This is a genomic window from Caballeronia sp. LZ003 (assembly GCF_031451465.1).
GTDB lineage: Bacteria > Pseudomonadota > Gammaproteobacteria > Burkholderiales > Burkholderiaceae > Caballeronia.
This window is the reverse complement of the sequence record NZ_JARUXJ010000001.1, coordinates 829,329-886,249: the sequence shown is the minus strand read 5'-3', so window position 1 is coordinate 886,249 and position 56,921 is coordinate 829,329. Positions and strand designations below refer to the sequence as shown.

General features: G+C 61.8%; 52 protein-coding genes and 1 tRNA gene. 32 read left to right on the top strand and 21 right to left on the bottom strand.

The window, feature by feature from the left end; translation table 11 throughout:
• Positions 1-205: 205 nt before the first annotated feature.
• From QCE79_RS04100 to QCE79_RS04090, 3 genes are all read right to left on the bottom strand, one after another.
• On the bottom strand, positions 206-442 hold the full coding sequence (locus QCE79_RS04100; protein WP_244827451.1) for a hypothetical protein: 237 nt from the start codon (positions 440-442) through the stop codon (positions 206-208).
• A gap of 84 nt (positions 443-526) precedes the next feature.
• Entirely contained in the window at positions 527-844 is a 318-nt protein-coding gene (locus QCE79_RS04095) for a YqjD family protein (protein ID WP_250508771.1), read from the bottom strand.
• Between the two features lie 55 nt (positions 845-899).
• Entirely contained in the window at positions 900-1,253 is a 354-nt protein-coding gene (locus QCE79_RS04090; RefSeq protein WP_250463982.1) for a hypothetical protein, read from the bottom strand.
• A gap of 599 nt (positions 1,254-1,852) precedes the next feature.
• Here QCE79_RS04090 and QCE79_RS04085 point away from each other — a divergent pair.
• The 3 genes from QCE79_RS04085 to QCE79_RS04075 all read left to right on the top strand — a co-directional run bounded on the left by QCE79_RS04085 (position 1,853) and on the right by QCE79_RS04075 (position 4,262).
• Positions 1,853-2,923: a sigma-54-dependent Fis family transcriptional regulator gene (locus tag QCE79_RS04085; RefSeq protein WP_244827448.1), complete on the top strand. Its 1,071-nt coding sequence runs from the start codon at positions 1,853-1,855 to the stop codon at positions 2,921-2,923.
• A gap of 263 nt (positions 2,924-3,186) precedes the next feature.
• On the top strand, positions 3,187-3,741 hold the full coding sequence (locus QCE79_RS04080; protein ID WP_244827447.1) for a hypothetical protein: 555 nt from the start codon (positions 3,187-3,189) through the stop codon (positions 3,739-3,741).
• The gene (locus QCE79_RS04075; RefSeq protein ID WP_244827446.1) at positions 3,738-4,262 is read left to right on the top strand and encodes a hypothetical protein; all 525 of its coding nucleotides are present in this window, start codon (positions 3,738-3,740) and stop codon (positions 4,260-4,262) included. Before QCE79_RS04080 ends, QCE79_RS04075 begins: the two co-directional genes overlap by 4 nt.
• Positions 4,263-4,582: 320 nt before the next feature.
• Here QCE79_RS04075 and QCE79_RS04070 read toward each other — a convergent pair whose 3' ends face one another.
• Positions 4,583-5,962: a nitrate/sulfonate/bicarbonate ABC transporter ATP-binding protein gene (locus tag QCE79_RS04070; protein WP_309842052.1), complete on the bottom strand. Its 1,380-nt coding sequence runs from the start codon at positions 5,960-5,962 to the stop codon at positions 4,583-4,585.
• Between the two features lie 12 nt (positions 5,963-5,974).
• Positions 5,975-7,726 carry an ABC transporter permease subunit gene (locus tag QCE79_RS04065; protein ID WP_244827444.1) on the bottom strand — a complete coding sequence of 584 codons (1,752 nt, stop codon included), beginning with the start codon at positions 7,724-7,726 and terminating at the stop codon, positions 5,975-5,977.
• A gap of 721 nt (positions 7,727-8,447) precedes the next feature.
• Here QCE79_RS04065 and QCE79_RS04060 point away from each other — a divergent pair.
• Positions 8,448-10,133 (top strand): diguanylate cyclase, encoded by a 1,686-nt coding sequence (locus QCE79_RS04060; protein WP_309842047.1) that lies wholly within the window; start codon positions 8,448-8,450, stop codon positions 10,131-10,133.
• A 98-nt stretch (positions 10,134-10,231) separates the two neighbouring features.
• Entirely contained in the window at positions 10,232-10,495 is a 264-nt protein-coding gene (locus QCE79_RS04055) for a hypothetical protein (RefSeq protein ID WP_244827442.1), read from the top strand.
• A gap of 277 nt (positions 10,496-10,772) precedes the next feature.
• Here the strand turns inward: QCE79_RS04055 and QCE79_RS04050 are convergent, their stop codons facing one another.
• Together QCE79_RS04050 and QCE79_RS04045 are read right to left on the bottom strand one after the other, a co-directional pair.
• Positions 10,773-12,116 (bottom strand): ATP-binding protein, encoded by a 1,344-nt coding sequence (locus tag QCE79_RS04050; protein ID WP_309842042.1) that lies wholly within the window; start codon positions 12,114-12,116, stop codon positions 10,773-10,775.
• Positions 12,100-12,822, bottom strand: coding sequence for a response regulator (locus QCE79_RS04045; RefSeq protein WP_244827440.1), 723 nt, complete (start codon positions 12,820-12,822; stop codon positions 12,100-12,102). Before QCE79_RS04045 ends, QCE79_RS04050 begins: the two co-directional genes overlap by 17 nt.
• A 250-nt stretch (positions 12,823-13,072) precedes the next feature.
• Here QCE79_RS04045 and QCE79_RS04040 point away from each other — a divergent pair, with 250 nt between their 5' ends.
• Complete coding sequence (locus QCE79_RS04040) at positions 13,073-13,684, top strand: periplasmic heavy metal sensor (protein WP_250463970.1); 612 nt, start codon at positions 13,073-13,075, stop codon at positions 13,682-13,684.
• A 247-nt stretch (positions 13,685-13,931) separates the two neighbouring features.
• On the opposite strand, the gene QCE79_RS04035 is transcribed toward QCE79_RS04040, so the two are convergent.
• Positions 13,932-14,630 carry a pirin family protein gene (locus tag QCE79_RS04035; RefSeq protein ID WP_250463968.1) on the bottom strand — a complete coding sequence of 233 codons (699 nt, stop codon included), beginning with the start codon at positions 14,628-14,630 and terminating at the stop codon, positions 13,932-13,934.
• Positions 14,631-14,997: 367 nt separating this feature from the next.
• Between QCE79_RS04035 and QCE79_RS04030 the strand changes: the two genes are divergently transcribed.
• The 5 genes from QCE79_RS04030 to QCE79_RS04010 all read left to right on the top strand — a co-directional run bounded on the left by QCE79_RS04030 (position 14,998) and on the right by QCE79_RS04010 (position 20,359).
• A complete protein-coding gene (locus QCE79_RS04030) occupies positions 14,998-15,684 on the top strand; it encodes an ABC transporter permease (RefSeq protein WP_244827437.1) in 687 nt (228 codons plus the stop codon).
• Between the two features lie 35 nt (positions 15,685-15,719).
• Positions 15,720-16,433 (top strand): ABC transporter permease, encoded by a 714-nt coding sequence (locus QCE79_RS04025; RefSeq protein ID WP_244827436.1) that lies wholly within the window; start codon positions 15,720-15,722, stop codon positions 16,431-16,433.
• Between the two features lie 29 nt (positions 16,434-16,462).
• Positions 16,463-17,242 (top strand): ABC transporter ATP-binding protein, encoded by a 780-nt coding sequence (locus QCE79_RS04020; RefSeq protein ID WP_284503036.1) that lies wholly within the window; start codon positions 16,463-16,465, stop codon positions 17,240-17,242.
• A gap of 540 nt (positions 17,243-17,782) precedes the next feature.
• On the top strand, positions 17,783-18,952 hold the full coding sequence (locus QCE79_RS04015) for a porin (protein ID WP_309845170.1): 1,170 nt from the start codon (positions 17,783-17,785) through the stop codon (positions 18,950-18,952).
• 291 nt (positions 18,953-19,243) lie between these two features.
• On the top strand, positions 19,244-20,359 hold the full coding sequence (locus tag QCE79_RS04010; protein ID WP_309845167.1) for a porin: 1,116 nt from the start codon (positions 19,244-19,246) through the stop codon (positions 20,357-20,359).
• A gap of 304 nt (positions 20,360-20,663) precedes the next feature.
• Here QCE79_RS04010 and QCE79_RS04005 read toward each other — a convergent pair whose 3' ends face one another.
• The 3 genes from QCE79_RS04005 to zwf form a co-directional block, all read right to left on the bottom strand.
• Positions 20,664-22,586: a bifunctional transcriptional regulator/glucokinase gene (locus QCE79_RS04005; protein WP_244827435.1), complete on the bottom strand. Its 1,923-nt coding sequence runs from the start codon at positions 22,584-22,586 to the stop codon at positions 20,664-20,666.
• Positions 22,567-23,259 (bottom strand): 6-phosphogluconolactonase, encoded by a 693-nt coding sequence (pgl, locus tag QCE79_RS04000; protein WP_250508764.1) that lies wholly within the window; start codon positions 23,257-23,259, stop codon positions 22,567-22,569. Before pgl ends, QCE79_RS04005 begins: the two co-directional genes overlap by 20 nt.
• A 112-nt stretch (positions 23,260-23,371) precedes the next feature.
• Positions 23,372-24,832, bottom strand: coding sequence for a glucose-6-phosphate dehydrogenase (zwf, locus tag QCE79_RS03995; protein WP_250508763.1), 1,461 nt, complete (start codon positions 24,830-24,832; stop codon positions 23,372-23,374).
• Between the two features lie 479 nt (positions 24,833-25,311).
• On the opposite strand from zwf, the gene QCE79_RS03990 reads away from it, so the two are divergent.
• The 5 genes from QCE79_RS03990 (at position 25,312) to QCE79_RS03970 (ending at position 31,921) form a co-directional block, all read left to right on the top strand.
• Complete coding sequence (locus tag QCE79_RS03990) at positions 25,312-26,565, top strand: ABC transporter substrate-binding protein (RefSeq protein ID WP_250463964.1); 1,254 nt, start codon at positions 25,312-25,314, stop codon at positions 26,563-26,565.
• A gap of 147 nt (positions 26,566-26,712) precedes the next feature.
• Positions 26,713-27,654 carry a carbohydrate ABC transporter permease gene (locus tag QCE79_RS03985; protein WP_370652092.1) on the top strand — a complete coding sequence of 314 codons (942 nt, stop codon included), beginning with the start codon at positions 26,713-26,715 and terminating at the stop codon, positions 27,652-27,654.
• Positions 27,644-28,501: a carbohydrate ABC transporter permease gene (locus QCE79_RS03980; protein ID WP_244827431.1), complete on the top strand. Its 858-nt coding sequence runs from the start codon at positions 27,644-27,646 to the stop codon at positions 28,499-28,501. The genes QCE79_RS03985 and QCE79_RS03980 overlap by 11 nt, the downstream gene beginning before the upstream one ends.
• Before the next feature lie 50 nt (positions 28,502-28,551).
• Positions 28,552-29,670 carry a sn-glycerol-3-phosphate ABC transporter ATP-binding protein UgpC gene (locus tag QCE79_RS03975; RefSeq protein ID WP_309842031.1) on the top strand — a complete coding sequence of 373 codons (1,119 nt, stop codon included), beginning with the start codon at positions 28,552-28,554 and terminating at the stop codon, positions 29,668-29,670.
• A gap of 139 nt (positions 29,671-29,809) precedes the next feature.
• Positions 29,810-31,921: a prolyl oligopeptidase family serine peptidase gene (locus QCE79_RS03970; RefSeq protein ID WP_309842029.1), complete on the top strand. Its 2,112-nt coding sequence runs from the start codon at positions 29,810-29,812 to the stop codon at positions 31,919-31,921.
• A gap of 78 nt (positions 31,922-31,999) precedes the next feature.
• Here QCE79_RS03970 and QCE79_RS03965 read toward each other — a convergent pair whose 3' ends face one another.
• Entirely contained in the window at positions 32,000-33,211 is a 1,212-nt protein-coding gene (locus QCE79_RS03965) for a Bcr/CflA family multidrug efflux MFS transporter (RefSeq protein ID WP_250463959.1), read from the bottom strand.
• Between the two features lie 130 nt (positions 33,212-33,341).
• Between QCE79_RS03965 and QCE79_RS03960 the strand changes: the two genes are divergently transcribed.
• From QCE79_RS03960 to QCE79_RS03945, 4 genes are all read left to right on the top strand, one after another.
• Positions 33,342-33,824, top strand: a complete 483-nt coding sequence (locus QCE79_RS03960) for a hypothetical protein (protein ID WP_244827427.1) — start codon at positions 33,342-33,344, stop codon at positions 33,822-33,824.
• 119 nt (positions 33,825-33,943) lie between these two features.
• Positions 33,944-35,227: a glutamate-1-semialdehyde 2,1-aminomutase gene (hemL, locus tag QCE79_RS03955; RefSeq protein ID WP_309842025.1), complete on the top strand. Its 1,284-nt coding sequence runs from the start codon at positions 33,944-33,946 to the stop codon at positions 35,225-35,227.
• A 21-nt stretch (positions 35,228-35,248) separates the two neighbouring features.
• Entirely contained in the window at positions 35,249-36,370 is a 1,122-nt protein-coding gene (gene ribD, locus QCE79_RS03950; RefSeq protein ID WP_244827425.1) for a bifunctional diaminohydroxyphosphoribosylaminopyrimidine deaminase/5-amino-6-(5-phosphoribosylamino)uracil reductase RibD, read from the top strand.
• A gap of 49 nt (positions 36,371-36,419) precedes the next feature.
• Positions 36,420-37,034 carry a riboflavin synthase gene (locus QCE79_RS03945; protein ID WP_250463953.1) on the top strand — a complete coding sequence of 205 codons (615 nt, stop codon included), beginning with the start codon at positions 36,420-36,422 and terminating at the stop codon, positions 37,032-37,034.
• 35 nt (positions 37,035-37,069) lie between these two features.
• Here QCE79_RS03945 and QCE79_RS03940 read toward each other — a convergent pair whose 3' ends face one another.
• Together QCE79_RS03940 and QCE79_RS03935 are read right to left on the bottom strand one after the other, a co-directional pair.
• Positions 37,070-37,474: a type II toxin-antitoxin system RelE/ParE family toxin gene (locus QCE79_RS03940; RefSeq protein WP_309842022.1), complete on the bottom strand. Its 405-nt coding sequence runs from the start codon at positions 37,472-37,474 to the stop codon at positions 37,070-37,072.
• Positions 37,464-37,811 (bottom strand): type II toxin-antitoxin system Phd/YefM family antitoxin, encoded by a 348-nt coding sequence (locus QCE79_RS03935; RefSeq protein ID WP_250525572.1) that lies wholly within the window; start codon positions 37,809-37,811, stop codon positions 37,464-37,466. Before QCE79_RS03935 ends, QCE79_RS03940 begins: the two co-directional genes overlap by 11 nt.
• Positions 37,812-38,031: 220 nt before the next feature.
• Here QCE79_RS03935 and ribBA point away from each other — a divergent pair, with 220 nt between their 5' ends.
• The 4 genes from ribBA to QCE79_RS03915 are packed head-to-tail and all read left to right on the top strand — an operon-like array spanning position 38,032 to position 41,350.
• Positions 38,032-39,195, top strand: a complete 1,164-nt coding sequence (ribBA, locus tag QCE79_RS03930) for a bifunctional 3,4-dihydroxy-2-butanone-4-phosphate synthase/GTP cyclohydrolase II (protein ID WP_244827421.1) — start codon at positions 38,032-38,034, stop codon at positions 39,193-39,195.
• Between the two features lie 36 nt (positions 39,196-39,231).
• Positions 39,232-39,735, top strand: coding sequence for a 6,7-dimethyl-8-ribityllumazine synthase (gene ribH / locus QCE79_RS03925; RefSeq protein WP_244827420.1), 504 nt, complete (start codon positions 39,232-39,234; stop codon positions 39,733-39,735).
• Complete coding sequence (gene nusB / locus QCE79_RS03920; RefSeq protein ID WP_244827419.1) at positions 39,732-40,160, top strand: transcription antitermination factor NusB; 429 nt, start codon at positions 39,732-39,734, stop codon at positions 40,158-40,160. The genes ribH and nusB overlap by 4 nt, the downstream gene beginning before the upstream one ends.
• Positions 40,157-41,350 (top strand): pyridoxal phosphate-dependent aminotransferase, encoded by a 1,194-nt coding sequence (locus QCE79_RS03915; protein WP_309842017.1) that lies wholly within the window; start codon positions 40,157-40,159, stop codon positions 41,348-41,350. Before nusB ends, QCE79_RS03915 begins: the two co-directional genes overlap by 4 nt.
• A gap of 66 nt (positions 41,351-41,416) precedes the next feature.
• Here the strand turns inward: QCE79_RS03915 and QCE79_RS03910 are convergent, their stop codons facing one another.
• A complete protein-coding gene (locus tag QCE79_RS03910) occupies positions 41,417-42,583 on the bottom strand; it encodes a lytic transglycosylase domain-containing protein (protein WP_250463949.1) in 1,167 nt (388 codons plus the stop codon).
• Between the two features lie 577 nt (positions 42,584-43,160).
• Here QCE79_RS03910 and QCE79_RS03905 point away from each other — a divergent pair.
• The 3 genes from QCE79_RS03905 to QCE79_RS03895 are packed head-to-tail and all read left to right on the top strand — an operon-like array spanning position 43,161 to position 46,445.
• Complete coding sequence (locus QCE79_RS03905; protein ID WP_309842013.1) at positions 43,161-44,777, top strand: UbiD family decarboxylase; 1,617 nt, start codon at positions 43,161-43,163, stop codon at positions 44,775-44,777.
• Positions 44,774-45,766, top strand: a complete 993-nt coding sequence (locus QCE79_RS03900) for an asparaginase (protein ID WP_309842009.1) — start codon at positions 44,774-44,776, stop codon at positions 45,764-45,766. Before QCE79_RS03905 ends, QCE79_RS03900 begins: the two co-directional genes overlap by 4 nt.
• Positions 45,767-45,776: 10 nt before the next feature.
• Entirely contained in the window at positions 45,777-46,445 is a 669-nt protein-coding gene (locus tag QCE79_RS03895; RefSeq protein WP_250492027.1) for a LysE family translocator, read from the top strand.
• A gap of 36 nt (positions 46,446-46,481) precedes the next feature.
• Here QCE79_RS03895 and QCE79_RS03890 read toward each other — a convergent pair whose 3' ends face one another.
• Positions 46,482-47,447 (bottom strand): threo-3-hydroxy-L-aspartate ammonia-lyase, encoded by a 966-nt coding sequence (locus QCE79_RS03890; RefSeq protein WP_250463940.1) that lies wholly within the window; start codon positions 47,445-47,447, stop codon positions 46,482-46,484.
• Positions 47,448-47,587: 140 nt separating this feature from the next.
• Entirely contained in the window at positions 47,588-47,911 is a 324-nt protein-coding gene (locus QCE79_RS03885) for a hypothetical protein (protein ID WP_404989358.1), read from the bottom strand.
• 1,275 nt (positions 47,912-49,186) lie between these two features.
• On the opposite strand from QCE79_RS03885, the gene QCE79_RS03880 reads away from it, so the two are divergent.
• The 3 genes from QCE79_RS03880 to trmB all read left to right on the top strand — a co-directional run bounded on the left by QCE79_RS03880 (position 49,187) and on the right by trmB (position 50,742).
• On the top strand, positions 49,187-49,747 hold the full coding sequence (locus QCE79_RS03880) for a YggT family protein (RefSeq protein WP_244827411.1): 561 nt from the start codon (positions 49,187-49,189) through the stop codon (positions 49,745-49,747).
• 76 nt (positions 49,748-49,823) lie between these two features.
• Positions 49,824-49,898 (top strand) — tRNA-Gly (locus tag QCE79_RS03875).
• Positions 49,899-50,010: 112 nt separating this feature from the next.
• The gene (trmB, locus tag QCE79_RS03870) at positions 50,011-50,742 is read left to right on the top strand and encodes a tRNA (guanosine(46)-N7)-methyltransferase TrmB (protein WP_309841997.1); all 732 of its coding nucleotides are present in this window, start codon (positions 50,011-50,013) and stop codon (positions 50,740-50,742) included.
• A gap of 116 nt (positions 50,743-50,858) precedes the next feature.
• Here the strand turns inward: trmB and QCE79_RS03865 are convergent, their stop codons facing one another.
• The 3 genes from QCE79_RS03865 to QCE79_RS03855 form a co-directional block, all read right to left on the bottom strand.
• Positions 50,859-51,692, bottom strand: a complete 834-nt coding sequence (locus QCE79_RS03865) for an undecaprenyl-diphosphate phosphatase (RefSeq protein ID WP_309841994.1) — start codon at positions 51,690-51,692, stop codon at positions 50,859-50,861.
• A 62-nt stretch (positions 51,693-51,754) separates the two neighbouring features.
• Positions 51,755-52,348 carry a DUF1439 domain-containing protein gene (locus QCE79_RS03860; protein WP_250463932.1) on the bottom strand — a complete coding sequence of 198 codons (594 nt, stop codon included), beginning with the start codon at positions 52,346-52,348 and terminating at the stop codon, positions 51,755-51,757.
• A gap of 69 nt (positions 52,349-52,417) precedes the next feature.
• The gene (locus tag QCE79_RS03855) at positions 52,418-52,699 is read right to left on the bottom strand and encodes a YkgJ family cysteine cluster protein (protein WP_250492023.1); all 282 of its coding nucleotides are present in this window, start codon (positions 52,697-52,699) and stop codon (positions 52,418-52,420) included.
• A 143-nt stretch (positions 52,700-52,842) separates the two neighbouring features.
• Here QCE79_RS03855 and hemN point away from each other — a divergent pair, with 143 nt between their 5' ends.
• Positions 52,843-54,225: an oxygen-independent coproporphyrinogen III oxidase gene (gene hemN, locus QCE79_RS03850; RefSeq protein WP_309841988.1), complete on the top strand. Its 1,383-nt coding sequence runs from the start codon at positions 52,843-52,845 to the stop codon at positions 54,223-54,225.
• A 657-nt stretch (positions 54,226-54,882) separates the two neighbouring features.
• A complete protein-coding gene (locus tag QCE79_RS03845) occupies positions 54,883-56,019 on the top strand; it encodes a hypothetical protein (protein WP_309841985.1) in 1,137 nt (378 codons plus the stop codon).
• Between the two features lie 284 nt (positions 56,020-56,303).
• Here QCE79_RS03845 and QCE79_RS03840 read toward each other — a convergent pair whose 3' ends face one another.
• Entirely contained in the window at positions 56,304-56,462 is a 159-nt protein-coding gene (locus tag QCE79_RS03840; RefSeq protein ID WP_309841982.1) for a hypothetical protein, read from the bottom strand.
• Positions 56,463-56,921 lie beyond the last annotated feature (459 nt).

The window sequence follows — 56,921 nt, the reverse complement described above, 5'->3', positions numbered from 1 at the left end:
GCGCTGTACGCTTGGGTCTGTCAGCCGTAAGTTTTTCCATTTAGGCAACTTATGGCGGATATTCGTTGATTATAAAGGTTTATCGACATAAAAACGCACGCCGGTCGGGCGTGCGCGGAGTTCGTTCTAACGCGGCGGTGATGAAAACGCCTTCCGGCAGCACTCCGTCGCTCGCAATGGAACGACGGTTGTGGACTACTGCGCGTCAGCTTCGCGGGAAATTCCAGGCGTCTGCCGTGCCGCCTACGCCGTGACCATTCACCTCATGCGGCGCGGGCAAGCGACTCGACGGCGTCAGCACCTTGCCGCCCTCGTCTTCCCAACGGTGCAGATCGCGGGCCGTGCGACGTGTGGCGGCATCGCGCGATTGCGCCCATTTCCATGCAAGCACGCTGCCCACCGCGAACAGCGCCCCGAAAATTCCGATTGAAGGACGTGCCATCTCGTTTTCTCCCTTGGTTATCTAAATCGCTGTTTGTGCCTTGATTTCGCCGACGCGCGCTCTTGTCTATTCAGCGCGCTTCGATCAGCGGACAACCAGAAGCCCGATGAGAAAGCCCGCGCCCGCCGCGATACCCAGCGATTGCCACGGATTTTCACGCACATATTTTTCGGTGCACTCGACGCTGGTCTTGTAACGCGTCTGCGCGCTCGCTTGCGCGTCTTCGAGCGCGGAGCGCGCCGAATCGACGTGATCGCGAAGGCGCGTGCGCAAGGCATCGACGCCCTCGCCCGGCAGCGACGCCGAGAGCCGCAACAACTCTTCCGAGTCGTTGAGCAGCACCTTGATGTCTTCGATAATTTTCTGCTTGCCCAACGCAAGCTGGACAGTCGTCTCAGTCATGAAATCAGGTCCTTGCCTTAGAAATGTGGGGGTAAAGTCTGAAGCTTTGCGTATCTCAATGCGTTTCAGCGCCCGCGAGCGCCTTGGCCACACCGTGCATCGTGAAACGCATGCGCAGATTGCGCAGGACGCCGCCGGCCATCAACGCGACGCCAAGCACGCCGAACACGGCGCTCGTGACGTTGGCCGCACGCGAAAGCGCAGGCGTGCCCGCCGCGTAACCGAGCACGGCACACATGAGCGCGGTCACCAGCGCGACCAGAGCCCAATGGTAAATGTCGATCGGCTCGCGCACCGCGAGTTCCTGTCCGCCGCGCGTCGGCCGCACGGGCTTGCTGGCGTTGCCACCGAAGTTGCCGACCATATTGCCGTCGCGCGTGGCGGTGTCGAAGTCGAGCGTATCGTCCATGATGCGTGTTACCTCTCTCGCTGCCGTCCGCTCGCAGTCGCGATGCACACCGACCGCTTGCTGCGAGCTTGTTCGAATAAGGATGACTCGTCCTTGCAGCTTTCATGCCAGCCATCTGTGACGGCGTCCAGGAAATGTTCTGCCCGAAGCGGTCCGCGCGAGCCATCACGAAACCGGGTAAGTATTACGCTGTAGACGTGTAAATTCCCCGAGCGGAGCGAGAACCTTGCCGGAAGTCACGCGACGCACATGTGCCAATCAGACAAATTGGGCGATGCCGAACGCCGCACGTTGCCGCAAAGTCGTTGCGAATGGTTAAATAGCGTTTATGAGATGGACTTGTCCGTCTACGGAAAACATCGACCCGCCTGACGAGCGATCGTACGAATGGATCGCGAGCTTGCTTGGCGTCAAATCAAGCGACGTGTTGCTGCCAGGAAACGCCCGAAACTGGCGGCATCGAGCCGAAACTCAGCTAACGCGGCCGGTTCGCATGCTTGGCGCCGCTCGCGCGCATCGACATGCGCCACCACGCTTGACCGATGCCTGGCCGCCATCCGCTCAACCATATTGGCAGAACTCAGGACATATCAGCACACATGGCGACAACCGATCTGGACCCGCCCATCGCCGTCGGCGATACAGCCGCGCAGAAAAAGCGCAATGCGGGGGAAGTGCCGGGCTTGAGATCGTACGGACTGCTGTACGGCTCATCACCCGTGATGCAGGAGTTGTACACGCAGATCGAACGCGTCGCCGGCACCGATGCGACCGCGCTCATCATCGGCGAGTCGGGCACCGGCAAGGAGCTCGTCGCGCGGACCATCCACGATAAAAGCGCGCGCAAGGACGCACCGTTCATTGCCGTGAATTGCGGCGCGATTCCCGACAACCTCATCGAAGCGGAACTCTTCGGTCACGAAAAAGGCAGTTTCACGGGCGCGGTATCGGGACGTATCGGCTACTTCGAACACGCGAATGGCGGCACGCTTTTTCTCGACGAAGTGACGGAGATGTCGCCCGTGCGGCAGGTGAAGCTCTTGCGCGCGCTCGAAACCGGCACGTTCTTTCGGGTCGGCGGCAACGATCTCATCAGCTCCGACGTTCGAGTGATCGCCGCGACCAACCGCGATCCGATTGCCGCCGTGAAGGAAAACGGCTTGCGCGAGGACTTGATGTACCGGCTCGCCGTGTTTCCGCTGCGCGCGCCGCCTTTGCGCGAACGCGATTCGGACCGCGAACTGCTCGCCCAGCATTTTCTGTCCGAAATGAACGCGCAGGAGGGCACGAGCAAGGCCTTCAGCAAACGCGCGCTCGACGTGCTGCGCACCTACTCGTGGCCGGGCAACGTGCGCGAACTCAAGAACACGGTGTATCGCGCGTTCATTCTCGCGGAGAAGACCGTGGAGATCGCGCATCCGCATCTGGCATCGCGCGTGAAGAAGCCCGTCACTCAGGGCGATGCGATGAACGTCTGGGTCGGCACGCCGCTCGCGGATGCGCAGAAGCAGATCATCCTCGGCACGCTCAAGCATTGCGGCGGCGACAAGCGTCGTGCCGCGAAAGCGCTGGGCGTGAGTCTCAAGACGCTCTACAACCGCCTTGGCGCCTATGAAAACGAGGACACCGAATCAGGCGAAGCCCCTTCCGGCGGCAGCAACGAAAGTTGAGCGTCCGTTGGTCACGGACGAACAAAAGGCGAGTGCGTGAAAGCGTTCTCGCCTTTTTTATGGGGCGTTGAGCAACGCGTTCCCGCTGCTTGCAATTTCTTGCAATTTTCTCGAAGCGGTAATTAGAAGCATGCTTCAAAATGCGCGAAGCTCGCGACATGCACGTGTCGCGCATTCTTACGTGGCGGGGCTTTGGCGGCGATTCCTCAAGGAGATTCGCAGCCTGGCTCACGGCGCCTGGGCAGACGAAGGAAACCAGCAACATGCAGATCAGGGTTGAATGGCGCGGCAAGCGCGCCGCCGCGCTTGCCGCGATCGTGTCGGGCGCTATCGCCTGCGTGAGTCTCAGCGGCTGCAATTCCCTCTACAGCGAAGGCGCGACGGCTGGTGCCGGTATCGCCGGTGCGGCTATCGCGGGCAAGGTGACGAGCAACGCCGCGGTCGCCACTGGTATCGGTCTTGGCGCGGTGGCGGCGGCGCGGGCGGGCGTGCAGTACTCGCAGCGCATCGTGCATACGGACACGCAGGACAAGATCGCGTCGGTCGCCGGCCCGCTCGACGTCGGCTCGGTGGCGCCGTGGATCTCGGTGCATTCGGTGCCTATCGAAGACGACGAGAAAGGCCGCGTGACAGTGAGCCGCCAGATCAGCAGCGGTACGCTCGACTGCAAGGAAATCGTCTTTTCCGTCGATCGCGACGCGACCAAAGACCGTGCCGCCGACAGCGCGTTCTACGTGGCATCCGTGTGCCGCGATGGCGACAAGTGGAAGTGGGCATCGGCCGAACCGGCGACGCCGCGTTGGGGCTCGCTGCAATGACGGAGCGCGTGGCGGTATCCATGACGCTGCGCCTTGGCTGCATCGCGGCTTTCGCGGCGGCGTGCGTCGCGATGAGCGGCTGCGCGTCGATTGGCGCGGCAAGCGGTGCGCTCGCGGGCGTGGCAACGGGCGCGGTGACGACCAATCCGGCTATCGGCCTGGGCGTCGGCATTGCGGTGCAGGCCGCGACCGACGAAGTCGTGAAGCGCGTGACGAAGTCTCTGCATCAGGATCAGCAGGTTGCCATCGCGGTGACGGCGGGCATGTCGGACATCGGCGAGACGCGACCCTGGAAGGTCAAGCACACCTTGCCGGTGGAAAATGGCCACGGCCAGGTGCGAGTGCTGCGCGAGGTCAAGAGCGCGCTTGCGAGCTGCAAGGAATTCGCGTTCTCCGTGGCGGATGGCGACGATCCGAGTTCGCATGAAGACTGGTTCATCGCGACGGCGTGTCAGCAAACCGAGGGATGGAAGTGGGCTTCGGCGGAACCGGCGGTCGAGCGGTGGGGGAATCTGCAGTAGGCGGGGAGGCAGCGGAACCGCTTTTTTTGCTTCGAGGCTTCGAACAAGAAGCGCGGCGAGTCCGCGCTTTTTTGTTGGCTTCGATTCTGGCGATGGCTTGATGTTGGCGGGCCAGTGCAGTGCGACCCTGCCGCGCCGTTCGTTGACCGTTGCCGTGCGCCTGCTACTTTCGAAAAAGGCGTGGCGAGTCCTCGCTTCTCCTTGCCTCGACCTTCAGCGTTCTCACTTGCCTCCAGCACGACGTGATGATCAAAGCCCCAAAGAAAAACGCGGCGTCCTGACCGGCCACCGCGCCTTTCCCGCAGAAACCACCAATAGCCTCAAGCCTCCACGTCTTCCAGACTCAGCATCTCCGTTTGATCGTTGTACGAGAAGATCTCGCCATAACGACCCCAGTCGATGACCGCATCCATCGTTTCCTGCGCGGCCTTGTCGGAGAGGAAGTCTTCCAGTTCCTGCTCGAAGCGCACGCGCGGCGCGCGATGCCCCGGCCGCTCGTTCAACACCTTCTTGATCCGCGCCGCCAGCGGCACGTGCCGCAGCAGATGCTCGGCGAACATCATCTTGCGCTCCTGCGTGCCGAATTCGGCAAACACGCGCGCCTGCGGCGTCAGGAAAATATCGCCTTCGCGCACGTCGGCGAAACCGAGATGCTGCAGCACTTCGGCCACCGGAAAGAGTTCATCGACCTCGAGATGCAGCGTGCGCGCAATTTCCGGCATGTCCGCGCGACCGTGATACGGCTCCGCCGCGAGCGTTTCGATGAGACCCGCCATCAGATTGGTCGACACCGACGGCAGCCAGCTTCCGAGCTCGAGTCCCTTCTTCTTCGATTCATCCAGTTGCCGCGCGGTCATCTTCGCGTAAATGTCGTCGACGAGACGCCGGAACGCCGGGTCCAGACGATTGCGCGGATGCTTGAACGGCACCTTGATCTCGGCCATCACGCGGCCCGGATTCGACGACAGCACCAGAATGCGGTCGCACATGAACACCGCTTCCTCGATGTTGTGCGTGACGATCAGCACCGACTTGATCGGCATGCGCCCTTGCGTCCACAAGTCGAGCAAGTCGGTACGCAAGTTCTCGGCGGTCAGCACGTCGAGCGCGGAAAATGGCTCGTCCATGAGCAGCAAGGTCGGATCGACGACGAGCGCGCGCGCAAAACCCACGCGCTGCCGCATGCCGCCCGACAATTCGCGCGGATAGGCATTCTCGAAACCGTCCAGCCCGATCAGGTCGATGGCCGCCAACGCCCGTTCGCGCCGCTCGCGCGCCGCCACGCCCTGCGCTTCCAGACCCGCTTCCACGTTTTGCATGACGGTCAGCCACGGGAACAGCGCGAACGTCTGGAACACCATCGCGACGCCCTTCGCCGGTCCGCGCAAGGGCTCGTTCAGATAAGTGACGTCGCCGGCAGTCGGCTCGATCAGTCCGGCGATGATGCGCAACAGCGTCGATTTACCCGAGCCCGAACGTCCGAGCAGACCGACTATCTCGCCTTCGCGCAGCGAGAGGTTGGCGTCGTCGAGCACGAGCAGTTCGCCCTGGGTCTTGTTGAATCCGCGGCTCACGTTCTGCACGCGCAGGATTTCCGCGCCCAGGCGCGGCGGCGTGCCGGGCACGCTGGGCGCCGGCGTGCCCGTCGTGCGCGATGCGCCCGGCGTGTTGGGGTTTTGCGTGTTCTTGGTGTTCTGCATCGGAACTCGTCCTCAATCCAGTCGAAGTCTTGCTTCGGCGTAGGCGTACAGCGGGCGCCACAACAATCGGTTGAACAGCGTGACGAAAAGCGACATCACGGCAATGCCCAGGATGATCTTCGGATAGTCGCCATCCGCAGTGGTCTGCGCGATATACGCGCCGAGCCCGTGCGCGACGACGCTCGTCTTGCCCCACGACACCGCCTCCGCGACGATGCTCGCGTTCCACGCGCCGCCCGATGCCGTGATCGCGCCGGTGATGTAGTACGGGAAGATGCCTGGCAGCATGGCCTTTTTCCACCATTGCCAACCGCGAATCTGAAAGTTGGCCGCGGCCTCGCGGTAATCGTTCGGATACGCCGATGCCCCGGCAATCACGTTGAAGAGGATATACCACTGCGTTCCGAGCACGATCAACGGCGAAAGCCAGATATCCGGGTTCAGATGCCAGCGCACGATGGCGACGACGAACACCGGAAACAGCAGGTTCGCCGGAAACGCCGCGAGAAACTGCGCGACGGGCTGCATCTTCTCGGCGAGCGCGGGGCGCAACCCGATCAGCACGCCGACCGGCACCCACACCACCGACGCAATGCCGATCAGCACGACCACGCGAATCAGCGTGATGAAGCCGAGCACGAACACGTGACCGACATCGCTCCAGCCGACGCCTGTCGACACGAACGAGACCACCTTCCACGTGACGAACGCCGTGACGAGCAGCACGGCCGCGCCCCAGGCGATATCGCCGGTGCGCGTGGACGGCACGGTGGCGCGCAACGGCAGCTTCACGCCTTGCAGCGACGGCAGACGAATCGGGAAGCGCGCGGCCTTCGCGAACAGCCATCCGGCCGGCACCAGCAACCGGTGGATCAGCCGCGTGCGGCGAATCAGATCGAGCAGCCACGATTCCGGCGCGTTGCCCGAGCTCGTGTTCTCCATGCGGAATTTGTCTGCCCACGCGACAAGCGGACGGAACATCAGTTGATCGTAGGCAAGGATAACGACGGTCATCGCCAGAATCACCCAACCGATCGCGGAGAGGTTGCGCTCGCCGATCGCCGCGGCCAGATACGCGCCGATACCCGGCAGCACGATGCTCCGGTTGCCCACCGTGATGGCCTCGGAGGCGACGACGAAGAACCAGCCGCCCGACATCGACATCATCATGTTCCAGATGAGGCCGGGCATGGAGAACGGCACTTCGAGCTTCCAGAAGCGCTGCCAGTTGGTGAGGTGAAAGCCGCGCGAGACTTCATCCAGATCGCGCGGCACCGTGCGCAGCGACTGGTAGAAGCTGAAGGTCATGTTCCACGCCTGGCTCGTGAAGATGGCGAAAATCGCGGCACACTCCGCGCCGATCACGCGCCCGGGAAAAAGCGCGAGAAAGAACGTGACGGTAAACGAGATGTAGCCGAGCACCGGCACCGATTGCAGGATGTCGAGCACCGGCACCAGCACGACCGACGCGCGCCGGCTCTTCGCCGCGAGCGTGCCATAAACCAGCGTGAAGATGAGCGAGGCGACCATGGCGAGCAGCATGCGCAAGGTCGTGCGCAGCGCGTATTCGGGGAGATTGCCGGGGTCGAGCGAGATCGCCTGCGTCTGCAGGGTGGAAATAGGCGCGAGCGTCTCGTGGAAACCGACAGCGGCAAGCGCGATGATGCAGATGATCATCGGGAACGCGACGAAGTCCCAGCGATTGGGCAAGATCCGCCATACCGACGCGTTCGCCGTGCGGTTCAGATTGAAACCAAATTCCATGCAACGCCCTCCCCGTAAGGCTTTGTTCCAACCGCGCAAGGCGCGGGATAGTGCTCATGACGGCAAGCCGTCGCGCGGGCAAGACGCCTTCGTGATCGATGACTGCCTGATCGTCGACTCTCGTGGAATCCGTCGCGCTACCCGCATGCTCAACGTATCTGCCCGTCCAAAAGCTGACAGACGACACAGAAAACCAGCAAATGGATAACGTCAGGCAGCCGTCACTCTTTAACCAGTGCGTACCGGCTGTGCGGAACCGAGCGACACTACACCAAGTTTCGTGACAGTCACAATCTTTCGGCGCTCAGCCACGTCATTCGTGTGATGTTTCTATTTGCTCTTCGGCGCCACGGAGGCAAAATAAACGCTTGGTCGCCGTCGCATCCGCATTCTGAATAATCTGGCTTTCTTTTGACTTAACCTCTGCCCCAAGCCGAGGAGCAGGCCGACCAAAACCACGCCGGGAGTGCGTACGAGCAGCGACGAAGGCAACACATAACGCAAGAACCGAACCGCCCGTGCTTACCCTGTGTTGGGTAGACGCCGCCTGTGGAGACAAGGCGCTTGCTGGGCGGCGAAAAACATCGTCCAATCGTGGCTATCACTAACAATAATGAGCGCCGATGCAATGCACTACGCCGCCCCGAAGCCGAACGCCCGTCTGCCCGGCTGTTCTCGCTTGAATCCGCGCGCGGCGTGAGCCAGCGTAGCCGAGAACGCGATGAACAAGACCCTCCTGCACCGACTGATCGCGCTCCTCGGATTCGCGCTGCTCGGCCTTGCGTGCTGGATCGCGGCCGGCTTGCTGTCGGACCGAATGGTACAGCAGGAAATGACGGGCACGGTGCGCACCGAACGACAAATGGCGGCATCCATCGTCGACAACATGGCGCAGGTCATCGCAAGCGATCTCGCGATGTCGCGCGCCATTCCCGCCACGCTCGCACAGGTCGAACTCATGCAGCATGCGCTCGCGCAATCGCGGGATTATGCCTCGAACCCCGCGGGCTCGGAAAGCGAACGGCGCGCCGAATGGACCGCGCGTCCCAATCTCGCGAAGGTCAACCGGTTCCTCCATGACGCGCAGGGCTTCTCCGGCCTCGATTCCATCTGGCTCATCAACGACCAGGGCTACTGCATTGCATCGAGCAATTCGGCGGACGACAACAGTTTCATCGGCTACAAGATGAGCGCGCGCGGCTATGTCGCGCGGGCGCTGCTCGGCGGCTTCGTCGAGATGTACGGCGTCGGGCGGCTTTCGGGCGATCCGGGCATCTACATCGCCGCGCCGATCTACGACGACGGCATCCTCGTGGGCGCGGTGATCGCCAAGGTGAGCATCGACCGGTTGCGGCATTGGGTGTCGCGGGCCGGCACCTTCGTCACCGATGAAAACGGCGTCGTGGTGATGGCGCACGACGGCGCGCTCGAGTATCAGGCCATGCCCGATGCGCCCGTCGCCCAAATGACGCCGCGCGAGCGGCTCGAACATTACCGGCGCGAGGACTTTCCGCCGTTGCGCGTCGCGCATGTCGGCGATCAGATGCGCGCGGCCGAGCACTGGCTCGCGCCGACGCTCGCGGAAACCTTCTACGCGACCAACGGCAGCAGCGTGCCCGCGCTCTACGACGAGCGCACCGGGCTGAATTCGGGGCTGTCGGCGCACATCGTCCATCCGCTCACGAGCTGGCCGGAGATCAGCCGCAATCACAGCCGCGACCGCGTGCTGGTGTTCCTGACGATGCTCGGCGTCGTGACACTCGCTATCGTGATCGCCGTCTCGTATTCACGCGAGCGCCGTCTGCATCGCGCGACGCGCGATCTCGCCGAGCAGTTGCAATCGGCCAATACGCTCTTGTCGGCCGAAGCGCGCCACGACGCGCTCACCGGCGCCCTCTCGCGCCGCTACTTTCTCGACACGCTGCGCCACGAAGTGGAACTCGCGCGCTCGGTCGGCACGCCGTTGTCGCTCGCCATCGCGGACCTCGACCACTTCAAGCAGATCAACGACCGTTACGGACACGCGTCCGGCGACCGCGCGCTCGAACACTTCGCCGAAGTGTGCCGCGCGCAGTTGCGTCCGAGCGATGCAGTCGGCCGGCTCGGCGGCGAGGAATTCGGCATCCTGCTGCCGCAGACCGCGCTGGCGGACGCGCAGGCCGTGCTGGAGCGGCTGCGCAAGCGCTTTCATCACGAGCATTGCGCGCATCTTCCCGACGAGGCGGTGTTGTCGGTAAGCATCGGGATTACCGAACTTGCTGCCGACGATGCGCTCGAATGGATTCTCTCTCGCGCCGATCTCGCGCTCTACGAGGCGAAATCGCGTGGTCGCGACCGCAGCGAAGTGCGCCCGGCCGATCCCCCGCCGCCCGCGCGCTATCCCGAAAACTCGCTGATGGGTAAGTAAGCGCGGCATGGCTTGGGAGGGCATCTCGTCGCGCTCGACGGCGGGCAGGTATCATCGACGTTCAATATCGAATGACGCCGCCGTCACGGGAGAAATGCATGAAGGGAAATCTGGTCATCGTGTGCCGCGATCAGGACGCTGAAACGTTCGACCAATTGCTGGCCGAGTACGGCTCGTTCCAGACGCGCCTTTCTTCGACCACATGGTTTCTGAAGATCGCGCTTGCGCCGGAAGTCATTCAGGAGGAAATTCTCGCGCGGCTTGGCAAATACACCACGCATTACATCTTCGAGGCTTCGACGGTGACTTACAACACCGTGGATAGTGAAGCGGCCTCGGCGCTGGAAACGTTGTTTGATTGACGTGGGGCATGGATTAATGCCGCCTGGCCTTGAAACGTTGTTCCATTGACGCGGGTTTAGTAAAGACGCCTCCGGACTTTGATTCGGAGGCGATTTTGCTTTCTCGATGCAGGTTCAACGCTTCGGACGTTGAGCATCGTCTGGCCTACTTCGAGCTACACACGAACACGGCCCGACACTGAAACATCGTTCCATAGACATTGGCGCAAAACAAAACGCCTCCGTTTCGATGCGGAGGCGCTTTGTTTTCAGCGCGACGAAAGCCGACGTGCGCGGTTCAAAGAGAAGCACGCTCCTCATGCTGCGCTCCCACGCGCCTTTCGCTCGTCGGCTGCGAGGCGACATCGAACGGGAACGTCATGACCACCTGCAACCCGCCCGCAGGCTGATTGCCGACCTCGCATTCCCCGCCCGCGCGCCGTGCGAGCCGTTCGACGATAGCCAAACCGAGGCCACTATGTCCGCTGCCGCCGCGCGCCGGATCGAGCCGCACGAACGGCCGGCTCGCCTTGATGAGATCGTCCGGCGCGATACCCTTGCCGTGGTCCGAGACGGTCAACACCCAGCCCTTTGCCGCGCGCCGGGTCGCAATGACGATGGGCGCCGCGCCGTAGGCATGCGCGTTATCGAGGAGATTCGACAAGAGCCGGTCGAGCGTTGCCGCGGGCAGCACGAAATTCGGCCCGGCTTCCAGGTCGAGCCGAACCGGTTCCGCGGTCGGCGACACCGCGCGATACGTCCGCGCGATCTTCTCGCACTGCTGATCGACCGAAACGGGCTCGCTGCCATCTGGCCGGTCGTGCGCGAACACCAGGAACTGATCGACGATATGCGCCATGGAATCGACATCGCGCACTACGCCATCACGCACCTTGGCGTCGTCCATCATCTCGGCGCGTAGACGCAAACGCGCGAGCGGTGTCTTCAGATCGTGCGCGACGCCTGCGAGCATCACCGCGCGATCGTTCTCGGTTTGCGAGACTTCACGCACCATCTGGTTGAAGCCGTGCGTCAGTTGCCGCAGCTCACGCGGGCCGCGTTCGGGAACGGGCGGCGTCGGCTGACCGCGACCGAAACGCCCGACCGCTTGCGCCAGCGAGCGCAACGGATATTGCAACTGCCATGCGCCGAAGAGCGCGGCGAGTACGGCGGTCGAGAAAATGAGCGCGAGCCACAGCAGCATGCGGTCGCGGGAGCGCGGCGGCCGCAACGGCTGCACCGGCACGACGATCCAGCCGGCGTCCTTCGCGCCATGCACCCACACGCTGGGCGGCGCGCCGGGTTCGTTCAGGCGAACATCGGTGCCATCCGGCAGACGGTCTTTCAGGTCTTCGATGAAATGAGCGAGCGGCGGCGGCGTGTCTTCGTCGGGCGTCCGGGGCACTTCCGGGCTGTTGAGCGGAAAGATGCGCACGCGCGGCGGCAAGGGTTGATCGGGTGTGTTGGCCATGTGCTGACGCACGGCATCGACGAGAAATGCGGTTTCCTCGACGGCAAAACGCGTCTGCACGTTGTCGCGCTCGAAGCGGATGATGGCGAACCAAGCGACATGCGACAGCACCAGCATGCCGATGACGATGACGACCAGCCGCCCGAACAGCGTGTCAATTGCCCGGCGCATTTTGCTCGCCGTCCGGCACGAACACGTAGCCGCGCCCGCGCACCGTCTGAATGAAACGCGGCGCGGATGGATCGCTTTCCAGAATGCGCCGCAGACGCCACACCTGCACGTCGATACCACGGTCGGTGCCGTCGTATTCCGGCCCGTGCAGCAGTTCGAGCAGACGCTCGCGCGTCAGTGTGCGCATAGGGTTGTTGACGAAAATCTTCAGAAGCGCGAATTCGCTGCCGGACAAGGTGATCGGCCTGTCGTCCTGTTGCAGCGTGCGCGACTGGAAGTCGAGCCTGAAGCGCCCGAACGAATACGGCTCGCGCTGTTCCGGCGCGGCCGATGGAATGGTGCGGCGGCGGCGCAGCACGGCTTGCACGCGGGCAAGCAATTCACGCGGATTGAACGGCTTGCCGAGGTAATCATCCGCGCCGAGTTCGAGACCGACGATGCGGTCCACGTCGTCCGCGCGCGCGGTCAGCATGATGACGGGGATGTCGTCGCCCGATGCGCGCAGCTTTCTGAGCGCGGTCAGGCCGTCGACGCCCGGCATCATCAAGTCGAGCACGATCAGATCGGGGCGCTCGCGCTCCAGCCGGCGTTCCAGCGAACCGGCGTCGTGCAGCACCGAAACCTCGATGCCCTGCCGGACCAGATAGTCGCGCAGAAGGTCGCGCAGTTCGGCGTCGTCGTCGACGACAAGTATTTGCGTAGTCATGGGCTGAAGTTTAGCGCGTGAGACGTAACCGTTTGCCCGCAAGGATGCCGTAAAGGGTTACGGGGTGTTACCGCGAAAGCATCGCGTAAACCTGCGTAATAAGCAGCGACCGTGTCGTAACACGCCACGCGGCGCAAGCCTCTACGCTGTGTCTCACCGACAAGCGCAAAAGCCTGGACGACCTTCTCGGAAATACCGTCGCAAGCGGCTTCGACGTTTCGGCATCGACAATCAATCAGGGAGTCTCACAATGGGCAAGCAATATCGCATTCTTACTGCCGCCGCCACTGCAATTGCACTGACATTCGGCGCCACGGCTTATGCCGCCACCAGCGACGCGCCTTCCGCGCCGCCGCCCGGCGGTCCCGCCATGATGGGTGGCCCCGGCGGTCCTGGTGGCCCTGGCGGTCATCGCATGGAAGAGCGCATGAAGAAGCAGATGGAGCAGCTTCATAGCCAGCTCAAGCTCAACGCAGATCAGGAAAAGCTCTGGCAGACCGCGCAGGACACCATGAAGCAGAACCGTCAGGCGATGCGCGAGAGCCACCGTCAGATGCACGAGCAGATGAAGTCGCTGGAGCAGCAGCCGATTCTCGACCTGAACGCCATGAACGCGGCGCATCAGAAGATCGAGCAGCAGAACCAGCAGTTGCGCGAAGGCACCACGACCGCATGGCTCAACTTCTATAACTCGCTGAACGATCAGCAGAAGACCACTGTGAGCACGGCGCTCAAGAAGCACTTTGCGAAGATGCGCGAGCACGAGCACAAGATGCACGAACGCTGGGGCAAGCGCGATGGTCAGCACGGCGGCCCGGGCGCCGGCGCGCCGGCTGGCGCTTCGGGTACGACGAAGCCCTGAGTTTCGTGGAGCGATGCCCGCCGTCGTGATACGGACGGCGGGCGCTTATGTTCAAGCTCTGCGTTCGCGCGAGCTGGCAGCATCATGCTGCTCTTAGCTTGAGACGCGGTGTTGCACGTTGAAAAAAAACCGCAAGGCGCTTTGGGCGCTTCGCGGCTTTGCGTTGCATGGATCTTCTGCTTAACGGCTCGCGGGCACTTAACGTCCGCGCGAAGCATCCGCAGCGCCCAATCACCCTTCGTCGACCTCACGCCAGATCGAACAACAGCACTTCCGCGCCTTCACCGCCTTCGACCGTGACTTTCGACACATCCTCGATCTTCGCGGCATCGCCTGCTTTCAGCGCTTCGCCGTTCACCAAAACCGCGCCGCGCGCCACGTGCACGTACACGCGCCGGCCAGCGGGAACATCGAAGTCCGCGCGCTCGGCGCCGTCGAAAAGGCCCGCGAAGATGCGCGCGTCGGCGCCGATTTTTACGGAGCCTTCATCGCCTTGCGGCGAGGCGATCACACGCAGACGGCCGCGCTTTTCCTCATCGCCGAAACGCTTTTCTTCGTAGCCCGGTGCGTTGCCTTGTGCATCCGGAATGATCCAGATTTGCAGAAAGTGGGCCGTCTCGCTGGGCGAACCGTTGTACTCGCTATGCCGCACGCCCGTTCCCGCACTCATGCGTTGCACGTCGCCCGGGCGGATGGTCGAACCGTTGCCCATGCTGTCGCGGTGCGCCAGCGCGCCTTCCAGCACGTAGCTCACGATCTCCATATCCCGATGTCCGTGCGTCCCGAAACCCTGTCCGCCCGCGACGCGATCTTCGTTGATCACGCGCAACGCGCCGAAGTGGACGTGCTCCGGATCGTGGTAGTCGGCGAAGGAGAAGCTGTGGTACGAGTCGAGCCAGCCGTGGTTGGCGTGACCGCGTTCGCTGCTGCGGCGAATCTCGAACATGATGTGTGCTCCCGTTGAATACGTTGAAATGCGATGGACAGAATGTAAGGGCGTCCACCCCGTCAAACAACGGGCACGCGGGCACTACACCGTCTCGCGCATGAGGGTAATCGGATGCCTCCGCTTCTCACCCGCGCATCTTCCGGCTTCGGGTAAAATACCGCGCTTTTCAGGCGGCCCTGTGGCCAGAGCCGGTCGGGAAAGCCCGTGAAGGCGCGTCTTTCGGCGTCCGCCGACGGCGACCGCCAATTTTGGCCACCTAGAATACGCGCACCAAAGGCGTCATCTCCCGGAGCCCGAACCCCGCGCGCGGCGCGCGTCACGTTCGCAGTTTCCGGCACGTCGGGCACCTTTACAAGGAACCACCATGTTGCAAGGCTACGGTCCGCTGATCCTCGCGGGCACCTGGCAGACCGTCAAGCTGGCGGTGTTGTCGCTCGCGTTCGCCTTCGTGATCGGGCTGATCGGCGCGGCGGCGAAGCTGTCGAAGAATCGAATCGCCTCGGGCGTCGGCACCGTCTACACGACCTTGATACGCGGCGTGCCCGATCTCGTGCTCATGCTGCTGCTCTTCTACAGCATCCAGATCTGGCTGAATCTGCTGACGGATGCCCTCGGCTGGGATCAAATCGATATCGATCCATTCCTGGCCGGCATTCTCGTGCTCGGGTTCATCTACGGCGCGTATTTCACGGAGACGTTTCGCGGCGCGTTTCTCTCGGTGCCGCGCGGCCAGCTCGAAGCGGGTGCGGCTTACGGCATGACGCCCTGGCAGACGTTCACGCGCATCATGTTTCCGCAGATGATGCGCTTCGCCCTGCCCGGCATCGGCAATAACTGGCAGGTGATGGTCAAGGCGACTGCGCTCGTGTCGATCATCGGTCTCGCGGATGTCGTCAAGGCCTCGCAGGACGCCGGCAAGGGCACGATGCGTTTCTTCTTCTTCACGCTGCTCGCCGGCGCGATCTACTTGGCCATCACCACGATCTCCAATTTCGTGCTGATCTGGCTCGAACGGCGGTATTCCATCGGCGTGCGCAAGGCTGACCTCTGATAGAGCCTGTCGGTTAAAAAAGAACGGCGGAATCCATGATCCAAATCATCCAGGAATACTGGAAGAACTACCTCTTCACAGACGGCTACCGCATCACCGGTCTCGCGATCACGATGTGGCTGCTGGTCATCTCCATCGGCCTCGGCTTTTGTCTTTCGATACCGCTGTCGGTTGCGCGCGTCTCGAAGAACAAATTGCTCTCGCGTTCGGTGTGGCTGTATACGTACGTGTTTCGCGGCACGCCGCTCTATGTGCAGTTGCTGCTCTGCTACACGGGCCTATACAGCCTGCAGGTCGTGCGCGATCACATGCTGCTCGCCGACTTCTTCAAGAGCGGCATGAACTGCACGCTGCTCGCCTTCACGCTCAATACCTGCGCGTACACCACGGAAATCTTCGCCGGCGCGATCAAGGCGACGCCCTACGGTGAGATCGAGGCCGCGCGCGCGTATGGCATGTCGTCGTTCACGCTGTATCGGCGAGTGATTCTGCCTTCGGCGCTGCGCCGCGCGCTGCCGTACTACAGCAACGAGGTGATCCTCATGCTGCACGCGACCACCGTCGCGTTCACGGCGACCGTGCCGGACATTCTCAAGATTGCCCGCGATGTTAACTCGGCGACGTATCAGTCGTTCGAGGCGTTCGGCATTGCGGCCCTGCTCTATCTCGTCATTTCGTTCGCGCTCGTGTGGCTCTTTCGCCGCGCCGAGTATCGCTGGCTCGCGTACCTGCGGCCTCAAGGCAAATAAGTGGGCTGTTGAGCCGCAAGGACCCGTTCATGAATTCCAAGATGCACAAGCTTTTCGTCGACGACATCCACAAGCAGTACGGCAGCAATGAAGTGCTCAAAGGCGTTTCCCTCAAGGCGAATGCGGGCGATGTCATCAGCATCATCGGCTCGTCGGGTTCCGGCAAGAGCACGATGCTGCGCTGTATCAACTTCCTTGAACAGCCAAACCAAGGGCGCATTTTCGTCGATGGCGCCGAGCTGCGCACGCTGAAGGACAAGCACGGCGCGCTGAAGGTAGCCGACCAGAATCAATTGCGCGAAATGCGCTCCAAGCTGTCGATGGTGTTTCAGCACTTCAACCTGTGGTCGCACATGAACGTGCTCGAGAACGTCATGGAAGCGCCGGTGCACGTGCTCGGGCTCACGAAGAAGGAAGCGGAGGATCGCGCGCGGACCTATCTGGAGAAGGTCGGCCTCGCGCCGCGCGTGGAGAAGCAGTATCCGTCGCATTTGTCGGGCGGCCAGCAGCAGCGTGTGGCGATTGCGCGGGCGCTTGCCATGCATCCCGATGTCATGCTCTTCGACGAACCCACTTCCGCGCTCGATCCGGAACTCGTAGGCGAAGTGTTGAAGGTGATGCAGACGCTTGCCGAGGAAGGCCGCACGATGGTCGTCGTAACGCACGAAATGGCTTTCGCGCGCAATGTGTCGAATCACGTGGTGTTTCTGCATCAAGGGCGCATCGAGGAGGAAGGCCAGCCGGATATCGTGTTCGGCAGCCCGAAGAGCGAGCGGCTCAAGCAGTTTCTATCTGGCAGTCTCAAGTAAGTCCTTTCCCCTTCCCTTCCTTTCTAAAAGCGCCCGTGAGGCGCTTTTTTTTCGCCCTCGCCAAGCGGGTCATGCCTTATCGGTAAGCTTTTCTCGCACTAGCGCTGCCGTCCACGTCCGTCAATAGGCGTGAAACCCGACTCCAGACGCGCTCCACAACTGAAGCCTTATGCCACAAGGCTTTGCGGGCGATTTCCCAAGCTATGGGTAGTACACCTACCACATAGGCATTGCGTTTTTGACACAATCCTTTGCAAAACGTCAAATTTCTTTGGCGCTCATGACGTATTTTGATAGATTGCTACTCAAAGTAACAAAACGAACCGCAAAAAAAGTAGTTTTACTTCAAAAGATAAGAAAACGGAGGCAGACGCCCATCGACGGATCGGCGTCGGCATCGCGCACACGAAGCGCGACTCGCCCACGAGGATCATCGCCCTTGCGTGTCCTTCCTCCAAAAACGATTTCCGGTTGGATGCGCTCGCATCGAACCACACGGCAGCACTTGGGTTCCATTTATTGACAGGGTTGGAGGAGATGATGAAGAAAGCTTTGCTCGCGGCAGCAGCACTGCTGACGTTCAGCGCGGTGGCTCAGGCTCAAAGCAGCGTGACGCTGTATGGTCGCCTGGACGCAGGGCTTGAATATATGAACGGCGTGCCGACAGGCACAGGTCCCGGAGGCCAGGCCACCGGTTCCACCCACCGTTTCCGCGCGGAAAGCGGCGACTGGGGCACGAGCTTGTGGGGTATGAAGGGCGTCGAAGATCTGGGTGGCGGCTATCGCGCCGTGTTCCAGTTGGAAGGCAGCTTCAACACCATGACGGGTCAGGGCCCGGGCAACAACGGCATCTTCAATCGCTGGGCAACCGTCGGTGTCGCCAACAACCAGTTCGGTACGCTGTTGCTGGGCCGCGAACTGTTCATCGCGAACGGCGTGTGGGACTTCGATCCGTTCGGCCAGTCGAACTGGTCGTCGGCATCGCTGGTGCGTGGTCGTAACTGGCCGCAATCGAGCAACAACATTTCGTACCAATCGCCGAAGTTCGCGGGCTTTGACTTCTACGGTCAGTACGCGCTGTCGAACGCGACGAACTTCAACGGTAACGGCACGACGCCGCAAGGCCGCGAAGGTGGTGCTTACATCACCTACACGACGCCTCTGTTCCAGATTCGCGGTATGTACGATGAAATCCGCAACCCGGGCAACGGTCTGCTCGGCGGTGCGTACAACGCGGTCAACGGCGGCGCGGCAAACGCGGATCAGAGCAACGGCAACGGCGTCTACGCTTACTCGCGCGAGTACACGGCGATGTTCAACGTGTTCCTCGGTCAGTTCAAGATCCAGGGCGCTTACCAGGCTATCCGCTCGTCCGGCATGACGGGACAGTTGCCCGGCCAGCCGACCACGCTCGACCACGAATGGGGTGGCGTGACGTGGCAAGCCACGCCGGCTGCAGCCCTTATCGCGGCGGTGTATCACGTGAACGGCAACAACAGCGCCGGCAACGCGAACATCTACACGATCGGCGGCTCGTACAACCTGTCCAAGCGCACCTTGCTGGACATCCAGGTGGCAACGGCGCAAAACAGCAAGGCCGCGAACTACGGTCTGAACGCCAACAACTACGGCACGGGAACGGCAACGGACAATCCGCTGCCGGGACACAGCCAGACTGGCGTGTATGCAGGCATCCAGCACTCGTTCTAAGCAACGAGGCTGAACAAAGAAAAAAGCTTCATCGAGTTTTCACGCTGCTGCGAGAGGCGCGTATCGGTGCGGTGCCCGAAAGGGTATCGCACCGTTTTTTATTGGGGCGATGAATGCGCTCGCCTTCGCGACATTAAGTATCAGATTGACAAACAAAACGACAAAAAGCTGGATTCGAAAAAAGTAGTTCTCCTTCAAAATTCAAACATCTGACGATTGATCTTCATGCAACAGGTGAGGATCGGTTGCTCGGTTCTGTAGTTTGAATTCAAAAAGGAGTGTTGGGGGATGATGAAGAAGTCTTTGATCGCGGCTGCCGCCTTGTTGTCATTTAGCGCCGTGAGTTTCGCGCAGAGCAGTGTCACGCTGTTTGGCCGTCTGGACGCGGGCCTCGAATATATGAACGGCGTGCAAAACGCCGCCGGAACGGGATCGGCCAATCGCTTCAGGGCCGAAAGCGGCGACTGGGGCACGAGCCTGTGGGGTATGAAGGGCGCAGAGGATCTCGGCGGCGGCAATCGCGCCGTGTTCCATCTGGAAGGCAGCTTCAACACCATGAACGGGTCGGGTTCGACCGCCGGCATCTTCAATCGCTGGGCGACGATCGGTGTCGAGAACGATCGATACGGCACCTTCCTGCTCGGCCGCGAACTGTTCATCTCGAACAGCGTGTGGGACTTCGATCCGTTCGGCCAGTCGAACTGGTCGTCGGCATCGTTGGTGCGCAGTCGCAACCGGCCGCAATCGAGCAACAACGTTTCGTATCAGTCGCCGAAGATCGCGGGTTTCGACTTTTACGGCCAGTACGCGCTGTCGAACGCCACTAGCTGGAACGGCAACGGTTCGACGAAGCAGGGACGTGAGGCCGGTGCCGCGATCACCTATACGGCCCCGCTCTTCCAGATTCGCGGTCTGTACGATGAAATCCGCAATCCGGCTAACGGCACGCTTGGCGGAAGTTACGCGGACAGCAACGGCGTCTACTCCTACTCGCGCGAGTACACGGCGATGGTCAACGTGTTCCTCGGCCAGTTCAAGATTCAGGGCGCGTATCAGGCAATCCGTTCGTCGGGCATGACGGGCCAGTTGCCCGGTCAGCCGACCACGCTCGATCACGAATGGGGCGGTGTGACGTGGCAAGCCACGCCAGCCGCGGCGTTGATCGCGGCGGTGTATCACGTGAACGGCAACAACGGTGCGGGCAATGCGACCATGTATTCGCTGGGCGGCTCGTATAGCTTGTCCAAACGCACGTTGCTCGATCTGCAAGTGGCCACCGTGCGCAACAGTAAGACAGCGAACTACGGCTTGAATGCCAACGACTTCGGGTCGTCGCCTGGAACGGACAACCCGCTGCCCGGGCGCAGTCAAACTGGCGTGTATGCGGGAATTCAGCACTCGTTCTGAGTGAAAAGCTGAGATGCGGTGCCGTAAAAAAGCATCGCATCGTCCTGAAAAGGCGCGCTAGCCTTGCTTCGTCTTGTATGTGAGAAAGCGACTTCGCGCGCACTCTCAAAAAGAGCGCCGTACGGCTTCGAGCGCTTCGGCTAGTCTCGCGACGCTTTTGAAAACGGAGTTCGCAGCGTCAAGCCGACAAAGCCGCATACGAAAAAGCGCCTCCATGAAAAACACCCCAAAGGCTGGATCGATGTCCAACTTTTGGGGTGCAGTTCATTCTTCGGCGCCTTTTTTCAATCGAACAAGACGCACCCTACTCCCGCGCCGCGCCCGATGCCCCGTGGCTCAACCAATCCAGCACGGCCGCCGCATCATCATCACTCGATTCACGCGCCTTCGCCACCGTCTCGCTCAGCGTCGCGCCCGGTTGCGGCGCGGCACGGCGAATAGCCACGCCGACAGCGAGAATATCGATGATCACGAGATGCAGAATGCGCGAGATCATCGAGAGTTGCGACTCGCGTATCTCGATGTGATCCGTCTCCAGCGCCACCGTCGCGCGCTTGGCGAGCGGCGTGTTGCTCGACGTGATCGCAATGACCGTCGCGCCTTGCTGCATCGCCACTTCCAGCACGCGCAGCAGTTCGGGCGCGCGGCCCGATTTCGACACGGCCACGATCACATCGCCCTTGCCGAGCAATGCAGCCGACGCCGCCTGCATGTACAGATCGCCATAAGCGATAGTCGGGATGCCGAAACGGAAAAACTTGTAGTGCGCGTCCTGCGCGACGATATTCGAATTGCCGAGCCCGTAGAACTCGATACGCCGCGCGCCGTTCAGAATCTCGATTGCGCGCTCCACGTTCTCGAAGTTCAGATGCTCGCGCAGCTGCAAAATGGCCGACACGGTGTTGTCGAGCACCTTCGCGCCGAAATCGGTGGCGGTGTCGCCGAGATGCACCTGGCTGTGGCTCATCGGAATGGTGCCGGTCAGCCCGGTCGCAAGCTTGAGCTTGAAATCCGACAGCCCCTGGCAGCCGAGCGAGCGGCAAAAACGAATCACCGTGGGCTGGCTCACGTCCGCCTTGCGCGCGATATCGATGATCGGATCGCTGATGATCGAACGCGGATGGTTCAGCGCGAGATCCGCCACGCGCCGCTCGGCCGGCGTGAGCGCGTCACGCATCTGGCGGATGCGCTCGAACACCGCCGACGAACCGCTATTCGCACGGTTCGACAACTGCTCGGACAAAATAGCCGAGACGCCGAGAAACGCCGGATATTCCGCCGTGATGATGTAAGTCGGAATGCTCGACAGATACTGCGAGAAACGTCCTTTCGACTCGAAGCGCGCGCGAAACGGCGACTTGTGAAAGAGTTCGCCGAGTTTGAGCACCACGCCGCCGCCAATATAGATGCCGCCGAGCGCGCCCAACGTCACCGCGATATTGCCCGAGAACGTGCCGAGAATGCTGCAAAAGCAGTTGACCGCTTCGAGCGCGAGCGCTTCGCCGGCATGCGCGCGATTCGTGACTTCGGCGCTCGTGAAATCCTCGGCGACATCTATCTCATCGCGCTCCGCGAACGCGCGGTAAATCAGCTCCAGCCCCGGCCCCGCCGACACGCGCTCGAACGAGACATGCGCAAACTTGCGGCGCGCATAGCGCATGACGAGGTCTTCGTTCTCGTCGAACGGAGAAAACGTGGCGTGACCGCCTTCGCTGCCGAGCGCGATCCAGCGGTCATCGGCGGGAATGAGGCCCGACACGCCCAAGCCCGTGCCCGGCCCGAGCAGACCGATCACGCTGTTTTGCCGGCGCGAACCGCCGCCGACCTGTTCGCGCTGCGCATCGGTGAGACCGGGCAGCGCCATGGCCAGCGCGGTGAAGTCGTTCACGACGAGCAAGGTATCGAAACCGAGCGCGCGGCGCGTCGCTTCGATCGAAAAGCTCCAGTCGTGATTGGTCATCTTCACGTGATCGCCGTCGACCGGATTGGCGATCGCAATCGCCGCGTGATTCACGCGTGCGACCTTCGTGTCCTTCAGATACTGCTGCATCACTTCCGCGATGCCCGGGTAATCCGCGCCCGGATACACGCGAATCTGCCCGATCTCGCCGGGGCCCGTCTCCAGCGCGAAGCGCGCGTTGGTGCCACCGATGTCGGCGAGCAATCTCGGTCCGTCGGCGTGCTGGTTCGCGGCGGGCGCGGCCTTGCTATGCACACCAGTAGACATCGAGCTTCACTCCTTCTGCGTTGGCCAGGGTCGAGATGGCGTTCTTTTGCGGCGCGGCAAGCGCCGCGTTCAAGACGTCGAGTTTTTTCTGGCCGGAGATGAAGAGATACAACTGCTTCACCTGCTTGAGCGCGGACATCGACAGGCTCACGCGCGCGTGCGGCGCCTTGCCCGGATGCACCGCGACAAAGCGGTCCTGCGTCGAAATGGCGAAGTCCCATTCGGGCGCGTCGGCGAAGATGGATGCCGTGTGGCCGTCCTCGCCCATGCCGAGCACGACGACATCGGGCAGATGGCGGCGCGGGTCGGCGTTGAGTTCGGCGACATGCGCTTCGAGCGGCTTCGAGACATCCACGAGCGGCAGAAAATGCGCCGCCGCGGCCGCGTTCTGCAGCACCGTTTCGTGCGCGAAGCGCGAATTGCTGTCGGGATCGGTGTCGGGCACCCAGCGGTCGTCGACGAGCGTCACGTCGATATGCGCCCAGTCGAGCGGCTCGTGCGAAAGCGCCGCGAGAAACGGGCGCGGGCTCGAACCGCCGGAAACGGCGAGCGTTGCGTGAGGGGTTTGCGTGGCCGCGGTTGCCGCGAGCGTTGCCTTCAGCGCGTCGCTGACGGCGTTCGCCAGCGCGTCCGAATGGGCGCGCGGATCGTCGAAAGTGCGAAGCTCGATCACTGCTCCTCCTGCTTGTCTGGTTTGTCGACCCGCTCTTTTTCGATGCCCCGAGCGGTTGCTTATAGCTTGCTTATGTTGTTTCGCGCTGCCGCCAGGCGACCGCGCGACGCCATCAATTCTCTTCTTCGAGCCAGCACGTGCCATGTTGCGCCAGCATCGCGCTCGATGCCGCCGGTCCCCACGTGCCAGCCGCGTAAGGCTTTGGCTTGCTCATCGGCTGGGCCCACGCGTTCAGGATCGGTTCGACCCAGCGCCACGCCGCTTCCTGCTCGTCGCGCCGCACGAAGAGCGCGAGGCGACCGTGGATCACATCGAGCAAAAGACGCTGATACGCCTCCATCTGCCCTTCCTTGAAGAACTGATCGAAGGCGAGGTCGAGGTGAACGCTCGCGAGATTCATGCCTTCGCCGGGCTGCTTGGCAAGGCAATATAGTCTGATGGTTTCGTTCGGTTGCAAGCGGATGACGAGACGGTTCGCGCCCGCGCGCAAGGCGTTCGCGCCGAGCGCCGAATGCGGCACCGCGCGAAAGTTGACGACGATTTCCGCGACGCGGTCCGCGAGCCGCTTGCCCGTGCGCAGGAAGAACGGCACGCCTGCCCAGCGCCAGTTCTCAATTTCAACTTTCAGCGCGACGAAGGTCTCCGTCGTGCTGTCCGGGCGCACACCCTTTTCCGTTGCATACGCCGGCACGGCAGCACCGCGTATCACGCCCGCGTGATACTGACCGCGCACCGCGACGCGGCTGATGTCGCGTTCATCCACGGGCTTGAGTGCGCGCAGCACACGCAGCTTTTCGTCGCGCACGGAGTCGGAATCCATCGAGTGCGGCGGTTCCATCGTCACGATGGAAAGCAGTTGCAGCAAGTGGTTCTGCACCATGTCGCGCAGAGCGCCGGTGTTGTCGTAGAAGTCGCCGCGCGCCTCCACGCCCAGTTCTTCCGCAATGGTGATCTGAATGCTTTCGACCCATTCGCGCCGCCACAGCGGCTCGAAGAGCGCATTGCCGAAGCGCAGCGCGAGCAGATTCTGCACCGGTTCCTTGCCGAGGTAATGGTCGATCCGGTAGATCTGCTCTTCCTGGAAGATTTCGCCGACGGCGTCGTTGATTGCGTTCGACGACTCGAGGTCGTAGCCAAGCGGCTTTTCGAGCACGATGCGCGCGTTCTGGTTCAGGCCGACGTCCGCGAGCGCGCGGCAGATCGGCACGAACAGCGACGGTCCGGTGGCCAGATAAAACACGCGCGTGCCTTCGTACTGGGCCATGACATCGCGCAATACGACGAAGTCTTCCGCGCGCCCGAGGTCGAGCTGCACGTATTGAATGCGCTCGAGAAAACTGCGCCACGCGGCTTCGTCCAGACCGTTCTTCGATACATGCGGCTTCACGTGCTCTTCGACCCAGGCGAGATATTCGCCCGGTTCCTGCGCGCCGCGCGCCACCGCGACGATTCTGCCGGCGGGCGCAAGCATGTTCGCGCGATGCGCCTCGAAGAGCGCGGGGAGAATTTTGCGCATCGACAAGTCGCCGGTCCCGCCGAAGAGAACGAAAGTGAAATTCGAGTCGCTTTGCATGAGTCTCCAGGACGGTTCACTGATGTCGGTGAGGAAGCGCACGAAGGCGCCCGTAGTCCGATAAAATTTTTTTTGACACTGAATTGTAGTTTAACTACAATTCAAATCAAGAGGAAATGTCATCCGGGAAAAAAATGGCTTGTCAATCAGAAGATGAGTGTTTTCCCTAGGGCGTCTCTGAGCGCATGTTAACGGACTCCGCGCATCGCTGCTTTCAATGGCCCGAGCGCGTTTTGTCTGTCAGCAAAAATCAAAAGAGGAGACTGTCGTTGCGATTCAACCCACTCGTCTCTTGAGAGCCGTGCGGCCGTCAATCGGTACCGCCGGCTTTCGCGCGTCCTCGTTCACCGCTGCACGCGCGTTCTTCTGCGACACCGCCGATTCCCCGGTCATCCACGTTTTGCCCGTTTTTCCAACCGCGCTTCCTGGCGACATCAGGAGCCAATCGTTTCTTGTTAGGTGTCTGGAGGAGATAAACAATGAAAGTCCGTAAGCTCATGGGCGCGCTGTGCGCCGCAGGTCTTCTGTGCGGCGCGACGGCGTCGGCGGTTCAAGCTGCCGAAGCGGTTTCCGTGCTGCACTGGTGGACGTCGGGCGGCGAATCCAAGGCAGTCGGCGTGCTCAAGGACGACATGACGAAGCAGGGTTACACCTGGAAGGACTTCGCCGTCGCAGGTGGCGCGGGCGCTGCCGCGATGACCGCGCTCAAGACTCAGGTGATCTCGGGCAACGCGCCGTCGGCGGCACAGATCAAGGGTCCGTTGATCCAGGAATGGTCGGAGCAAGGCGTGCTCGTGCCGATCGATTCCATTGCCGGCGACTGGAAGAAGAACCTGCCGCCTGAAATCGACAAGATCATCCACGCAGACGGCCACTATGTCGCCGCGCCCTTCTCGGTGCATCGCGTGAACTGGCTCTACATCAACAAGGCTGCGCTGGACAAGGCGGGCGGCAAGGTGCCGACCACCTGGGCCGAGTTCTTCCAGGTCGCCGACAAGATGAAGGCCGCGGGCATCATGCCGATCGCCATGGGCGGTCAGCCGTGGCAAGACCTGACCTTGTGGGAAGACGTCGTGCTGTCGCAAGGCTCGGACTTCTACAAGAAGGCCATCGTCGATCTGGATCAGAAGACGCTGACCTCGGACAAGATGGTTCAGGTGTTCGACACCGTGCGCAAGATTCAGGGTTACTTCGATAACGGCCGCACCGGCCGCGACTGGAACCTCGCCACGGCCATGGTCATCAACGGCAAGGCGGGCATGCAGTTCATGGGCGACTGGGCGAAGGGCGAATTCGCCGGCGCCAACAAGAAGTCGGGTACGGACTACATCTGCGCCGCGGTGCCGGGCACGGAGAAGGCCTACACCTTCAACGTCGACTCGTTCGTGTTCTTCCAGCAGAAGGGCCAGAAGACCGCGACGCCGGGCCAGCTCGCGCTCGCGAAGACCATCATGACGCCGGAGTTCCAGGAACAGTTCAGCCTGAACAAGGGTTCCATTCCGGTTCGTCTCGGCGTGAACATGGACAAATTCGACGACTGCGCGAAGAAGTCGTACTCGGATGAACAAGCGGCGATCAAGGGTGGCGGCTACGTGCCGTCGCTGGCTCACGGCATGGCTCAGGGCGATGCCACCGCCGGCGCCATCACCGACGTCGTCACGAAGTTCATGAACTCGTCGCAAGACTCGAAGAGCGCGGTGCAAGCGCTTTCGAACGCAGCGAAGACGAAGTAAGCAAGCCGTAACGGCGGCCCGTGGCGCACCTGCGCGCGGGCCGCTTCAAGCATTCGAACGCGCTCAAACGCCATACGAAGCAAAGCCATTGGCTCACGCGCACAAACAAGCGTATCCAAACGCCGGCGCATTACCAGGAGTCGAGTTGTGACTGCCTCCCTAAGCGGTACCGCGGAAAAACGTCCGCATCAGCCTCGCCGCGCGTCCGCGACGGCGGCGCTTGCCGATCGATGGATTCCGAAGCTGGTGCTTGCTCCCAGCATCTTGATCGCGCTGATCTTCGTGTACGGGTTCATCCTCATCACGGGCTATCTGTCGCTCACGAATTCGCGGCTCATGCCGCGCTACGAGTTCTCCGGCCTCGACCGATACCGGCAACTCTTCGACAACGACGTCTGGTGGACGTCCGCCGCCAATCTCGGCTGGTTCGGCATTCCGTTCATCGCAATCTGCGTCGGACTCGGTCTCTTTCTGGCCATCCTGCTCGACCAGAGAATCCGCAACGAAGGCGCGCTGCGCGCGATCTTTCTCTATCCGATGGCGCTCTCGTTCATCGTGACGGGCACGGCGTGGCAGTGGATTCTCAACCCGAGCCTCGGCATCGAGAAAGTGCTGCACGACTGGGGCTGGACGAGCTTTTCGTTCGACTGGCTCGGCAATCCGGACAAGGCGATCTTTTGCGTCGTGATCGCGGCGGTGTGGCAGTCGAGCGGCTTCGTGATGGCGCTTTTCCTCGCCGGCCTGCGCGGCGTGGACAGCGAAATCTTCAAGGCTGCGCAGATGGACGGCGCGGGCTTGCCGACCATCTACCGCAAGATCGTGATTCCGAGCATGCGCCCGGTGTTCTTCTCCGTGCTGCTGATTCTCTGCCACATCACCATCAAGACGTTCGACCTGGTCGTCGCGTTGACGGCGGGCGGTCCTGGCACGTCGTCGTCGCTGCCCGCCATCTTCATGTACACGTTCTCGTTCAATCGCGGCCAACTCGGCGTAGGCGCCGCTTCGTCGATGATGATGCTCGCCACCGTCGTCGCCGTGCTCGTGCCGCTCATGTATCTGGAATCGAGGAGCACCCGCAATGCAGCCTAAGATGACGATCAGCCGCACCGTCATTTATGCGGTGCTGATTCTGTTTGCGCTTTACTTCCTGTTCCCGATCTACGTCATGCTCTCGACGTCCTTCAAGGACCTCGATCAGCTTCGTACCGGCAACCTGCTCACGCCGCCCACGCACTTCACCTTCGCGCCGTGGGTCAAGGCGTGGCAGGAAGCTTGTACCGGCGTGCGTTGCGACGGCATGCAGCCGTTCTTCATGAACTCGGTGCGCATGGTGATTCCGGCCGTGCTGCTCTCGTCGATCATCGGCGCGTTCAACGGTTATGTGCTCACGCACTGGCGTTTCCGTGGCGCGGATGCGTTCTTCACCATGCTGCTCGTGGGCTGCTTCATCCCGTTCCAGGCCATTCTTCTGCCGATGGCGCGGCTGCAAGGCATGCTCGGCCTCTCTAACACCACCTCGGGCCTCGTGCTCGTGCACGTGATCTACGGCATTGCGTTCACGACCATGTTCTTCCGCAACTTCTACGTCAGCATTCCGGCTGAACTGGTGAAGGCGGCGCGCATCGACGGCGCGGGTTTCTTCACCATCTTCACGAAGATCCTGCTGCCGGTGTCGTTGCCCATTTTCATGGTGTGCCTGATCTGGCAATTCACGCAGATTTGGAACGACTTCCTGTTCGGCATCGTGTTTTCGGGCGTCGATTCGATGCCGATCACGGTGGCGCTCAACAACCTCGTGAACACATCCACGGGCGTGAAGGAATACAACGTCGACATGGCGGGCGCGATCATCGCGGCATTGCCGACGATTCTCGTCTACATGATCGCGGGACGCTATTTCGTGCGCGGCCTGACAGCCGGCGCGGTGAAGGGTTGATCGCCATTTTCGCGATCCCTTTCCGGCCAAGACAAACATAGAGGATTCACATGGCAAGCCTTTCCATCCGTGACGTGTACAAGACCTACCCGAACGGGGTGCCGGTTCTCAAGGGCGTCAACATCGACATCGAGGACGGACAGTTCCTGATTCTCGTCGGCGGCTCGGGTTGCGGCAAATCGACCCTGCTCAACATGATCGCGGGTCTCGAAACCGTGACGCGCGGCGACATCATGATCGATGGCAAGACGGTCAACAATCTCTCGCCGAAGGACCGCGACATCGCGATGGTGTTCCAGTCCTACGCGCTCTACCCTTCCATGAGCGTGCGCGAGAACATCTCGTTCGGCCTCAATATCCGCAAGGTGCCGAAGGACGAGCAGAAGAAGATCGTCGACCGCGTGTCGGAGACGCTGCGGATCGGTCATCTGCTCGACCGCAAGCCCGGTCAGTTGTCGGGCGGTCAGCGTCAGCGCGTGGCAATGGGCCGTGCGCTCGCACGCGATCCCGTCATGTTCCTGTTCGACGAGCCGCTGTCCAACCTCGACGCGAAGCTGCGTATCGAGATGCGCTCGGAAATCAAGCTGCTGCATCAGCGTCTGGGCACGACCATCGTCTACGTCACGCACGATCAGATCGAAGCGATGACGCTCGGCGACCGTATCGCGGTGATGAAGGACGGCATCGTGCAGCAGTTCGGCGCGCCACAAGAAATCTACGACTCGCCCTCGAACCTGTTCGTCGCGGGCTTTATCGGCGCTCCTCCGATGAACTTCATCACCGGCAAACTGGTGGAAGCGGGTTCGGGCGTCGGCCTGCAGATCGACACGGGCGTGACGAAGAAGGTGCTGAACCTGCCGTTCGAAGCGAGCCGTTTGCGCGGCAAGGTCGGCCAGGACGTGATTCTTGGGCTGCGCCCGGAGCGTATCACCGACGCGCGCAACGCCCACAACGCGGACGACGCGCGCATGCAGCCCATCGACGTGCTGGTGGATGTGATCGAGCCGACCGGTCCGGACACGCTGCTCTTCGCGCAAGTGAACGGCAAGCGTATCGTGGCGCGCGTGCACCCGGCGTCGAACCCGCAACCGGCTTCGAACATGACTTTGCTGTTCGATGTGTCGAAGGCTGTGTTGTTCGACCCGCAGACGGAAGACCGGCTGGCCTGAGTTTCAGGCTTCGTCTTCGTTCGTAGAGAGCCGCGCGACATGCGCGGCTTTTTTGTTTTTGCTGATTTTTCAGCCCGATTTCCATGGGCGATGCCAGAAGCAGGCACAATCGGCATATGAAAACCTCTCTGCACCGTACATGAGTCTGCTTTCGTCGCAACCCGCTCTCGCCTGGCCTTCGGGTCAGCAATCCGATCCGTTCATCGGTCTCGAATCGCTCGACGATCCCAAGGTGCAAATCTGGGTCGATGCCCAGAACCGCCGCACCGAAGCCGCATTCGGCAACACGCCCGAGGCGCGCGCCCTCGCCTCGCAGCTCGAAAAGTCGTACACCTCGAAGGACCGCATCGTCACATGCTCGCGCTATGGCGAGTGGGGCTACAACACGTGGCAGGACGAAGCGCATCCGCTTGGCATCGTGCGGCGCACGCCGTGGAGCGCGTGGCTCGCGGGCACGCCCGAGTGGCAGATCATCCTCGACGTCGATGCGCTCGATCTCAATACCGACGAAACCGACGACACGCGCTGGGCGCTCGCCGACTTCGACATGCTCTACCCGACTTACGATCGCGCGCTCGTCAGCTTGTCGCCCGGCGGCTCGGACGCGTGCATGGTGCGCGAGTTCGATATCGAAGCACGCAGCTTTATCGAAAATGGCTTCGTGCTGCCGGATGTCGGCAAGCACGACATTTCGTGGATCGATCGCGATACCTGCTACGTCGGCTGGGACGACAGCAAGCACAACAAGAAACCCGCGTTGACGACATCGGGTTTTCCGCGCCAGGCGCGTCGCTGGAAGCGCGGCACGCCGCTCGCGGATGCACCCGTGGTGTTCGAGGGCCAGCGTCGCGATGTCTCGGCGGGCGCGGATTACGATCCGCTCGAAAAGCTGCATCTCGCCTCGCGCGCGGTCACGTTCTACGACACGCTGCACTTCTGGCTCGATGAAACCGCCAACGCGTGGCGTCAATACGATCTGCCGTCGCACGTCGAAGTCGAGCACTGGAACGGCTGGCTGTTCGTCACGCCGCGCGAAGCGTGGAAGACAGGCGGCGTGCGTCACGAAGGCGGGACCTTGCTCGTCATCCGCCGTGACGCGTTTCTCGAAGGCGCGCGCGATTTCACGGTGCTGTTCAAGCCGTCGGACAGGCGCGTGCTCGCGGGCATCGACTTCACGAAGCATTGGCTGATCGCAAGCCAAATGGACGACGGCACGCCGCGCGTCACGCTCCTCGCGCCGCCCGCCGATTACAAGACGACGTGGAACGCGCGCGATTTCGCGCTGCCCGAAGCGAGCCAGTCTTACGTCGATTCCATCGACAGCGAACGCGACGACACGGTGCTCATTCACGTCGAGCATTTTCTGATGCCGCCGTCGCTCTACTTCGCGGACCTTGCGAGCGACGCGCCCTGGCAACTGCTCGCACGTTTGCCCGCGCAGTTCGACGCGAGCGGCATGTCGGCGGTGCGTCATCACGCGATCGCGAAAGATGGCGAGCGCATTCCGTACTGGCTGATCGGTCGTGGCGCGGATGTGTCGACCGATGCGCGGCCTTGCCTGCTCTACGGCTATGGCGGCTTCGAAGTCGCGCTCGATCCGCATTACGATTCGACCACTGGCATTGCGTGGCTCGCGCGCGGCGGGCTGTTGGCCGTCGCGAACATTCGCGGCGGCGGCGAGTTCGGGCCGCAATGGCATCAGGCGGCGCTGCGCGAAAAGCGGCAAGTCTCGTTCGACGACTTCATCGCGGTGGCTAAAGCGCTGGTCGCGAGCGGCGTGACCACGGCCAGGCAGCTCGGCATTCGCGGCGGCAGTAACGGCGGTTTGCTCACCGGCGCGTGCATGGTGCAGCGGCCCGAGCTTTTCGGCGCGGTGCTGTCGGAAGTGCCGCTGCTCGACATGGCGCGTTTTCATTTGCTGCTGCAAGGCGCATCGTGGATCGACGAATACGGCGACCCCGACGATGCCGACGACCTGCGTCATCTGCTGGCGTATTCGCCGTATCAGAACGTAAAGGCGGATGTCGATTATCCGGCGTCGTTGTTCACGTCATCGACGGCGGACGACCGCGTGCATCCCGGTCACGCGCGCAAGATGGCCGCGAAGATGCAGGCGCAAGGGCACGAAAACGTCTGGTATCAGGAAACCGGCGAAGGCGGACACGGCGCGGGCGTGGAGCCGGAAGCCGTGGCGCAGGCGGAAGCGGCGGCATTTACGTTCCTGGCGATGAAGCTTGGGCCGCTCGGGTGACAGGTCGAACCGTTGACGCGCGAACGAAGTCCGAAAAACCTCGCCAGGCGGCGAGGTTTTTTAATCGCGCAATGCGCCTCAAACCTTGACCGGCGCGGCATGCGAACGAAGCACCAACGTACGCCCGAGAAAAGTCAGCACGCCGCAAACCCCGATTACGATGCCCATGCCATGCGGCGACACATCGTGGAACAACCCGACCGCAAGACTCGATAGCGCGCCGAGCGCAAGCTGCATCGCACCGAAGACAGCGGCGGCCGCGCCCGCGTTGCGCGGATAGCGGTGCATCAGTTCCGTCGTGCAGTTCGCCGCGAGCAGGCCAACCACGCCGACCACGAAGAACAGACATACGACGATCGACCACAGCCCGCCCCAACCCGTCAGCGAAACGAGCGCGACGGCGAGCGCCGCGATCACGCTGACGAAGGCCGCGCCGGAGATCATCTTCATCGCGCCGAGGCGGCCGACGAGCTTCGTATTCAACACGTTCCCGCCAATGATGCCGACGATATTCAGCCCGAACAGCAGCCCGTAATACTGCGGCTTCACATGGAAATAGTCGATGTAGACGAAGGGCGTCGCCGTGATGTACGCGAACATCGACGCGAACGCCATGCCGCCGCACATCATGTGGCCCCAGGTGACGGGGTCGCGCAACAAGTGCCCGTAAGCCGCGAACGAAGCGCCGAGCGCGGAGCCCGCGCGCTTTTCCTTCGGCCAGGTTTCGGGTACGCGCAGAAAAGCGGTGATGGAGCACGCCACGCCGAAGAGCGTGAGCGCGGCAAAGACCACGCGCCAACCGCCCAACAGCAGCAATTGCCCGCCGATCAACGGCGCGAGCAGCGGACCAATGGACGTAACGATGGACAGCATCGACAGCACGCGGGCGGCATCGGCGGGCGCGTGGGCGTCGCGGGCGATGGCGCGCGCGAGCACGGAAGCCGCGCCCGCACCGAGCGCCTGCAGGAAGCGCACGAAAACGAGGGCGTCGATGGACCACGCCACCGCGCACGCGACGCTCGCAAGCGCGTACAGCGCAATGCCGCCGAGCAGCACCGGCCGGCGTCCATAGGCGTCGGAAAGCGGGCCATAGAGCAACATGCCGAACGAGAAGCCGAACATGAAACTCGTGAGCGTGCTTTGCGCGGCGGCAGGCGTCGTGCCGAACGCGGCGGCGAGCGACGGCAGACTCGGCAGATACATGTCGATCGACAAGGGACCGCAGGCGGCGAGCGCGCCGAGCAACAGAATCAGCCGGCCATCGGGCCGGCGGGCAGTGGTGTCAGGCATTGGACTCGGAAAAGACGAAGGGTGCAGAGCGGATGCCGCGCGCGTGCTGCATCGGCGCCGGGCGAGGCCATTGTACGCGTCGATCCGCTAAGCTCCGGCTTTGAGCCATCCACTTATTCTCGTCAGACCCATGACCGCGTTTCTCCTGATCTGGAGCCCGAAGAAATGGCCGTGGCCCGAACTGCCCGACTGTGCGCGACGCGTGGCCGCAGGCGAAGCCGTCGCCGACGTCTGGGGCTGCGGCACCGCGCGCGGCCTCTTGCCGGGTGACCGCGTGTTCGTGCATCGCGTGACGCAGCAGCCGAAGGGCGTGTTCGCATCGGGCTATGTGACGCGCGCGCCCTACGAAGTGCCGGATGCGCACTCAAAGCGCGGATACCGGCTGTGCATCGATTTCGTGTATGACTGGCTCGTCGATGCGAACGAGCAAGTCGTCGTCACGCGCGACGAACTGCGCGCGCATCCGCTTTCCGTGCAGACGTGGGACGCGCAGAGTTCCGGCACGATCATCAAGCCGATGGCGGAAGGCGCGCTCGAAAAGCTGTGGACTGCGCGCACCGGGCGACGCGGGCGGCCGAACCCGCTCGAATATGACGACTCCGGTACAATTTGAAGCATGTTTTTCGCACCGGACCGCGCGTCGGCATCAACCGCGCGCCGCGCTTTTGCTACTTTGAACGGAGCGTCGAGTCCCTTGCGTATTTCGCATCCACAACCGTGCAGGCCTCATCCATGTCCAAGAATCAAGCCCTCTTCGAACGCGCTCAGCAAACCATTCCCGGCGGCGTGAATTCGCCGGTGCGCGCGTTCCGCTCGGTCGGCGGCACGCCGCGCTTCATCGAGCGCGCGGAAGGCCCGTACTTCTGGGACGCCGAGGGCAAGCGCTATATCGACTACATCGGCTCGTGGGGCCCGATGATTCTCGGCCACGTGCATCCCGAAGTGCTCGACGCCGTGCAGCGCGTGCTCGCCCACGGCTTCTCCTTCGGCGCGCCGACCGAGGCGGAAATCGAGATCGCCGAGGAAATCTGCAAGCTCGTGCCGTCGATCGAACAGGTGCGCATGGTGTCGAGCGGCACCGAAGCGACCATGAGCGCGCTGCGCCTCGCGCGCGGCTTCACGGACCGCAGCCGCATCGTCAAGTTCGAGGGTTGCTATCACGGTCACGCGGACAGTTTGCTCGTGAAGGCGGGTTCGGGCCTGCTCACGTTCGGCAATCCGACTTCGGCGGGCGTGCCCGCGGATATCGCGAAGCACACCACCGTGCTCGAGTACAACAACGTCGAGCAACTGAACGAAGCCTTCGCGGCGTTCGGCGCGGAGATCGCCTCGGTGATCGTGGAGCCGGTCGCGGGCAACATGAATCTCGTGCGCGCGACGCCCGAGTTCCTGAGCGCACTGCGCGCGCGTTGCGACGAGTACGGCTCGGTCCTGATTTTCGACGAAGTGATGTGCGGCTTTCGCGTCGCGCTTGGCGGCGCGCAGCAGGTCTACGGCATCAAGCCCGACCTGACCTGCCTCGGCAAGGTGATCGGCGGCGGCATGCCGGCCGCGGCCTTCGGCGGGCGCCGGGACATCATGGCGCATCTCGCGCCGCTCGGCGGTGTGTATCAGGCAGGCACGCTGTCCGGCAATCCCATCGCGGTCGCGGCCGGGCTCAAGACCTTGCAGCTGATCCAGCGCCCCGGCTTCTACGACGACCTCGCGAAGCAGACGCGCAAGCTCGTCGATGGCCTGAGCGCCGCCGCGCGCGATGCCAAGGTGCCCTTCTCGGCCGACTCCATCGGCGGCATGTTCGGCCTTTACTTCGCCGAGCAGGTGCCGGTGAGCTTTGCCGAAGTCACGCAGGGCGACACGCGGCGCTTCAACACGTTCTTCCACGCCATGCTCGATGCCGGCGTGTACTTCGCGCCATCGGCATTCGAAGCCGGTTTCGTCTCCAGCGCGCACGACGACGCCGTGATCGACGCAACCCTCGAAGCGGCGCGCGGCGCATTCGCGTCGCTCGCGGCTTAAACCTCGGGCGCGGCGACCGCGATGTTTTCGCAAACCGACTTCACGCACATGGAGCGCGCGCTCGCGCTCGCCTCGCGCGGCATGTACACGACGACGCCCAATCCGCGCGTCGGCTGCGTGCTGGTCAAGAACGGCGAAGTAATCGGCACGGGCTTCACGCAGCCGGCCGGTCTGGATCACGCCGAAGTCCGCGCGCTCAAGGACGCGCGATCGCGCGGCAAGGACCCGCGTGGCGCAACCGCTTACGTCACGCTCGAACCGTGCAGCCATTTCGGGCGCACGCCGCCGTGCGCGCAGGCGCTCATCGACGCGCGCGTGGAAAAAGTGATCGCCGCGATGGAAGATCCGAACCCGACCGTCTCCGGGCGCGGTCTCGTGATGTTGCGCGATGCGGGCATCGACGTGCGCTGCGGTCTGCTCGCGCACGAGGCGCACGAGATGAACATCGGCTTCGTGTCGCGCATGACGCGGCGGCGGCCGTGGGTGCGCATGAAAGTGGCCGCGACGCTCGATGGCCGCACGGGTTTGCCCTCGGGCGAAAGCCAGTGGATCACGGGTGAGGACGCGCGTGCCGACGGCCACGCATGGCGCGCACGCGCCTGCGCCATCCTCACGGGCATAGGCACGGTGCGCGAGGACAACCCGCAACTGACCGTGCGCGCGGTCGAAACGCCGCGCCAGCCGCAGCGCGTTCTGATCGACAGCCGTCTGGACGTGCCGCTCGATGCACGCATGCTGGAAGGCCCGCCAGCGTGGATCTTCCATTCGGCCAACGCCGATCCCGCGCGCGTCGCGGCGTTGCGTGCGAAGGGCGCGGAGCTGATCGAACTGCCCAACGAACAGGGCAAGGTCGATCTGCCTGCCGTGCTCATCGCGCTTGCGGATCGCGGCATCAACGAATTGCACGTCGAAGCCGGGCACAAGCTCAATGGCTCGCTATTGCGCGAAGGCTGTGTCGATGAACTGCTGGTGTATCTCGCGCCAAGCCTTCTCGGCAGCGCGCCCGGCATGTTCGACTTCGCGCCGCCCGCCACGCTGGATGCGCGCGCGCATCTCAAGTTTCATCGTATAGACCGGCTCGGCGACGACTTGCGCATTCTTGCGCGTTTCGCCGAGGCAAATGTCACCACCGACGCCTGCTGATCCGCGTGGGTCCGGCCAAGTCAGCTCGTCAAGTTAAAGGAAGCAGTCGATGTTCACAGGAATTGTCAGCGCGGTAGGCCGTATCGACCAAGTCACGCCGCTTGGCGCGGAGCCGGAAGCGGGCGTGCGCCTGACGGTCACGGCAGGCGGGCTCGATCTCGCGGATGTCGAACTGGGCGACAGCATCGCCATTCAGGGCGCGTGCATGACGGTCATCGAAAAGACCGCGAATGCCTTCGATGTCGATGTCTCGCGCGAAAGCCTCAACAAGACGGTCGGACTCGGCCACGCGGGCGACGAAGTGAATCTGGAAAAGGCGTTGCGCGCGCATGACCGGCTGGGCGGCCACTTGGTCTCGGGCCATGTGGATGGCCTTGGCGAAGTGTCGCGCTTCGAACGCGTGGGCGAATCGCACGAATTGCGCGTCGTCGCGCCGAAGGAGATCGGCAAGTACCTGGCCTACAAGGGTTCGGTGACGGTAAATGGCGTGAGCCTCACGGTCAACTCGGTCAGCGACCGTGCCGATGGCTGCGAATTCTCCATCAACCTCATTCCGCATACCGTCGAAGTTACGACGCTCAAGGCGCTCAAGCCGGGCGCGAAGGTCAATTTGGAGATCGACCTGATCGCGCGCTATGTCGAGCGGATGATGAACGCGTCGTGACGCTTTCCAGTCTTGGCGCTTTGGCGCGGCGCGGCTCAGCGTTCGGGGCCCCAGATGTGATCGAAGTCGAAGGAGACTTCCTTGGTGTGGCGAATGGAGGCGAGCAGCACCGTGTCGCCAATCAGAAGGTACAGAAGCACGTAGTCTTCGAACACGTGTTCGCGTAGTTCGGCGCGCTTCTTGGCTTCCTCGGTTTCTTCGATAAGTTCTTCGCAGGCCAGTATTGCCTGATAGGTATCGGGGTCGGTGTTGAGGAAAGGCCGCCCGATCGCCGGAAAACGCCGCAAAAGCGGCATGACCTTGCTCTCCAGCACTTCCAGCATGCGCTCATAGCTTTGAGGCTGATCCACTCGGCCCCAATAACGCTCGATATCCGCGAGCCGAAGCAGAAATTTCTTCGAGGTGCGGAGAGTCGCGCGTGTGCGTCCATCATTTGGCATCCTCACCCCCGTCTTCCCGTGCGCGCCTTTCGCGTTCCTCGCGCTCCTGACGCAGTCGAGCCCTGATACGCCCTATTGCCTCGCCCGCATCCTCCGTCGGCTCCCCTGCCTTCCACGCCGCGATCGCTTCCTTGGCGTCTTCCAGCAACAGCAAATGAATCCGCGCCCGCTCCGCGCGATAGTAGTGCTCCAGCTTCTCCGTGCTGATCAACGCGACGCTAGCTTCGCCGTTCTTCGTGATGATCTTGTCTGTGCCCTTCTGCACTTCGTCGATGAGCTCCGACAAATTCGCACGCGCCTGCGAAAGGGAGATGACGTCTTTGGGGGTAAAAGCCATTTTAGGCTCCGTGCTATTTAACGTACTCAACATGGTACAGAATTCACACTCGCAAAGGATAAGGAATTCGTATCATCTCAGGCCGCATGAGGCCGCGCCAGTCGTCCAGAAGGAATAGGAAAAATCGCCTGTGCAGGCGACGCCGCGATTTCACCGACTGTCCATCATCGGTGGCGTAAAATACGCCCTTTCCCAATCCGGACCCCTTCGGGACGCCATCATGCCGATCGCCACCACTCCAGAGATCATCGCTGAACTGAAAGCCGGGCGGATGGTGATCCTCGTCGACGAGGAAGACCGCGAAAACGAAGGCGACCTCCTCGTCGCAGCCGATTTCGTCACGCCGGAAGCGATCAATTTCATGGCGAAGCACGGTCGCGGCTTGATCTGCCTCACGCTCACGCAAGAGCGCTGCAAGCAACTGAATCTGCCGCTCATGACCCACCGCAACGGCACGCAGTACGGCACCGCGTTCACGGTCAGCATCGAGGCGGCCGAAGGCGTGACCACCGGCATTTCGGCTTCCGACCGCGCGCGCACGGTCGCGGCGGCGGTCGCGCACGACGCGCGCGCCGAGCACATCGTGCAGCCGGGCCACGTGTTCCCAATCATGGCGCAGCCAGGCGGCGTGCTCGTGCGTGCCGGCCACACGGAAGCCGGCTGCGATCTCACCGCGCTCGCGGGCCTCACGCCCGCATCCGTCATCTGCGAAATCATCAAGGACGACGGCGAGATGGCGCGCCTGCCCGACCTCATGGAATTCGCGGATCAGCACGGGCTCAAGATCGGCACCATCGCCGACCTGATCCACTATCGCAGCCGGACGGAATCGATCATCGAAAAGGTCGGCGAGCGCATCATGCAGACCGCTCACGGTTCGTTTCGCGCGGTGCTCTATCGCGACGAGCCGACGCGTTCGCCGCATATCGCGCTCGTGCGCGGCACGCCCTCGCCCGACCGCGAAACGCCGGTGCGCGTGCACGAGCCGCTTTCGGTGCTCGACTTGCTCGAGATCGATTCTTCCACGCATTCATGGACTATCGACGCGGCCATGAAGGAAATCGCCGCGCGCGATCTCGGCGCCATCGTCATGCTCAATTGCGGCGACACCAAGGAACAACTCGTGGACGTGTTCCGCGCGTTCGACGAGAAGGACAAGGCGCTCGAACTGAAGCGCCGTCCCATCGACTTCAAGACTTATGGCATCGGCGCGCAGATCTTGCGCGACCTGGGCGTCGGCAAGATGCAGGTGCTCGCGAATCCGCGCAAGCTCGGCAGCATGTCGGGCTACGGGCTCGAAGTGACCGGCTTCATCGCCATGCCCGGCTGCCCCGCGACCGCCGCGCCCGCGGACACGCCGGTCTCGCATCTGCGCTCTGCCTGAACGCATCAACTCATTCCAAACCAACGGAACTCATTCATGGAAATCGGACAATACCAGCCGAATCTCGACGGTGACGGTCTGCGCATCGGCATCGTGCAGTCGCGCTTCAACGAACCCGTGTGCAATGGCCTCGCCGATGCATGCATCGAAGAGCTGGAACGCCTCGGCGTGATCGGCGAAGACGTGCTGCTCGTCACCGTGCCGGGCGCGCTCGAAATTCCGCTGGCGCTGCAAAAACTCGCGGAATCCGGCCAGTTCGACGCGCTGATCGCGCTCGGCGCCGTGGTGCGCGGCGAGACGTATCACTTCGAACTGGTTTCGAACGAAAGCGGCTCGGGCATTTCGCGCATTGCGCTCGACTTCGGCGTGCCGGTGGCGAACGCCGTGCTGACGACCGAAAACGACGAACAAGCCGTCGCGCGCATGACGGAAAAAGGCCGCGATGCGGCACGCGTGGCAGTTGAAATGGCGAATCTTTCCGTCGCGCTGGAACAGCTCGGCGGCGACGACGAAGAAGACGAAGACGAGGACCGCGCATGAAGAGCGCTCGACGCCGCTCGCGTGAACTCGCGACGCAAGGGCTTTATCAATGGCTGCTGTCGGGTGCGCCCGGCGGCGAGATCGACGCGCAGTTGCGCAATGCGCAGGGCTTCGACAAGGCCGACCATGAGCATCTGGATGCCATTCTGCACGGCGTGATCAAGGAAGCCGACGTGCTCTCCGAGCAGTTGCAGCCGTGTCTCGACCGGCCGATCGAGCAACTGTCGCCGGTGGAGCGCGCGGTTCTGCTGGTCGCCGCGTTCGAATTCAAGCATCACCTGGACATTCCGTATCGCGTGGTGATTAACGAGGCGGTCGAGCTGACCAAGACGTTCGGCGGTTCGGATGGCTACAAGTACGTGAACGGCGTGCTCGACAAGCTCGCGGTCGCCTTGCGTCCGACCGAGGCGCAGGCGCGCAGATGAATACCGCCACCGAGCCGCTGGTGCGGCTTGCGTCACGGGTCGACGCGATCGAGCCGTTCTACGTGATGGAGTTGATGAAGGACGCGCAGGCGCTGGAACGCGCGGGGCGCGACATCATCCATATGGGTATCGGCGAGCCGGATTTCACGGCGCCCGAACCGGTCACGCGCGCCGCCGCGGATGCCTTGCAGCGCGGCGTCACGCAATACACGAATGCGCTCGGCGTGACCGCGTTGCGCGAGGCGATCTCGCAGCACTATCGCGATGCGTTCGGCCTCACGGTCGACCCGCAGCGCATCGTGGTGACGGCGGGTGCATCGGCGGCGCTGTTGCTCGCGTGCATGACGCTCGTCGATCACGGCGACGAAGTGCTGATGCCCGACCCGTGCTATCCGTGCAACCGGCATTTCGTGTCGGCGGCGGACGGCAAGCCCGTGCTGATCCCAAGCGGCCCGGCCGAGTGCTTTCAGTTGACGGCGGCTCACGTCGAGGAATACTGGCGGCCGCAAACGCGCGGCGTATTGCTGGCGTCGCCGTCGAACCCGACGGGCACGTCCATCGCGCCGGATGAACTGAAGCGCATCGTGAATGCGGTGCGTGCGCGCGGCGGCTTTACGATCGTCGACGAGATCTATCAGGGCTTGAGCTACGACGCGAAGCCCATCTCGGCGCTCTCCTTCGGCGATGATGTCGTCACCGTAAACAGCTTTTCGAAATATTTCAGCATGACCGGCTGGCGGCTCGGCTGGCTGGTCGTGCCGCACGCAATGGTTCCGGCAGTCGAGAAGCTCTCGCAGAACCTTTTCATCTGCGCATCGGCGCTGGCGCAGCACGCGGCGCTCGCCTGCTTCGAGCCGGAGACAATCGCGATCTACGAAGCGCGCCGCCTCGATTTCAAGCGCCGGCGCGATTACATCGTGCCGGCGTTGCGTTCGCTGGGCTTTGGCGTGCCGGTTACGCCCGACGGCGCCTTCTACGTCTATGCGGACACGTTGAGCGTCGCGCACCCCGCAGCCGGTCACAGTGGCGCGCTCACGCAATCGATGCTTCACGATGCAGGCGTCGTGCTCGTACCAGGCGCCGATTTCGGCTTTCATTCGCCCGAGCGCTATATCCGGGTTTCGTACGCGACGGCGCACGCAAAGCTGGAGGAAGCGGTTCATCGCCTGGGCTCGCTTTTCAGCCGATAAATTTGCAGCGAAGAAAAGCAAAAGGGCACCCGAGGGTGCCCTTTTTTACGACTCGACGAAAAAAACTCAGGCGCCGAACTCGGCCGAAGCAACATGCTTCGCTTCACTATCGGTTTCGTCCTGCGATTCCGCTTTCTTCTGATTGTCGATGGTCGCATGCACGCGCTTGCTGCCATCCGCCGTGGCGGCCGACGTAGAAGCGAGAACCTGCTTCGGCGCCGCCTGCACGGGCGCTTGGGGCGAGTTGATCGGCACATTGCGGCCACGCGCGACATCGCGCAGACGTGAACGCTCGGCCAGCACCTTCGCGCCGTACCCGCCATCGTCCTGCGTCGACGAACCCACGTAATAACGCAGACCGCCCGCGACCGAACCACCACGCGCGATACAGTCCTTCAGCACCAGCGCGCCGACCTTGATATTCGCGAGCGGATCGAGCGCCGCGTGCGAACCGCCGAAGTACTGGAACTTGTCGGAATGAACCTTCGACATCACCTGCATCAGACCCTGCGCACCCACGCCGCTTTCGGCATACGGATTGAAGCCGGACTCGATCGCCATTACCGAAAGCAACAGCAACGGATCGAGGCCTACTTCGCGGCCGGTATCGAAGGCCGCGCGCACGAGCTCGCTGACCGGGTCCTGCGCCACGCGATATCGCCGCGCGATGAAGCTGGCGACGAGTTGCTGCTCACGCGTCGAGATGAGGACGCGGTCGTCGCGGGCATCGGCGACGACGCGTTGGGCGGGAATCAGACTCGCGAGCATGCCGACGGAGGGCATGGTGCGCGGATCGAGCCCGTTAGGCGATACGGCGAGGCTGATGCCGCCCGTAAGCTGGCGGGCGCTGGCGTCGTCGTAGGTCGCGGCGCCGAGCGACGGAGCGGCGGTTGCGGGCACTTCGCGCGCATCCGCGGCCCGTGCTTTCGACACGAGATTGACAGCCAGATTCGACTCGACCGGCGGCCGATGCACCGCCGCGAACGGCGGCAGCGGCTGCCCCGCGAGCAAGCGAGCCGGACCGGCCTGCACGGCCGCCGAAACGAACGGCATGATTCGTGCGGCGAAGGTCGTACGCCAGGAAGGCAGGAGCCAAAGTGCGAAAGCCGTGATGACGGCGGCGCCGCCGACGAGGCTGAAGAGATGCTGACTCAAACGGCGTCCGCGACGCAGCGCAATGCGCACGATCTGCGCTGCGCGGGTGTCGGAACCCCAGAAAACCGAAGCGTTCATCTATGCTCCCAATGTTGCTTGATTTAACGCAGATGAATACGAATAAAACGCGAATTCAATGCGTAAATCAGACACCGCTCGCTCTCGGCAAGCACAAACGGCATCGGGGAAACGGCATGGAGCCGTCTGGAAAGCCGCCGGTTAAAAAGTTGACCGGAGTGCGCGGCACGAACTGCATGCCATGAATGCGCAGAGGCTTTCCACGCGAAAAACCGGCGCTGGTAACGCCGGCCGTGACAACCAACAGCCATGAATCGCCGGGCATGTTCGGCGCAGGCGACGCATGTGCGTCTGAAAGACCTGAGGCAGCGGTAAAAAGTTTCAAAACCCGCAAAGGATGGCAAAGGATTCTAGCAGGCTTTAATCATCCGTCAATGCTATAGACTTCCGTCTCAATTACTTAAAGTAATAACGAACAGTGTTCAGTTGCCGAAAACCGCGCCAGTTGGGGCATTGGAAGCGGAATTTGCTGAATGTCTCCGAACGCACCGACGCGAGCGCATGTAAAATCGACAATCGTCTGGCGCGCAGCCGTCCCGCCCTTCTGGGCCGTCCTCGAGTCCCTTTCTGATCATCGATGAAATACAAAGATCTGCGCGACTTCACCGCCCGCCTCGAAGCGCTAGGTGAACTGCGCCGTGTTCGGCAGCCCGTTTCCCCCGTTCTCGAAATCACCGAAATTTCCGATCGCGTATTGCGCGCGGGCGGCCCCGCCCTGTTGTTCGAAACGCCAACGGGACATTCCATGCCCGTGCTTGCGAACCTCTTCGGCACGACGCGCCGGGTGGCGCTCGGCATGGGTATCGAAACGCAAGCGCAGAGCGGCAACGATACGGCCCTCGGCAGCGACACCGCCGCGCTCGGCTCGCTGCGCGATGTTGGCCGGCTACTCTCGGCGCTCAAGGAGCCCGAGCCGCCCAAGGGTTTGAAGGACGCGGGCAAGCTGTTGTCGCTTGCCAAGGCCGTTTGGGACATGGCGCCGAAATCGGTGAATTCGCCGCCTTGCCAGGAAATAGTTTGGGAAGGCAACGATGTCGATCTCGCGCGCTTGCCGATCCAAACTTGCTGGCCCGGCGACGCCGGCCCGCTGCTCACCTGGGGCCTCACCGTCACGCGCGGCCCCAACAAGTCGCGGCAGAATCTCGGCATTTATCGGCAACAGCTGATCGGACGCAACAAACTCATCATGCGATGGCTCGCTCATCGCGGCGGCGCGCTCGACTTTCGCGAATTCGCGCTTGCCAATCCCGGCAAGCCGTATCCCGTGGCGGTCGTGCTCGGCGCCGATCCCGCGACGATCCTCGGCGCCGTCACGCCGGTGCCCGATTCGTTGTCCGAGTATCAGTTCGCGGGGCTGCTGCGCGGCTCGCGCACTGAACTGGCGAAGTGTCTGACGCCTGGCGTCGACACGCTGCAAGTGCCGGCGCGCGCGGAGATCGTGCTCGAAGGCTTCATCCATCCGCAAGACGGCGCGCCGCCGCCTGCCCCTGCGGGCGCGCCGCCGCGTCCGTCCGCGGGGGCATCCGCGAAATACGAACACGCGCTCGAAGGTCCGTACGGCGATCACACCGGCTACTACAACGAACAGGAGTGGTTCCCGGTCTTCACCGTCGAAAAGATCACCATGCGGCGCGACGCCCTCTTCCATTCGACCTATACCGGCAAGCCGCCCGACGAACCGGCCGTGCTCGGCGTCGCGCTCAACGAAGTCTTCGTGCCGCTCCTCCAGAAGCAGTTCACCGAGATCACGGACTTCTATCTGCCGCCAGAAGGCTGCAGTTATCGCATGGCCATCGTGCAGATGAAGAAGAGCTATCCCGGCCACGCCAAGCGCGTGATGTTCGGCGTATGGAGTTTCCTGCGGCAGTTCATGTACACGAAGTTCATCGTCGTGGTCGATGAAGACGTGAACGTGCGCGACTGGAAGGAAGTCATCTGGGCGATCACGACGCGAGTGGACCCCGTGCGCGATACCGTGCTCGTGGACAACACGCCGATCGACTATCTCGACTTCGCGTCGCCCGTGGCGGGTCTCGGCTCGAAGATGGGACTCGACGCGACCAACAAATGGCCCGGCGAGACCACGCGCGAATGGGGCCGCCCGATTGTCATGGACGAAGCCGTCAAGCGCCGCGTCGATACGTTGTGGAGCGAACTCGGCCTCGACACGTCGTCATCGGCGAGAAAAGCATGATCGGGGCGACGGTTTTTCGTGGCGATGTCATCGAAAACACGCATGCGGCGCATGTCGCAGTGGTCGATGCATCCGGGCGCGTGCTGCATTCGTTCGGCGATCCATATCGCGTGACTTTGCCGCGCTCGGCGGCGAAACCCGCGCAGGCGTTGGCCGTGCTCGAAACCGGCGCGCTCGAACGCTTCGGCTTCAGCGAAGAAGATCTGGCGTTGATGTGCGCGTCGCATAACAGCGAGCCGCGTCATATCGAGCGCGCGCGGGCGATGCTCGCGAAAGCCGAAGCAAGCGAAGCCGATCTTCGCTGCGGCGGCCATCCGCCCATTTCCGATGCCGTCTTCCGCGACTGGATCAAACGCGATTTCACGCCGACGCCCGTGTGCAGCAATTGTTCCGGCAAGCACGCCGGCATGCTGGCCGGCGCGCGCGCCATGAATGCGCCGCTCGACGGTTATCATCTGCCCGCGCATCCGCTGCAGGCGTGGGTCAAGCGGACGATGGCGCGCGTCGTTGATCTCGCCGACGACGAAGTGCAATGGGCCATCGACGGCTGCAATCTGCCGACGCCCGCCTTCCCACTCGATCGCCTCGCGCGGCTCTTCGCAAAGATCGCCGATGCGCCGGACGGTACGCCGCTCGCGCGTATCTACGAGGCGATGACGGCGCATCCCGAACTCGTCGCCGGCGAAGGCCGCTTCTGTACGCTGCTGATGCAAACCTTCGGCGGCACGCTCGTCGGCAAGACCGGCGCGGACGCGTGCTACGCCATTGGCGTGCGGCGCCCCGAAGGCACACTCGGCATCGCGGTGAAGGTGGAAGACGGCAACACCGGCGTGCTCAACGCGGTCGTCGTGCATGTACTCGAACGGCTTGGCATAGGCACGGACCAGCAGCTTGGCGCGCTCGCACGCTTTCGCCACCCGCCAATGCGCAACACGGTCGGCGTACCGACCGGCCGCCTCGACATCCACTTCGCGCTACGCGATCACTAAAAAAAAGACGATGCACTCGTGGTCCCTGCTGTCCGACGGCTTCTTTTTGTCGTTGTCGCTGTGTCTGGATATTGGCATTGCCAATGTCGCGATCATTTCGCTCGTGCTGTCGCACGGCTTCAAACCAGGATTCGTGCTCGGCCTCGGGACCTGTTTCGGCGATCTCTTCTACGCGGCGCTCGCGCTGGCCGGCATGTCGGCGCTTCTGCAATTCGCGGCCGTGCGATGGGTCGTGTGGATCGGCGGGGCGATCGTGCTTCTGTTCCTCACGTGGAAGATGGCGCGCGAGGCGCTGAATCCCGCATCCGCGCCGCCTGTCGAAGGCGAAGCCGACGACCGTCTGCCACGCCAAAGTCATGCGAAGAGTTTCGTGCGTGGCTGTTTGCTCGCGGTGTCGTCGCCAAGTGCGATTCTCTGGTTCGCGGCCGTGGGCGGCGCGTTGATCGCCAAGGCCGGCGCGACCAGCGCGATGAGCGCGTCCGTGTTCCTGATCGGCTTCTTTTGCGGCGGACTCGGCTGGACGCTCTTCGTCTGCACGCTGGCGAGCCACGGCCGCAAGCGCGCGGGCACGAGCCTGCTGCGCGCGTGTCATGTGCTTTCGGCCGTGCTATTCGCTTATTTCGCGTACAGCGTGATCGTCAATGGTTACCGCGATCTGATCGTGCACGCGCCGGTTTGAGCGGCGCGTGCCTTTCGCGCGATGAGCGAGCCCACGTCAGGCGACGAACTCCGCCAGACGCGCCAGATCGACGTTGCCGCCGCTCACGATCACACCCACGCGCTTGCCTTCCACCGGCACCACTTTTTGCAACACCGCCGCGGCGGCCAGACAGCCGGTCGGCTCGACGACCATCTTCATGCGTTGCGCGAAAAAGCGCAGCGTGTCGATCAACTGGGCGTCGCTCACGGTGACGATGCTGTCCACATGACGCTGGATGATCGGGAAGTTGTATTCGCCAACGTGCGTGGAAGCGGCGCCATCGGCGATCGTGCGCGGCACTTCAATATGCACGATCTCGCCGCGCGCGAGTGACTGCTGCGCGTCGTTGCCCGCTTCCGGCTCAACGCCGATCACCTTGCACGACGGGCTGAGCGCGGCAGCGGCGAGAGCGCATCCGCCGATCAGCCCGCCGCCGCCGAGGCAGACGAACAGGTAATCCAGCGGTCCGGTTTCTTCGATCAATTCCTTTGCCGCCGTGCCCTGCCCCGCGATCACATGTGGATGATCGTATGGCGGGATCAGGGTCATGCCGCGTTCCTCTGCGAGCGCGCGGCCGATTTCCTCGCGGTTCTGCGTATAGCGATCGTAGGTGATCACTTCGCCGCCATAGCCGCGCGTCGCGGCCATCTTCGCGGCAGGCGCGTCTTCGGGCATGACGATGGTCGCGCGGATGCCCGCGAGCTTCGCCGACAACGCGATGGCCTGCGCATGATTGCCCGACGAGTACGTGATAACGCCGGCTTTACGCTGGGCATCGTCGAAATGGGACAACGCGTTATAGGCGCCGCGAAACTTGAACGCGCCCATGCGCTGGAAGTTTTCGCATTTGAAGAAGAGCGACGCGCCCGACATGGCGTCGGCCGTGGTGGACGTGAGAACCGGCGTGCGATGCGCGACGCCTTCGATGCGGCGAGCGGCATCGGCGACGTCTTCGAAGGTAGGTGCGGGAAGTGAGGACATGGGACGAGGACGAGGGGTGAGGAGAGCCGTCATTGTCCCAGTTATGACGCGCTTCTGAAAAGCGATGCCGCAATGAAAAAAGCGATGCAGGTCCGCTTGGGGACATGCATCGCCAGGAGATTCGACAGCCGAATTGTCGATTAGCGGTGCCAGTAGCCCGGACCGCCCCGATAGTAGCCGGGACCGCCCCGGTAGTAGCCGTGATGATAGTAAGGGCGACCGTAGTAGCCGTAACCATAGCTTCCGACGACGACCGGAGGCGGCGGCGCATAGACCACGGGCGGCGGCGGCGCAACATACACCGGCTGCTGCGGCGCTACGTACACCGGCGCGGGCGGCGCGACATAAACCGGCGGCGGCGGCGCCTGATACACCGGATACGCGGGAACCCCGATCCCGATGCCCACCGAAACATGCGCATGTGCAGCGCCAACAATGCCGACACCCAGCGCCCCTGCAACCATCCAATAAGCGAACCTTTTCACCTTCGTTCTCCTCGCCGCCTGCTGCCGATCCGTACGGCACGACAAACGACGGTATGGCTTCAATCTATCGAAAAAGGCCAAACGCCGCTGGAACCATATGTTGCAAATTGCAAGTTTTCTTACGCTTCTGGAAAGGCTAGAACGCGTGCGCCCACGCGAGTCGGCCGTCCGGCGTGCCTTTCGATCAGCAAAAGTCCTGCGACCGGACTTTCGCCGCCCAGCAAGTAACGACATTTACAAATGCAAAGAAAAACCCCGCCGGGCAATCGATCAGGCGGGGCTTTGCAAACACAAAGTTCGAATAGCGACGACGCTTCAACCCACCTTCACATAAGCGAATTCGCGCGAGACATTCGGCGGCACGTATGCCCCGCTGATGACCACCCGAGGCGTTAGACGCTTTTTCTGATCCCACCAGCGACGCCGCTGGGCCTGGCTCAAGAATCGCAAATGTTTTCGATAAGAGAAAATGCTCACAGCGACCTCCGAACGTAGCGATTAAGCCTCACGGAAAACCGTGCGCTTTCTCGCGCCACCGTTTTCCCTGTTGATCCGTCTTTTCTTTAGTATTCGCGCCCTGTCCGTGCATCAATGTGCGGGATAGAACCCAAGCCTTTCGATCGGTGTGTGTTGAACCACATTCGGCGTTAAGACTCGCGGGCTTTCAGACAAAAGCGGGAAATGGTTCCGAAGGCCTCGGCTGCTTGTGCTTTTCCGGCCAGCTTTACGCCTCGTTGCCAGAAGAATCCCCAGCTTTTCTATGTAACCCGTTTCGCTTTTCGTTGCCCTATCCTGCCAGTTCTACGTAAAACGCGCCTTTTGCGATCGTCTCGAATTGACAACACTAGGGTTTTCCGTCGCGAGAATCTCTTTCCTACAGGTTCGCGAAACCTCCTTGCATGCGCCTTTCAAGCCGCGGAACCTCAAACGGCCGCGCCTTGTGCGACAACGCGCCCAAGCCGCCGTCAAGCCATGTTAAGGTGACGTCCGGCGCCCCACCGAGCTTATCCGGTGGGCGGGGAAGCAGGCGCAGAAAAGCCGCCGTGTCCGCAGGACGAGTCAGTCGAGAACGAACGACGATCAAGGTCGGCATCGACGCTTCGCTTGTTGGCGGGTTATCGCGCGGCGCAAGACTTATCGATTACGCACCTGCGCATCTTTTCGCGGCGAGTGGCCCGGCCGTCGCCTTCCCTAGCTTCGCTCACCCTATCCAGCGCAGGTTCGAACCCTGTGCGGCTTCATCGAGGAACCGAGATGTTCGGCGAGATCGCCCGTTTTCTGCTTAATACCGTCTTCACTCTGTTCGGCGCGGCGCTTTTGCTGCGCGCATGGATGCAGGTCGTGCGCATGCCGCCCTATAACCCGGTCTCGAACGGCGTGATGCAGGCAACCAACTGGATCGTGTTGCCGCTGCGCAAGATCCTGCCCGGCGGCAAGATCGACTGGGCGAGCATTCTCGCCGCGTTCATCGCCTCGCTCGTCTATGTGACGTTGATGGTCGTGCTGGCCAACGTCGATCCGACGCTCATGATGCCGATGATCCTGCTCGTCGCCCTGCTCACCGTCGTGAAGTGGGCGCTGAACCTCATCATCTGGATGACGATTCTGATGGCGCTGCTTTCGTGGCTCAATCCGCAATCGCCGGCCATGCCGCTTTTGTTTCAGATCACCGCGCCGTTTCTCGATCCACTGCGACGTATTTTGCCGCGCTTGGGCGGCATCGATTTGTCACCGATCCTGCTGTTCGTCATCGTGCAGGTATTGTTGATGGTGGTCACGCGTCTCGCCGTTTCGATGACCTTGTTCGGCATCTAAACGAAGCGCGCAAGGTGGCCGGCGCCGGGGCAGCAATTGCGCTGTGCCGCGCCGCCGCTTAAAATAGCGGGCTCACGCGGGCGTCGTATAATGGCCATTACCGTAGCTTCCCAAGCTGCAGACGTGGGTTCGATTCCCATCGCCCGCTCCAGCATCGCCGAGAAAGCCGCCTGTCGTTGTCCGGGCGGCTTTTTAGTTTCCACGCTCTGCACGCGTGCGGATTCGCCAGCCGCGCCGCGTTAGTCACGCACTCTGCTCTCGCCATGAATCACGATTCCCAGGACGACGCCACGTCGTCTAGCGCTCCCGCCGACGAAACCTCCACGCTGCGCCATCGCCGCATCCGCAGCTTCGTGACGCGCGCGGGCCGCGTGTCGCCGGGCCAGCAGCGCGCCATCGATCAACTCGGACCACGTTACATCGTGCCGTATGACGCGCAAGTCGCCGACTGGTCAGCCGTGTTCGGACGCGGAGCGCCGCGCGTGCTGGAAATCGGCTTCGGCATGGGCGGGACAACAGCGGAAATCGCGGCCAAGCGTCCGGGCGACGACTTCATCGGCGTGGAAGTGCACGAGCCGGGCGTGGGCGCCTTGCTGAAGCTGATTGGCGAACAAGGGCTCGGCAACCTGCGAATTCTTCAGCACGACGCCGTGGAAGTGCTCGAACACATGATCGCGCCGGCTAGTCTGGATGGCGTACACATTTATTTCCCCGATCCGTGGCACAAGGCGCGGCATCACAAGCGGCGGCTGATTCAACCGAAGTTCGTGGCTTTGCTCGTGTCGCGCGTGAAACCGGGCGGTTATGTGCATCTTGCGACCGACTGGCAAGACTATGCCGAACAAATGCTCGAAGTGCTGTCCGCCGAACCCGCGCTTCAAAATACCGCCGATGGTTATGCGCCGCGCCCGGATTATCGTCCGGTGACCAAGTTCGAGAAACGCGGATTAAATCTCGGTCATGGCGTTTGGGACTTGCTGTTCCGCCGCGTTTGAAGACGATCAATCTGCCTTTGAATCGAGACGCGGACATTTAGTCACGTCCAAAAAACAAAACCCCACGCTTCGAAAAGACGTGGGGTTCAACTCCCGCCAGAAAGCGTGCGTGACTTTCAGTCAGCCCAACTCAAACCGCCGCTATAACCGACAATCAGAATCAACAAGCCAAAGCCGATGCGATACCACGCGAACGCCGAAAAATCGTGCGAGGCGACGTAACGCAGCAGCCATCGAATACAGATAAACGCGCTCACGAACGCCGCCACTAGCCCGATTGCAAAGAGCCCGAGATCGTTCACGCTCAGCGTGCGCCAGTACTTCGCCATTTCGTAGAGCGTTGCGCCGAAGATGATCGGAATCGCCAGAAAGAATGAGAACTCCGTGGCCACGCGGCGTTCGAGTCCGAACAGCATGCCGCCGATGATCGTCGCTCCCGAGCGCGACGTGCCCGGAATCAGCGCGAAACATTGCGCTAATCCGACCTTGAGGGCGTCGGAGTAAGAGAGGTCGTCGATGGAAGTCACGCGCGGCGCGGCGGCGCGGTCACGCTGACGCGCTTCCGCCCACAATATGACGATGCCGCCCACGATCAGCGCCACCGAAACCGGCACCGGCGAGAACAACACCGCCTTGATGCTTTTCTCGAACAAAAGACCGAGGGCGATGGCCGGAATGGTCGCGATGATCACGTTGAGCGTGAAGCGCCGCGCGTCCGGCCGTGACGGCAAACCGGTGACTACCGAGCCGATTTTTTTGCGATATTCCCAGCAGATGGCGAGAATCGCGCCGAACTGAATGACGACATCGAAGGTTTTAGCCTGCGCGTCGGTAAAATTCAGGAGACTGCCTGCGACGATCAGATGTCCGGTGCTCGAGACCGGCAGAAATTCGGTCAACCCTTCCACGACGCCCAGAACGAGCGCCTTCACCATCAATATCCAGTCCATCCGTCAGCCCTTTTTCGCTGTTATCGCCGTTCGTGTGGAGCACCCCGCGCCAAGATTTCGACTTATTTTTCGACGATCTGAACACGTATGCCGTTTGTAAGGACTGTGATTGTACCGGGTTCGTAAGAAACGCCGGCGAACTGCAATTCTTCGGGTTTGAAGGTGTGGATGGGATACCGTTCGAGCAATTGCGCCGCGAGCATGGCACCGGCGGCAGCGATCTGCTGATTGTATTGCGCGGCGTCCCCTGAGAACTGCGAATCATCGACGCTTGGCGAGACGAGGATCACCGAGCGGCTTTGCGCGTCATAGCCGAGTTGCGTCGAGAGCGTGAATGCGCCGTTGACGGGGTTGGGCATGAAGGGCGTGGTGAAGCGCGCATCGACATGCACGGTTACGCGATTACGATCAGGCGCCATGCCGATGACGGGATTGCTCAACACGACATCGACGATCTGCGAGATCGTGCGTTGCAAGGGAAACTTGCGCGCGACGGCTTCCTGGACTTGCTGCTGAGAGAACGTGTAGTGATCCGGAATGAACGGGAAGATGGAATTCGAAGCTGCTTGCGTCACCGATGACGCGCCAAGCGCCGGCAAGGCGATGAGCGTGGCAAGCAGGAACCGGCGCCGGGTTAGCGCGACGGGGTTGGACATGCGGGAGTCTCCGGGGGCTGAACTGTGAAATGCGGTGAGGCTAAAAACCGGTCATTGGACCACTGAACTTCAATGCGGTTGCGTGGCGACTTCAAGTTTGGCGATCCACGCGAGCGCAAACTCCCGCGTCTCCCCACACATCTCCGCCGAAGCCTGCAACCCGCCGCAACAAGCCGGTCTGCGCGGATCGCCGAAAATCGCGCAACGCAGATCATCGCCGAGTTGCACGCAGCGTTCGCCGGCCGGCTTGCCGTTTGGCATCCCCGGAATCGGACTCGTAATGGAAGGCGCGATGCAGCACGCACCGCACCCTTCGCGGCACGCATGCGGCGCGCTCGAAGCAGTCGACATGACATTGGCTCAAAAGCGTAAAACCGCATTGTCCCACGCCTGAAGTTTGCGTTTCGTCAAACCCGGAAGCCGTACTGCGACCTTATCTCGCAATTGCCGCGCGCCTCGCGCTTTTACACTCGTGCGCAAGCCCAAGGTCCGTTATGACATCCTCGAATACCTTCTTCCGCCCCGATCTCCTCGAACGTTACGACGCGCACGGTCCGCGCTACACGTCCTATCCGACCGCCGTCCAGTTCATCGATTCCTTCGACCCGAAGCATTACTGCGAGGCGGCAATGAAAGCCGATCCGGCCGCCGATCTATCGCTCTACTTCCACATTCCGTTTTGCGACACCGTCTGCTTCTATTGCGGCTGCAACAAGGTCGCGACGAAAAATCGCGCGCATGCGCGGCCGTATCTCGACCGCATGAAGCGCGAACTTGCGATGCACGCCGCGCTTGTCGATACCCGCCGTCCCGTGACGCAACTGCATTGGGGCGGCGGCACGCCCACGTTTCTCTCGCACGCCGAGATGACGGAGTTGATGGCCGCGACCGCCGAGCACTTCAACCTCGTATCCGACGATCGCGCCGAGTATTCGATCGAAGTCGATCCGCGCGAGGCATCGGCGGAAACGATTGGTGTGCTGCGTGAGCTTGGCTTTAATCGGCTGAGTCTGGGCGTGCAGGATTTCGACGAACGTGTGCAGCGGGCGATCAACCGCGTGCAGCCTTATGCGATGACCGAAGGCGTCATGCAGGCGGCGCGGCGAAATGGCTTCAAGTCGATTAGCGTCGATTTGATTTATGGCTTGCCTCATCAGAGCGTCGAGAGTTTTGCGCGCACGCTCGATGCGATGATCGCGCTCGCGCCGGATCGTGTCTCGGTGTTTGGTTATGCGCATATGCCGGCGCTGTTCAAGATGCAGCGGCAGATCGATGAATCCGCGCTGCCCTCGCCTGCCGTGCGGCTTGCGATTCTCGGGCGCGTGATCAAGCGCATGAGCGACGCGGGGTATGTTTATATCGGCATGGATCATTTTGCGTTACCCGGTGATGAACTTTCTCTCGCGCTCGCGGACGGGACGCTTCAGCGGAATTTTCAGGGATATAGCACGCGTGGGGATTGTGATTTGATTGGGATCGGGGCTTCGGCGATTGGAAAGATCGGCGATGTCTACGCACAGAATGCGCGTGGTGTCGATGAGTACGCGGCTGCTATCGACGATGGACGGCTTGCCATTGCGCGTGGGGTGCGGTTGTCGGCTGATGATCTTCTGCGGCGTGATGTCATCATGCGGTTGATGTGCGGTGGTGGGCTGCGGTTCGATGAGATCGAGCGGGTGCATGGCATTGCGTTTGAGAGCACTTTCGCCGATGAACTCGCGCGGCTTGAGGCTATGGTCGATGATGAGCTTGTTGAGATTGGACGCGACGGGATTCGGGTGTTGCCTGCGGGACGCATGCTGGTGCGGAACGTGGCTTCTGTGTTTGATGCTTATCTCGGACAGGCGAGTGTGAAGCGGTTTTCGCGGATGGTTTGAGTGGGCATTATCGGCAATCGAAATCGAGAATCCAGAACAAGCAATTCAGGAAAACGGCTGTGCTCTTGCGAACCTCGCATGTTTGAAGCCCGGTTTGACTATGCGGGATCGACTGGATGATTTAGCGGGAACGGCTGCGATCGGCCACTAACAGCCGCCCACATGCGTCGACACTCGGACGTTCGAGCGTCGGCTCCCCTCCGTAATCGGTCATTCAATCGTCGAAGACGACCGCAAGGCGCCGGAGCGTAGTTCTGTCTCATGTTTATGTTCGATTTCTTTTTAATATTCAGTGCATTGCGGCCCAAGTTGCCGCGCTTTGTGCCTTTTCGTCCCAATGAAGCGATAGGCGGTCGGATCATGGTGCGCTCATGCGCCTGTTCCAGCCGGGAAACTGGATGCGAGCTTCGCTATGCTGAAGAAAAAGGGTTTCCGACCTGGTGGATTCCTTGTGCAGCCACATGATCGCGGATTGTGTCTCGTGGAATGACTGCGGTCATATGAAGTTTGTTCGATGGGACACACAACCTGTGGTCGCATGAAATTCTTAAGCTTGAAAGCGGGGCATTTACCAACTATCTTCACTTACATCCGTCGCGCAAGACGCGTCGTGCAAAGCGGTTTCTTCATAGTTCAGAATAAATTTCAGGAGCGGCTGTGAAGATTTCTTCTATGGTGGCGATGAAAAATAGCGCCCGCGCCCGCTGCGCATATGCCTTCAGCATATCTTCCTTGATTATCATGACCGTCTCGTCCTGCACGACGACCCAGACGGTCAACCCACCAGTTACCACTACGTTCGACGAGTTCGAATCGTCCATCGCGCACACGCTTGTCGGCGACGAATTGTCCAATAACTTTCTGATTTCTCCAACGCCCGGCGGTGCTTATCCAGTTGGGACGCTTTTACCCTACGGGCGCACAGTGGAAATTTTCGATGAATGCACGGTCGATCAACCAGCGCTTTATGACGTAGCAAGACTTGACTCTTCCTACACACTTACGCGAGGTGTAGCACTCGATGCAGGACTTAGCCAAGCGATTGGCCCGCTTGCTTCATTAGGAATCACGATAACCGATAACTCTAACGTGACACTCGGTCTAGCTGATGCCAAGATTCAGCAATTAAGCTTCGCGCAATTAAACTCTCTTCTTTCTAAGCCTGATTGTAAGGCTAAGATCAGTGGTCAAAATTTGCTTGTCGTACGCGGCTATGTTCAAGCAAAACGAACGTTTAGTACCAAAGTTGTGAATACCGGAGAGTTTAAAGCCGGCATAAAACAGATCGCTTCTCTGGATGCTAAATATGACGCAGGCAGCGCAACCCTAATAGTCAGTGATTCTCAGCCTGCGAACTTCCTTCAAATTACGTCGGTTGTCGTCGTCTCTGCTGCGCCGGGCGCGGCCCCTCCTCCTGCTGCCAGTGGTCCTGGGGTTGTAACGCCCCCACCGACTGCTACGCCGGTCCTCATCAAGCCGACCGCAGCGGCCCCGAGCCCAGCGCAAAAGGGACTGGTATATATCCAGATTGACAAGAATGACCTGCCAGCCAACGGCGAAAAAGTGAGGCAGCTTTTGAGCGGTAAATTTTCAGTCGCACAAAGTGTGGAAAGCATCGCCAGCTCGAAAATGCCAAATACCCCGCAAGTACGGTATTTCAATCCAATGGACAAGAACAGCGCGGACAGTGTTGTTCAAATACTCAAGAGCGAATTTCCAAACGTGTTCGCCAAGTTCGTAGGTCTTCCTGCGCCTCCCGGCCAACTTGAAGTCTGGTTGGCACGGCAAGAATAGAGTTCGCATTAACCATCGCAGGAACGCCGCTCGAGTAAATTTGGCTGGTTTGATGCCCGTGCCGTCGATCTTGTTGGCACGGCTCGAAGACGCGCAACGCCCCGAGTAAGAGAAAAAGCCCGCCATTGCTAGCAGGCAACAAGAATGCGGACACTTATGAAAGTCCCCGCATCAAGTATTGTCCTTTCAGACGGGTACATCAACCGTGCCGGTGAACAACTGCGTTTCGCAGCGACGCTCAAGAAATTGTGAACATCGTCGTTCTCTCAGTTTAACTAACCCAGTCAGAGTTGGGGGAGGAGACTCATCGTCTCAACCATGTCCGAACGAGCGCCGTTAGGCTTCGCTATGGACGTCGTGATGTCGAGCACGCCCGATACGACATCAGACAGCAACAAGAGCGCGCGGGTGCAACTGACCTGCTCACCCAATTCGAGTTGCAAGCACTTCTCGAAGCGTTCAAGTAACTCGGCGGCGCCCTTTTTCGCTCATGAAGTGATTGAGCGCTCCCACATGCCCGCTGTTATGGGTGATGCCGTCGATTCCGTAGTCAATCGCGCGGGTCGCACGCGAGGCAACGAGAGCAGATAGTTCGCAGACGCGTTTTCTTCTCGTCACGCATTGAGATAAGTGGCTTTAAGACTTGCGCACAGAGCCTGCAGGCGGCTGATCGGTTTCTGCATCGTCGATCGTGACGTCGTTTCGGAGATACTCCGCCCTGTCATCAGCGTCTGTGTATTAGTTTGGATGTCTGAAAGCTGCAGCAGTAGCTACTTAGTCCTTTCAAAACGGCGCGAGATTTTCTACTCTTTGGACCCGAGAGGCCCGATAAGGCGAACGTATCGTCGAAGAGCTCGAGTGGACAATTGTGCGTAAGCCGTGCGAGTTAGCGAGTGTATCGT

Coding starts and splice junctions, on each gene's coding strand:
- QCE79_RS04100 (WP_244827451.1), bottom strand. CDS start 442: ATGGCACGTCCTTCAATCGGAATTTTCGGGGCGCTGTTCGCGGTGGGC.
- QCE79_RS04095 (WP_250508771.1), bottom strand. CDS start 844: ATGACTGAGACGACTGTCCAGCTTGCGTTGGGCAAGCAGAAAATTATC.
- QCE79_RS04090 (WP_250463982.1), bottom strand. CDS start 1,253: ATGGACGATACGCTCGACTTCGACACCGCCACGCGCGACGGCAATATG.
- QCE79_RS04085 (WP_244827448.1), top strand. CDS start 1,853: ATGGCGACAACCGATCTGGACCCGCCCATCGCCGTCGGCGATACAGCC.
- QCE79_RS04080 (WP_244827447.1), top strand. CDS start 3,187: ATGCAGATCAGGGTTGAATGGCGCGGCAAGCGCGCCGCCGCGCTTGCC.
- QCE79_RS04075 (WP_244827446.1), top strand. CDS start 3,738: ATGACGGAGCGCGTGGCGGTATCCATGACGCTGCGCCTTGGCTGCATC.
- QCE79_RS04070 (WP_309842052.1), bottom strand. CDS start 5,962: ATGCAGAACACCAAGAACACGCAAAACCCCAACACGCCGGGCGCATCG.
- QCE79_RS04065 (WP_244827444.1), bottom strand. CDS start 7,726: ATGGAATTTGGTTTCAATCTGAACCGCACGGCGAACGCGTCGGTATGG.
- QCE79_RS04060 (WP_309842047.1), top strand. CDS start 8,448: ATGAACAAGACCCTCCTGCACCGACTGATCGCGCTCCTCGGATTCGCG.
- QCE79_RS04055 (WP_244827442.1), top strand. CDS start 10,232: ATGAAGGGAAATCTGGTCATCGTGTGCCGCGATCAGGACGCTGAAACG.
- QCE79_RS04050 (WP_309842042.1), bottom strand. CDS start 12,116: ATGCGCCGGGCAATTGACACGCTGTTCGGGCGGCTGGTCGTCATCGTC.
- QCE79_RS04045 (WP_244827440.1), bottom strand. CDS start 12,822: ATGACTACGCAAATACTTGTCGTCGACGACGACGCCGAACTGCGCGAC.
- QCE79_RS04040 (WP_250463970.1), top strand. CDS start 13,073: ATGGGCAAGCAATATCGCATTCTTACTGCCGCCGCCACTGCAATTGCA.
- QCE79_RS04035 (WP_250463968.1), bottom strand. CDS start 14,630: ATGTTCGAGATTCGCCGCAGCAGCGAACGCGGTCACGCCAACCACGGC.
- QCE79_RS04030 (WP_244827437.1), top strand. CDS start 14,998: ATGTTGCAAGGCTACGGTCCGCTGATCCTCGCGGGCACCTGGCAGACC.
- QCE79_RS04025 (WP_244827436.1), top strand. CDS start 15,720: ATGATCCAAATCATCCAGGAATACTGGAAGAACTACCTCTTCACAGAC.
- QCE79_RS04020 (WP_284503036.1), top strand. CDS start 16,463: ATGAATTCCAAGATGCACAAGCTTTTCGTCGACGACATCCACAAGCAG.
- QCE79_RS04015 (WP_309845170.1), top strand. CDS start 17,783: ATGAAGAAAGCTTTGCTCGCGGCAGCAGCACTGCTGACGTTCAGCGCG.
- QCE79_RS04010 (WP_309845167.1), top strand. CDS start 19,244: ATGAAGAAGTCTTTGATCGCGGCTGCCGCCTTGTTGTCATTTAGCGCC.
- QCE79_RS04005 (WP_244827435.1), bottom strand. CDS start 22,586: ATGTCTACTGGTGTGCATAGCAAGGCCGCGCCCGCCGCGAACCAGCAC.
- zwf (WP_250508763.1), bottom strand. CDS start 24,832: ATGCAAAGCGACTCGAATTTCACTTTCGTTCTCTTCGGCGGGACCGGC.
- QCE79_RS03990 (WP_250463964.1), top strand. CDS start 25,312: ATGAAAGTCCGTAAGCTCATGGGCGCGCTGTGCGCCGCAGGTCTTCTG.
- QCE79_RS03980 (WP_244827431.1), top strand. CDS start 27,644: ATGCAGCCTAAGATGACGATCAGCCGCACCGTCATTTATGCGGTGCTG.
- QCE79_RS03975 (WP_309842031.1), top strand. CDS start 28,552: ATGGCAAGCCTTTCCATCCGTGACGTGTACAAGACCTACCCGAACGGG.
- QCE79_RS03970 (WP_309842029.1), top strand. CDS start 29,810: ATGAGTCTGCTTTCGTCGCAACCCGCTCTCGCCTGGCCTTCGGGTCAG.
- QCE79_RS03965 (WP_250463959.1), bottom strand. CDS start 33,211: ATGCCTGACACCACTGCCCGCCGGCCCGATGGCCGGCTGATTCTGTTG.
- QCE79_RS03960 (WP_244827427.1), top strand. CDS start 33,342: ATGACCGCGTTTCTCCTGATCTGGAGCCCGAAGAAATGGCCGTGGCCC.
- hemL (WP_309842025.1), top strand. CDS start 33,944: ATGTCCAAGAATCAAGCCCTCTTCGAACGCGCTCAGCAAACCATTCCC.
- ribD (WP_244827425.1), top strand. CDS start 35,249: ATGTTTTCGCAAACCGACTTCACGCACATGGAGCGCGCGCTCGCGCTC.
- QCE79_RS03945 (WP_250463953.1), top strand. CDS start 36,420: ATGTTCACAGGAATTGTCAGCGCGGTAGGCCGTATCGACCAAGTCACG.
- QCE79_RS03940 (WP_309842022.1), bottom strand. CDS start 37,474: ATGCCAAATGATGGACGCACACGCGCGACTCTCCGCACCTCGAAGAAA.
- QCE79_RS03935 (WP_250525572.1), bottom strand. CDS start 37,811: ATGGCTTTTACCCCCAAAGACGTCATCTCCCTTTCGCAGGCGCGTGCG.
- ribBA (WP_244827421.1), top strand. CDS start 38,032: ATGCCGATCGCCACCACTCCAGAGATCATCGCTGAACTGAAAGCCGGG.
- ribH (WP_244827420.1), top strand. CDS start 39,232: ATGGAAATCGGACAATACCAGCCGAATCTCGACGGTGACGGTCTGCGC.
- nusB (WP_244827419.1), top strand. CDS start 39,732: ATGAAGAGCGCTCGACGCCGCTCGCGTGAACTCGCGACGCAAGGGCTT.
- QCE79_RS03915 (WP_309842017.1), top strand. CDS start 40,157: ATGAATACCGCCACCGAGCCGCTGGTGCGGCTTGCGTCACGGGTCGAC.
- QCE79_RS03910 (WP_250463949.1), bottom strand. CDS start 42,583: ATGAACGCTTCGGTTTTCTGGGGTTCCGACACCCGCGCAGCGCAGATC.
- QCE79_RS03905 (WP_309842013.1), top strand. CDS start 43,161: ATGAAATACAAAGATCTGCGCGACTTCACCGCCCGCCTCGAAGCGCTA.
- QCE79_RS03900 (WP_309842009.1), top strand. CDS start 44,774: ATGATCGGGGCGACGGTTTTTCGTGGCGATGTCATCGAAAACACGCAT.
- QCE79_RS03895 (WP_250492027.1), top strand. CDS start 45,777: ATGCACTCGTGGTCCCTGCTGTCCGACGGCTTCTTTTTGTCGTTGTCG.
- QCE79_RS03890 (WP_250463940.1), bottom strand. CDS start 47,447: ATGTCCTCACTTCCCGCACCTACCTTCGAAGACGTCGCCGATGCCGCT.
- QCE79_RS03885 (WP_404989358.1), bottom strand. CDS start 47,911: ATGGTTGCAGGGGCGCTGGGTGTCGGCATTGTTGGCGCTGCACATGCG.
- QCE79_RS03880 (WP_244827411.1), top strand. CDS start 49,187: ATGTTCGGCGAGATCGCCCGTTTTCTGCTTAATACCGTCTTCACTCTG.
- trmB (WP_309841997.1), top strand. CDS start 50,011: ATGAATCACGATTCCCAGGACGACGCCACGTCGTCTAGCGCTCCCGCC.
- QCE79_RS03865 (WP_309841994.1), bottom strand. CDS start 51,692: ATGGACTGGATATTGATGGTGAAGGCGCTCGTTCTGGGCGTCGTGGAA.
- QCE79_RS03860 (WP_250463932.1), bottom strand. CDS start 52,348: ATGTCCAACCCCGTCGCGCTAACCCGGCGCCGGTTCCTGCTTGCCACG.
- QCE79_RS03855 (WP_250492023.1), bottom strand. CDS start 52,699: ATGTCGACTGCTTCGAGCGCGCCGCATGCGTGCCGCGAAGGGTGCGGT.
- hemN (WP_309841988.1), top strand. CDS start 52,843: ATGACATCCTCGAATACCTTCTTCCGCCCCGATCTCCTCGAACGTTAC.